This is a genomic window from Botrimarina colliarenosi, from assembly GCF_007859955.1.
Classification (GTDB): domain Bacteria; phylum Planctomycetota; class Planctomycetia; order Pirellulales; family Lacipirellulaceae; genus Botrimarina; species Botrimarina colliarenosi.
The window spans coordinates 57229-114899 of the sequence record NZ_SJPR01000006.1 but is presented as its reverse complement, the minus strand read 5'-3'; the positions used below and the strand labels follow the sequence as shown (position 1 = coordinate 114899).

The 57671-nt window shown below is 65.7% G+C and carries 37 protein-coding genes and 2 tRNA genes (2 of these 39 only partly in view); 27 read left to right on the top strand and 12 right to left on the bottom strand.

The genetic code is table 11. The features are described 5' to 3' along the window. Together Pla108_RS21680 and Pla108_RS18015 are read right to left on the bottom strand one after the other, a co-directional pair. Positions 1-99 carry the start of a class I SAM-dependent methyltransferase gene (locus tag Pla108_RS21680; protein WP_390616018.1) on the bottom strand. 375 nt of this gene lie to the left of the window's left edge, so the window shows 99 of its 474 coding nt (coding positions 1-99); the start codon lies at positions 97-99; the stop codon falls past the left edge of the window. Positions 100-283: 184 nt separating this feature from the next. Next, on the bottom strand, positions 284-1189 hold the full coding sequence (locus Pla108_RS18015; protein WP_146446370.1) for an ABC transporter ATP-binding protein: 906 nt from the start codon (positions 1187-1189) through the stop codon (positions 284-286). A 255-nt stretch (positions 1190-1444) separates the two neighbouring features. Between Pla108_RS18015 and Pla108_RS18010 the strand changes: the two genes are divergently transcribed. The 9 genes from Pla108_RS18010 to Pla108_RS17970 all read left to right on the top strand — a co-directional run bounded on the left by Pla108_RS18010 (position 1445) and on the right by Pla108_RS17970 (position 13663). Then, positions 1445-2548, top strand: coding sequence for an aromatic ring-hydroxylating oxygenase subunit alpha (locus Pla108_RS18010; RefSeq protein WP_146446369.1), 1104 nt, complete (start codon positions 1445-1447; stop codon positions 2546-2548). 295 nt (positions 2549-2843) lie between these two features. Then, on the top strand, positions 2844-4619 hold the full coding sequence (locus Pla108_RS18005; RefSeq protein WP_146446368.1) for an ATP-binding protein: 1776 nt from the start codon (positions 2844-2846) through the stop codon (positions 4617-4619). Between the two features lie 236 nt (positions 4620-4855). After that, the gene (locus Pla108_RS18000) at positions 4856-6715 is read left to right on the top strand and encodes a hypothetical protein (RefSeq protein WP_146446367.1); all 1860 of its coding nucleotides are present in this window, start codon (positions 4856-4858) and stop codon (positions 6713-6715) included. Positions 6716-6917: 202 nt separating this feature from the next. Beyond that, entirely contained in the window at positions 6918-7844 is a 927-nt protein-coding gene (locus tag Pla108_RS17995) for a vWA domain-containing protein (protein ID WP_146446366.1), read from the top strand. A 157-nt stretch (positions 7845-8001) separates the two neighbouring features. Continuing rightward, positions 8002-9516 (top strand): phosphate ABC transporter substrate-binding/OmpA family protein, encoded by a 1515-nt coding sequence (locus Pla108_RS17990; protein WP_146446365.1) that lies wholly within the window; start codon positions 8002-8004, stop codon positions 9514-9516. 307 nt (positions 9517-9823) lie between these two features. After that, positions 9824-10543, top strand: a complete 720-nt coding sequence (locus tag Pla108_RS17985) for a hypothetical protein (protein WP_146446364.1) — start codon at positions 9824-9826, stop codon at positions 10541-10543. A 155-nt stretch (positions 10544-10698) separates the two neighbouring features. After that, positions 10699-11508, top strand: a complete 810-nt coding sequence (locus Pla108_RS17980) for a hypothetical protein (protein WP_146446363.1) — start codon at positions 10699-10701, stop codon at positions 11506-11508. Between the two features lie 177 nt (positions 11509-11685). Further along, on the top strand, positions 11686-12762 hold the full coding sequence (locus tag Pla108_RS17975) for a hypothetical protein (RefSeq protein WP_146446362.1): 1077 nt from the start codon (positions 11686-11688) through the stop codon (positions 12760-12762). Between the two features lie 106 nt (positions 12763-12868). Next, on the top strand, positions 12869-13663 hold the full coding sequence (locus Pla108_RS17970; protein WP_146446361.1) for an ABC transporter permease: 795 nt from the start codon (positions 12869-12871) through the stop codon (positions 13661-13663). 106 nt (positions 13664-13769) lie between these two features. On the opposite strand, the gene Pla108_RS17965 is transcribed toward Pla108_RS17970, so the two are convergent. The 3 genes from Pla108_RS17965 to Pla108_RS17955 form a co-directional block, all read right to left on the bottom strand. Further along, complete coding sequence (locus tag Pla108_RS17965; protein WP_146446360.1) at positions 13770-14969, bottom strand: efflux RND transporter periplasmic adaptor subunit; 1200 nt, start codon at positions 14967-14969, stop codon at positions 13770-13772. Positions 14970-15053: 84 nt separating this feature from the next. Continuing rightward, on the bottom strand, positions 15054-17420 hold the full coding sequence (locus Pla108_RS17960) for an ABC transporter permease (RefSeq protein WP_146446359.1): 2367 nt from the start codon (positions 17418-17420) through the stop codon (positions 15054-15056). A 252-nt stretch (positions 17421-17672) separates the two neighbouring features. Beyond that, entirely contained in the window at positions 17673-18422 is a 750-nt protein-coding gene (locus Pla108_RS17955) for an ABC transporter ATP-binding protein (RefSeq protein ID WP_146446358.1), read from the bottom strand. Between the two features lie 181 nt (positions 18423-18603). Between Pla108_RS17955 and Pla108_RS17950 the strand changes: the two genes are divergently transcribed. The 5 genes from Pla108_RS17950 (at position 18604) to Pla108_RS17930 (ending at position 23704) form a co-directional block, all read left to right on the top strand. After that, on the top strand, positions 18604-18903 hold the full coding sequence (locus Pla108_RS17950) for a MazG nucleotide pyrophosphohydrolase domain-containing protein (protein WP_146446357.1): 300 nt from the start codon (positions 18604-18606) through the stop codon (positions 18901-18903). A gap of 115 nt (positions 18904-19018) precedes the next feature. Then, complete coding sequence (locus Pla108_RS17945) at positions 19019-21283, top strand: hypothetical protein (RefSeq protein WP_146446356.1); 2265 nt, start codon at positions 19019-19021, stop codon at positions 21281-21283. 97 nt (positions 21284-21380) lie between these two features. Then, positions 21381-22334 (top strand): ABC transporter ATP-binding protein, encoded by a 954-nt coding sequence (locus Pla108_RS17940; RefSeq protein WP_146446355.1) that lies wholly within the window; start codon positions 21381-21383, stop codon positions 22332-22334. 151 nt (positions 22335-22485) lie between these two features. Further along, positions 22486-22558: transfer RNA gene (locus Pla108_RS17935), tRNA-Glu, on the top strand. 243 nt (positions 22559-22801) lie between these two features. Continuing rightward, positions 22802-23704: a hypothetical protein gene (locus Pla108_RS17930; protein ID WP_146446354.1), complete on the top strand. Its 903-nt coding sequence runs from the start codon at positions 22802-22804 to the stop codon at positions 23702-23704. Between the two features lie 58 nt (positions 23705-23762). Here Pla108_RS17930 and Pla108_RS17925 read toward each other — a convergent pair whose 3' ends face one another. Beyond that, on the bottom strand, positions 23763-28046 hold the full coding sequence (locus Pla108_RS17925; RefSeq protein WP_197526676.1) for a tetratricopeptide repeat protein: 4284 nt from the start codon (positions 28044-28046) through the stop codon (positions 23763-23765). Between the two features lie 258 nt (positions 28047-28304). Here Pla108_RS17925 and Pla108_RS17920 point away from each other — a divergent pair, with 258 nt between their 5' ends. Then, a complete protein-coding gene (locus Pla108_RS17920) occupies positions 28305-29795 on the top strand; it encodes an SDR family oxidoreductase (protein ID WP_146446352.1) in 1491 nt (496 codons plus the stop codon). Positions 29796-29821: 26 nt separating this feature from the next. Here the strand turns inward: Pla108_RS17920 and uvrA are convergent, their stop codons facing one another. From uvrA to Pla108_RS17900, 4 genes are all read right to left on the bottom strand, one after another. After that, positions 29822-36838, bottom strand: a complete 7017-nt coding sequence (gene uvrA / locus Pla108_RS17915; protein ID WP_146446351.1) for an excinuclease ABC subunit UvrA — start codon at positions 36836-36838, stop codon at positions 29822-29824. Between the two features lie 142 nt (positions 36839-36980). Further along, positions 36981-37529 (bottom strand): DUF1572 family protein, encoded by a 549-nt coding sequence (locus Pla108_RS17910; protein ID WP_146446350.1) that lies wholly within the window; start codon positions 37527-37529, stop codon positions 36981-36983. Continuing rightward, positions 37526-38581 (bottom strand): serine/threonine-protein kinase, encoded by a 1056-nt coding sequence (locus Pla108_RS17905; RefSeq protein WP_146446349.1) that lies wholly within the window; start codon positions 38579-38581, stop codon positions 37526-37528. The genes Pla108_RS17910 and Pla108_RS17905 overlap by 4 nt, the downstream gene beginning before the upstream one ends. Before the next feature lie 216 nt (positions 38582-38797). Beyond that, positions 38798-40987, bottom strand: a complete 2190-nt coding sequence (locus Pla108_RS17900) for a glutamine synthetase III family protein (protein ID WP_146446348.1) — start codon at positions 40985-40987, stop codon at positions 38798-38800. A 610-nt stretch (positions 40988-41597) separates the two neighbouring features. Here Pla108_RS17900 and glnA point away from each other — a divergent pair. The 8 genes from glnA to Pla108_RS17860 all read left to right on the top strand — a co-directional run bounded on the left by glnA (position 41598) and on the right by Pla108_RS17860 (position 50170). Further along, positions 41598-43010 carry a type I glutamate--ammonia ligase gene (gene glnA / locus Pla108_RS17895; RefSeq protein WP_146446347.1) on the top strand — a complete coding sequence of 471 codons (1413 nt, stop codon included), beginning with the start codon at positions 41598-41600 and terminating at the stop codon, positions 43008-43010. A 301-nt stretch (positions 43011-43311) separates the two neighbouring features. After that, positions 43312-44436 carry a DUF1559 family PulG-like putative transporter gene (locus Pla108_RS17890; RefSeq protein WP_146446346.1) on the top strand — a complete coding sequence of 375 codons (1125 nt, stop codon included), beginning with the start codon at positions 43312-43314 and terminating at the stop codon, positions 44434-44436. Between the two features lie 65 nt (positions 44437-44501). Continuing rightward, positions 44502-45329: a hypothetical protein gene (locus tag Pla108_RS17885; RefSeq protein WP_146446345.1), complete on the top strand. Its 828-nt coding sequence runs from the start codon at positions 44502-44504 to the stop codon at positions 45327-45329. A gap of 147 nt (positions 45330-45476) precedes the next feature. Then, positions 45477-46265, top strand: coding sequence for a hypothetical protein (locus tag Pla108_RS17880; protein ID WP_146446344.1), 789 nt, complete (start codon positions 45477-45479; stop codon positions 46263-46265). Between the two features lie 153 nt (positions 46266-46418). After that, entirely contained in the window at positions 46419-46886 is a 468-nt protein-coding gene (locus Pla108_RS17875; RefSeq protein ID WP_146446343.1) for a YegJ family protein, read from the top strand. Positions 46887-47292: 406 nt separating this feature from the next. Continuing rightward, entirely contained in the window at positions 47293-48087 is a 795-nt protein-coding gene (locus Pla108_RS17870) for a hypothetical protein (protein ID WP_146446342.1), read from the top strand. Positions 48088-48228: 141 nt separating this feature from the next. Next, positions 48229-48459, top strand: coding sequence for a hypothetical protein (locus tag Pla108_RS17865; RefSeq protein WP_146446341.1), 231 nt, complete (start codon positions 48229-48231; stop codon positions 48457-48459). 103 nt (positions 48460-48562) lie between these two features. Then, positions 48563-50170, top strand: a complete 1608-nt coding sequence (locus tag Pla108_RS17860) for a Ppx/GppA phosphatase family protein (protein ID WP_146446340.1) — start codon at positions 48563-48565, stop codon at positions 50168-50170. An 834-nt stretch (positions 50171-51004) separates the two neighbouring features. Here the strand turns inward: Pla108_RS17860 and Pla108_RS21730 are convergent. Continuing rightward, on the bottom strand, positions 51005-51364 hold the full coding sequence (locus Pla108_RS21730; RefSeq protein WP_146446339.1) for a cold-shock protein: 360 nt from the start codon (positions 51362-51364) through the stop codon (positions 51005-51007). A 155-nt stretch (positions 51365-51519) separates the two neighbouring features. Between Pla108_RS21730 and Pla108_RS17850 the strand changes: the two genes are divergently transcribed. From Pla108_RS17850 to Pla108_RS17840, 3 genes are all read left to right on the top strand, one after another. Beyond that, positions 51520-52833 carry a DUF1570 domain-containing protein gene (locus Pla108_RS17850; protein WP_146446338.1) on the top strand — a complete coding sequence of 438 codons (1314 nt, stop codon included), beginning with the start codon at positions 51520-51522 and terminating at the stop codon, positions 52831-52833. Positions 52834-53175: 342 nt separating this feature from the next. Further along, positions 53176-53249 (top strand) — tRNA-His (locus Pla108_RS17845). 142 nt (positions 53250-53391) lie between these two features. Next, positions 53392-55281, top strand: coding sequence for an AAA domain-containing protein (locus Pla108_RS17840; protein WP_146446337.1), 1890 nt, complete (start codon positions 53392-53394; stop codon positions 55279-55281). A 79-nt stretch (positions 55282-55360) separates the two neighbouring features. Here Pla108_RS17840 and Pla108_RS17835 read toward each other — a convergent pair whose 3' ends face one another. After that, positions 55361-56512: a Fic family protein gene (locus Pla108_RS17835; RefSeq protein WP_146446336.1), complete on the bottom strand. Its 1152-nt coding sequence runs from the start codon at positions 56510-56512 to the stop codon at positions 55361-55363. Between the two features lie 107 nt (positions 56513-56619). Between Pla108_RS17835 and Pla108_RS17830 the strand changes: the two genes are divergently transcribed. Next, positions 56620-57671, top strand: partial view of an ATP-binding protein gene (locus Pla108_RS17830; protein WP_146446335.1) — the 5' portion only. Its footprint extends 910 nt past the window's final position; the window shows 1052 of its 1962 coding nt (coding positions 1-1052); the start codon lies at positions 56620-56622; the stop codon falls past the right edge of the window.

Here is a 57671-nt window from a genome sequence, read left to right as displayed (position 1 = left end):
TATCTGCTCGGCACTAACGTCGGTTGCTTCAATGCGACCGAAATACTCTGCTAATCCGACGGCAACCTGCCCGTTGCCACAAGCGCAGTCCCATGCCATGTCGCGATGCGGGGTAACCGCTGCGAGGTAGCCGTAGATGTCAGCCGGGTATTTCGGCCGAGCCCGCGCGTACAAATCGGACTTATCTGAGAACAACCGGTGAACATCCATGGAGTTCGGCAGGTCTAGCTGTGCCTAGTTTCTCTGACAGTTAGTGCGGCAAAGGCGTCTAGCGTAGCCTAGCCTACACCCCCGCCCCTTCCACCGCCGTCTTCTCGTGCTCGCTCCAGAAGGTCACGTACTTGCGGTGGTCCTTCAAATGGCGCTCGCTGAAGACCGCTTCGATGAGTTCTTCTTTCTGCTTCACGAACTTTGACAGATCCTTCGGCTCGTCGGGCTTGAAGATCGGCGCCGGGCGGTCGTAGACGATCGTCGCCCCGTTCGCGCCATCGGCGTGGTACTGCGAGAGGCCCACCACGCGGTCGGCGACGAAGAGCGCCTCGTTCAGCTCGTGGGTGACGATGATCACCGTGTACGGCGGCTCGCGGTGTTCGGCGCGGGCGCGGACGTTCTCTTCGTAAAGACGCAGCAGCATCAGTTGCAGCTCTTCGCGCGTCGCCTCGTCGAGGGCGCCGAACGGCTCGTCGAGCAGCAGCACGCGCGGCTGCATGATGAGGGCCTGGGCGATGGCGACGCGTTGGCGCATGCCGCCCGACATCTGGCTGGGGTACTGGTCGCGGGCCGCGTAGAGGCCGACCTTCTTGAGGAGGGCGTCGGCTTGCTCGAGGTGCTCGGCGCGCAGCTTCCGCCACGCCGGGTAGTTGAACAGCCGGAACGGCGTGCTCGTCTGGTCGAGCTTCAGCCCGAAGGCGACGTTTTGTCGGGCCGTCAGAAAGTCGAACAGGCTGTAGTGCTGGTAGACGATGCCGACGTCGCGCGACGGCCGCAGCATCGGCTTGCCGCCGACGCAGACCGAGCCGCTGGTCGGCGGGTGGGTGCCGAGGACCGCCCGCAGCAGGGTCGACTTGCCGCAGCCGCTGGGCCCGACCAAGGCGAGGACCTGCCCCGCTTCGACACGCAGATTGACGTCATTGAGCACCTTCTTGGGGCCGTAGGCGTGCGACAGGTGGTCGATTTCGAGATTCGCCATGGTTTAACCGCCAAGACGCCAAGAGCGCCAAGCAAGAAGGATGAGTTTTCAATTCTTGATTGTGGGAGGGGTCTCCCGACCCCGATTACGGCATCCAAACCATAGCGGTATGGTGCGCGTATTCGGGGTCGGGAGACCCCTCCCACAGTTTAACGGATGGTCGATGCGGTGCTTCGGAGCATAGGCGTTTCGCGGCGGCGATTCGAGTCTTGGCGTTCTTAGCATTTTTGGCTACTGGGCGGTTACAATCCCGGGATGGACCTCCAGTTCGACCCGTCGATCCCTGTCGAGGCGGCCGCGACGCCGCCCGCGCTGTGGTATGTCGACCCCCGGGTGCTGGAGCTCGAACGCCGGAATGTCTTTGAGAAGGCGTGGGTCGCGGTGGGCCGCGTCGATCAGGTCGCCGAGCCGGGCAGCTATTTCACCGGCGACGTGGTCGGCAACCCGTTTGTCGTGCTGCGCGACGAAGCGGGCCGGCTGCGGGCGTTCCACAACGTCTGCCGACACCACGCGGCGGTGGTCGCCCAGGAGTGCGGCAAGGCCCACGAGTTGGTCTGCCCCTACCACGGCTGGACGTACCGGCTCGACGGCTCGCTGCGCAGCGCGCCGCGGATGGGCCGCATGGAGGGGTTCGACCCCAAGCAATTTGGCCTGCCGCCGATCAGCGTCGAGACGTGGGGCCCGCTCGTGATGCTCGACCTCGACGGCGAGGAGGGGGGCGAGGGCAACCCACGCGACTTGGCGTCGGACGCCGCACCGCTGATGGCGCCGCTGAACGAGCTCGGCTTCGAGCGGATGCGGTGGGTTGAACGCCGCTCTTACCAGATGAAGTGCAACTGGAAGGTGTTCGTCGACAACTCACTCGACGGCGGCTACCACGTCGCCTACGCCCACGAAGGCCTCGCCGAGGGGCTCGCCTACGACGGCTACCGGACCGAGTTGTACGAGCGCTCGGCGATCCAGGTCTGCGACGCGAAGGGGACCGATGAACGGTTGGGCGAAAAGGTCGTCTATGCGTGGCTCTACCCCAACCTGTTCATCAACCGCTACGGCCGGATGATGGATACGAACGTGGTCTACCCGACGGGCGTTGATCGTTGCGAAGTGGTGTTCGACTTCTACGTCGACGCCGACGCCCCCGACGGCGACGACCTCGAGGAGTGGGCCGCGAAGCGCCGCCTCCGCAAGGCGATCGGCGCCAGCCATGTCATCCAGAACGAGGACATCGAGATCTGCGAGGCGACCCAGCGGGGTCTCGGTTCGATGTCGTTCAAGACGGGGCGTTACTCGTCGCAGCTCGAGCGCGCGGTGCACGCTTTCCACGGGATGCTCTATCGTGATCTGAGCACGAAGGAGTAGGAGATAGGGGGATGGGTTTGCGGCGCGGACACGTTGTACGAACTGCGGTCACCAGCGAACGGCATTGCTTCTCAGAGGAGATCGGGGGATGCCGCCTCTCTATAAACGACCGGGACGGTAATCATACCAATTCTCTGATAAAGATCGGCTCTGCAACTCGTAGCCGCGCAGCCCCACAAAGCCGCCATCCCTCGATCTCCATCGTGTCTACTTGAAGCAGAATCCGAGCGTCGCGGAATAGCAGCGTTGACTTCACCGATCATCCATCCCCCCAATCTCCTTTCCTAAACGCACTATGTCGGAAGCTCCCGACTTCTTCCCCCGGCTGGCGCGGTTGCTCAATTCGGGGCAGTCACGCAGCGTGCTGCTTTGTGGCGACATCCAGGACCTGTTCTGGGACGGCGAGCGGCACACGCCGCTGATCCCCTTCTTGCTGAAGAAGACGCAGACCGCCGGGCTGATCCAAATCGTCTACGAGCTGAACGGCCCGATCCGGATCGGCGACGCCGACCGCGACAAGCTCCGCGGCGCGTGGGTCGAATGGAAAGCCGGGGTCGATCCGGCAACGCTCGCCCTGGACGACCTCCGCAAGAAGGGCACACAGCTTGAGTTCTTCCAGCAAGAGTTCGACCGCCACCTCACCAGCGCCATCGGCTCGCCCACCACGGCGCTCGAGCTGTTACGGCAGCTGACGATCTGCTCGCGGGCCGCGTTGCGCGAGCACCTGCTGGTGATCGTTGAGGGCGCCGACATGCTGCTCCCCGAGAGCGGCGATCTGTCGAAGCTCAACGACGCCCAGATGCGGCGGATTAGCATCGTCCAGGACTGGTTCAGCGATCCCGAGTTCACCGCCGGCGGCGACTCGGTCTGCCTGCTGGCCGAGTCGCGGAGCCTGGTGCACAGCCGGGTGTCGCGGATGCCGCAGGTGCTGTCGGTCGATGTGTCGGCGCCGTCGCTCGACGAACGGGTCCGCTACATCAACGAGTTCCTGGCCGAGTCGCAACCGAAGCCGCAGCTGTGGTCGACGCCCGACGCCCTCGGCGAGTGCACCGCGGGCCTGTCGCTGCACGCCCTGCGGCAGATGCTGGCGGGCGCCGCGTACGCGGGCGAGAAGCTCACGCCCGACACGGTCTTCGACAAGGTCGAGGAGTACATCCAGACGCGGCTCGGTGACGACGTCGTCGAGTTCAAGAAGCCGTCGCACACGCTGAAGGACGTCATCGGCTTCACGCGGCTCAAGAAGTTCCTCGCCGACGAGCTGATCCCGCGGTTCAAAGCGACCGGCGACAAGGCGCTGCCCGGCGCCGCGGTCGCCGGCGCCATCGGCAGTGGCAAGACGTTTATCTTCGAGGCGGTCGCCGCCGAGCTCGACCTGCCGGTGCTGGTGCTCAAGAATATCCGCAGCCAGTGGTTCGGGCAGACCGACGTCGTCTTCGAGCGGCTGCGGTCGGTGCTCGAGGCGCTCGGCAAGGTCGTGATCTTCGTCGACGAGGCCGACACGCAGTTCGGACGTGTCGACGCGAACGCCCACGAGACCGAGCGTCGCCTCACCGGCAAGATCCAGCAGATGATGAGCGACCCCAAGCTCCGCGGCCAAGTGCTGTGGCTCTTGATGACCGCGCGGATCCACCTGTTGTCGCCCGACATCCGCCGCCCGGGCCGCGTTGGCGACTTGATCCTGCCGGTGCTCGACCCGACGGGCGACGACCGCGTCGATTTCATCAACTGGGTGCTCGACGCCGTCAAACTGGAAGCGACGGAGGGCCTGACGCGGCTCGACCTCGTGCAGCGCATGAACGACGAGCTGCTGCCGGCCGAGTACTCGGCCGCGGCGTTCGCGTCGCTCCGCTCGTACCTCAAGGCGATGCAGCCGAAGACGTGGCCCGAAGTCCTCGCCGCGGTGCACGACCAGATCCCGCCAGCGATCGGCCCGACGCGCGAGTACCAAACGCTGCAGGCGCTGGTGAACTGCACCCGCCGCTCGCTGCTGCCCGATCCTGAGATGGACCTCGAGGACCGCGCGAATTGGGAAAGCCGGCTTCTTGAGTTAGAGCTCGAAGGGATTCGTTGACGTACTTCGTCTCGAAAAAGAAATTTAGACGGGATGAACAGAATTTACAGGATCGGATGACAACCAACATCCTGTCGATCCTGTAAATCCTGTCCGAAAGTCCATGGCGGTCTTGGCGTCTTGGCGGTTCCCCCCCCCGAATTAGCGATCGGGGCCAAAGCGCGGTAGATTCTCGGCAAGAAGCGAACACCAGCTGCGAAGAAGCTTTCAACAACCCATCCCCCGGAGGCGTCACCATGCCGCGTTTGCCGCGACGTTTCGCCGTCGTTACTGCTTTTGCCGTTCTGCTGACCCTGCCTACCGGGGCTCTGCCCGCGGGGGCGCAGCAGCTGTTTTCCGGGCTGACCGGGCCGCTGAGCGTCCAGCCGGTGCAGAATCGTGGCGTCACGAACGTCCCGTTCATCACCTGGGGCGGCGACGCGGCGACCTTCTACGCCAACGGCGGCCTCGATACGACCGGCGACTCGATTTACGGCAAGGCGGGGCTCCGGCTCAAGCTCACGCCGGGCGACGACTTCGTCCAGCAGGTGAAGGACTACGTGGGGGGCAAGACGCCCTTCCTGCGTGGGACGTTCCGCATGCTCGGCCAGGCGAGCGAGGTCATCGGCAAGGACCCCCGCACCAAGCCGGTGGTGATCCTGCAGCTCTCGTGGAGCGGCGGCGATCATATCGTGGCCCGCGAAGGGCTGCGGACGCTCAACGACCTGAAGCGTCCCGGAAAGAAGGTGCGCATCGCGTGCCAACAAGGCGGCCCGCACGTCGGTCTTCTCTACGACGCCCTCGCCGCCGCGCAGTTCACCAACGACGACGTCGAGGTGGTCTTTGTCCCCGATCTTACCGGCCCGAAGGGCGCCGCCGAGAAGTTCCGCACGGACAACTCGATCGACGCCTGCTGCGTGATCACGCCCGACATGATTGGCCTGACTGGCGGCCTCGATTCGAAGGGGACCGGCGCCGAGGGGACCGTCAGCGGCGCCCACGTGCTGGTTTCGACGCAGAACATGTCGCGCTCAATCGCCGACGTCTACGCCGTGCGGAGTGACTGGTACAAAGCCAACCGCCCCGCCGTCGAGAAGTTTGTCGCCGGCTACCTGGCCGCCGAGGAGAAGGTGAAGGCCCTCCGCGACGGCTTCGAGCAGTCGCAGCGGATGTCGGCCGACTACCGCAAGCTGCTCACGATGTGCCAATCGATCTTCGGCGAAGAGGTGTTGCCGACGCTCGAGGTCGACGCCCACGGCCTGCTGCTCGACTGCCGGTTCGTGAACCTGCCGGGGCAGATCGCCTTCTTCGAGCAGTCGGGCAACCTGAGCGGATTCAACCCGAAGATGGCCGCCGCGCTCGACCTGGCGACCAAGTGGGGCTATGCCCGTGGCCGTTACGGCTTTGACCCGCCGGGGCTCGACTACCAGAAGCTTGCCGGCATGGCGGGGGTCGCCTTCGCGAAGCCCAAGACGGTCGTTGAAGGGGAAGGCGTCGGGGAGTTTCTCGGCGACGACCTCGACGACGACACCATCGTCAGCTTCACGATCGAATTCGAGCCGAACCAGACCGACTTCTCGGTCGACCGCTACGGCGCCGAGTTCGACCGGGCCCTCAAGTCGGCGAGCACGTTCGGCGGCGCCGCCGTCGTGATCCGCGGCCACAGCGACCCGACCAAGACGCTCGTGCAACTCGTCAAGGCGGGACTCTCCAAGGGGATCCTCCGCCGGACCGGCGCCAGCGGCGACTACCGCTACTTCCTCAACGCGGGGGGCAATTCGCGCGAGCTCGACCTGTCACAGATGAACGAGATGGTCCGCCTCATCGAGACGGGCGCCTTCGAGGGCGCCGCCGACAGCCCGCAGCAGACGATGCAGGCGGCGCTGAACCTGTCGCTCGCCCGTGCCGAGGCGGTCCGCCAGGCGATCGCCGACTACGCCCGCAGCCGCGACATCAACGTGAACCTCTCGCAGCTGCAGCCCGTGGGCGCCGGAATCTCGGACCCGGTGATCGCCAAGCCGACGAACATGGCGGAGGCGAAGCAGAATATGCGGGTCGAGTTCCGCATCGTGAAGGTCAATCCCGAGGCGCTGAAGGATTCGGACTTCGACTTCTGAGAGACTCACACAAGTGGCGGCGACGCAGTAGCCGCGCTCATCCCCCTCCTCCGCTTAAGGGGGAGGGGCTAGGGGAGGGGGCGAGGTAGGTACCCACCTCCCACCCTCCCCTAACCCCTCCCTCTGAAGAAGGAGGGGGATACGAGGGCGACTTCGTCGCTTAAGAAGTAACTCCCAAACCCATCTCAACCCCGACAATCCCATGTGCCGAAGGTTGGCGGCCAGCCTCCTCACGATAGCGACGCTCGCAAGCTGCGCTTCGGCGGGCCCCGGGCTCTACGTCGTGGTGATCCTCGACAACTCCGGCTCGATGGCGGAGCGGATGCCCGGCGGCGGCACGCGGATGGAGGCGGCAAAGCGTTCGCTGCAGACGGTGCTCGACCGCACGCCCGACGACGCCCAGGTCGGCGTGCTGTTGCTCAACCCGCCGCGGATCGGCGATGACTGGCTCTTCGAACTCGGCCCCGTCGATCAGCAGGCGACTCGTCAGGCAATCGGTCAGATCAACGCCGGCGGCCCGACGCCCCTTGGCGGCGCCATGATTACGGCGTCCGACGCCCTGCTCGCGGCCCGTGAGAAGAACCGGTACGGCGTCTACAAACTGCTGGTGGTCTCCGACGGCGAAGCGACCGACGGCAATCTGGTCGATCGCTATCTGCCCGAGGTCCAGGCCCGCGGACTGCTGGTCGATGTGATCGGCGTCGCGATGGCGCAGCAGCACAGCCTCGCCACCCGCGCCAGCACTTACCGCAACGCCAACGACCCGGCGTCGCTCGAGCAGGCCATTTCGGCCGTCGTGCTGGGCGAGAGCACCACCGACCAGAACGACGCCGGCGACGAGTCGGACTTCGACATCCTCGAGGCGATCCCGAGCGAAGTCGCGGCGGCGTCGCTGACCGCCTTGGTGTCGCAGCCCAACACGCCGCTCGCCGGCACTGGCGTCCGCGCCCCGGCCGGCGTCCCGCAGTCTCCCCGCGCCGCGCCGCCGGTCCCCTTCCCCGGCGGCCAAGCGAACCAGCCCCAACCCGAGGAAGAGGGGGGCGGCTTCTCCGGCGTCTTTATTTTCCTCGTGATCGCGTTCTTCATCATCACCCGGCTGATGTCCTCCGCCGGCAAACGCCGTCAATAAAGTTCACCGCCAAGACGCCGCGGCTCCCGTCAACACCAACATTTTTCTGTAGGAGGCGTCTCCTGACGCCGATTACGCGCACCACGCCATTTCGGTAGGGAGACCGTAATCGGCGTCTGGAGACGCCTCCCACCGAATCAACTCTCTCCCAAATAAATTGTCCAAAGGAAAACTCCTCGCCGTCGCGATCGTCTGGCTCGTCATCCTTGGGATGGGCGCGGGGGTCTGGCGGTTTGTCTTCGCGCCGGTGGTCGAGAAGACGCAGGCCGAGCGCGAGGCGCAGGAACGCCAGCGGGGCGGCTCGGAGAGCCTCTACCGCACGCAGGTGAAGCTCGCCCTCGACGGGTTCAGCGGCTACGCGGTGCTCCGCTCGCCGGAGTTCGCCGAGGGGATGCGGAAGGCGGGCGTCCGGCTCACCATCACCGACGACGGCGCCGACTACCCGGCACGGCTCGCGGCCCTGCGTCGCGGCGACGCCGACATGGCGGTCTTCACGATCGACGCGCTGGTGAAGGCGTGCGCCGAGGCGGGCGCGCTGCCGGCGACGATCGTCGCGATGATCGACGAGACGGTCGGCGCCGACGCTATCGTCGCTAACCGCGAGACGTTCCCCAACATCGACGCGCTCAACCACCCCGACACGCGGTTCGTGCTGACGCCCGACTCGCCGAGCGAGACGCTCTCCCGGGTGGTGATGTCACGGTTTCAGCTCGACCAGCTCCCCGAGAACCCGTTCGTGCCGGTGAAGGACGCTGCCGCCGTGGTGGCGCGCTACAAGGCGTCGCGACCGGTCGATCGGCTCGCCTACGTGCTGTGGGAGCCGCTCGTCACCCAGGTGCTGAAGAACGAGAAGATGCATGTGGTGGTGGACAGCTCGCGGTTTCCCTCGGCGATCGCCGACGTCCTGGTGGCGAGCGACGACTTTGTCGCCAAGAACCGCGGGGCGGTGGTCGATGTCGTGAAGGCTTACTTCCAAGCGAACTACGCCTACCGCGACGAGGCGGCCCGCGTCGCGTTGGTGCAGAAGGACGCCGCCAAGGGGGGCGCCCGCCTCACCGACGAGGAAGCCGAGCGGCTGGTGAACGGGGTCTGGTGGAAGAACACCCGGGAGAATCTCGCCCACATGGGGAAGGCGCCCGGCTCCCAGCTGCCGCTGCTGGAAGACATGATCGCCTCGATCACGGCGGTGTTGATCGAGACCGGCGCCATCGAGTCCGACCCCACGGATGGCAACCCTAACTATCTCTACCTGGCCTCGGTGTGGAACGACCTGGCGGACTTCCAGCCAGGCGCCACCGACGAGCAGGTCCGCGGCGTCCAGCTGCCGGCCCTCTCCGACGAGCAATGGAACTCGCTGGTTGCCGCCGGCACGGCCCGGGCGCCGACGCTTGTTTTCGCCCGCGGCACTGACCGATTGACCGGGCGGAGCCAGTCGCTGCTCGACGAACTGGCTGGCGTGCTCGGCTCCACGCGTTACTATGTCACGGTCCGCGGGAACGCCTCGCGGCGGGGCGACCTGGAGGCAAACAAGCGGCTCGCTGCCCAGCGGGCCAAGGCGGTCGAGGGCTACCTCGTCGGGCGTGGCGTCGACAAAGATCGCATCCGCGCCATCGGCGTCGAGCCCAGCGGCGAGACCTCCGTGACGTTCGTGCTGGGCGAGCCTTCTTATTGATCGTGACGTGAGGAAGGGGGATGTGGGGACGAACGGCGATAGGGGGGATGGTCTTATAGAATGGACTCGCCATCGGAATTGTAGGAGGCGTCTCCGACGCCGATTACAGCTTCTTGGCTGAAATGAAATGGATCGCGTAATCGGCGTCGGAGACGCCTCCTACACGCAGTGAATTCTTGACACACGACGAGCTCTCCAGCAATTAACGCCTTCGCCCTGCAACGACCAACTCACTTATTCCCCGTCATCCCCCTCTCTCCCTTCCTAACGCCACCACGAAGTGAAGAGTTGAGTAGCACATCGCCCGATGGACGAAGTCAAGAAGAAGGTGCTGCTCGACCTGTTCGTCTCGCCCTGGACGTTGCTACCGACGGTCACCGGCCTCAGCGCCTGGATGCTCTCGTGGGCCGCCGGGGGCAACATGACGCTCAACCTGATCGGCCTGGCGGGCGTGGTGATCGGCGCGGGGATCCAGGCCACGCGACTGATCTTCGGCGTCGAAGAGTTGACCGAGCAGGCCTACGGCTATCAGGAAGAGAAGAAGCGGGCCGACCGCAACTCCCACCTCGACCAACTGGCCGAGCGGCTGGCGCGCGACGACGACAACCGCACCGAAGAATGCCTCCGCCGGCTGCGGGCGCTGCACGGGCTCTTCGAGCAGGACCCGCCGAAGGGCGCCGCGGCGATCGCGATCCGCGACAACGTCCAGCGGCTGTTCGAGGCCTCCGTCCGGCACCTAGAGCACTCGTACGATCTGTGGGAGAAAGCACGCCGGCTGCCCGTCGGCACGGGCGGCCCACTGCTCGAGCAACGCCGCGCGGCGATCGACGAGGTGGTGCTCACCGTCAACCACCTAACCCGCACGGTCGAACGCTACAACGCCCTCCAAGCGGACGACGGCGGCGACCACGAGCTCTCGCAGCTCCGCAAGGAGCTCGACGCAACGATCGAGGTCGCCCGCCGCGCCGACGAACAGATGGACAGCCTGGGCAAGTCGCCCGCTTACGATGAGAAAGAGTTTGAGTAGCGAACCAACCAGGTAGGGAACGCCCTCCGTGGCGTTCCGTGTGGTGGGATAGAGATCGGTTACCCGCCGCACAGAACGCCACCGAGGGCGTTCCCTACCTGTCAGCTGTACGACCCCCGTCAACGAATCACATTTCCTCACCGAGGGCCCCCTCCATGTTCCGCGCCATCGGCAAGTACACCCGTGCGGTCTGGTACCTGCTCACCTTCCGCATCGACAAGGCGAGCGAGACGCTCCGCATGAACCCAGGCGTCGTCTCCGCCAACTACGACCGGATCATCCAAGAGAAACGCGCCCGTATCAATCAGTACAAGGACGCCATCGGGGCGATGGTCGCCCAGGAAGAGACCAAGAAGCAAAAGCTCAAGGCGATCACCGAAGACATCCAGCGGCTTGAAAAGCTCAGGCAGGGCGCCGCGGCGAAAGCCCAGCAAGTGGCCGCCAAGCACAACGGCGACCCCGAGGCGACCCGCAACGACCCGGAGTACGTCAAGTGTCAGGCCGCCTTCAAGGACTTCACCAGCACGCTGGCCGAGAAGCAGTCGCGCGTCGTTGAGCTCGAGGCCGACCTCGAACAACTGATGGCGAACGTCAACCGCCACAAGACACAGATCCAGTCGCAGATGCGCGACCTGGAGAAGCTCGGCGAAGAGAAGCACGACGCCGTCGCGACGATCCTCTCCGCCAAGGAAGAGCAAGAGATCGCCGACATCATGTCGGGCGTCTCCGAGGACCGCACCGGCGAAGAACTACGCGAGCTCCGCGAACTGCGGCAGAAGGCGTCGGCCAAGGCCCGCGTCAGCCGCGAGCTGGCGGGACTCGACACCAAGCAGGCCGAGAATGACTTCTTGGAGTACGCCAAAGAGTCGGCAGCGAACGACGAGTTCGACGCCCTTATCGGCCTCACCACCAAGCCGGAAGCCGATTCTCCGTCCGCCGAGCAGACAAGAATCCCCGAGGGCTGACGAACCGTTTCTAGTCCTCCCCTGTGGGAGGCGTCTCCAGACGCCGATAACGGCGCCACGCCTTTTTTGGCACGGACACCGAAATCGGGGTCTGGAGACCCCTCCCACAACAGCAGCGTCCTCCATCATCGCATTCGACTTTCCGCTTTCCCCATTAGCGCCACGCTAGGAGAAGCCATGAAACACCTGCTCACGCTTACGCTTGCCGTCGCTGTCGCCGGCTGTTCGCAGAAGGCCGCCCCCAAGGGCGACGGCGCCGACGCCACGCCCGCCAAGGACCTGCCGTCTTTCACCCTCGCCTGGAGCGAGTACCCCAGCTGGAGCGTCTTCGGCGTCGCCCACGAAGAGGGGCTCCTCAACAAGGCGAAGGGCGAGCTCGGGTCGATCGAGAAAGAACTCGGCGTCGATGTCGTGCTGGTGCAAGCCGACTACGAGGCGTGTCTCGGCCAGTACGCCAACAGCACGATCGATGCGGTCTGCATGACCAACATGGACGCTCTGGCCCCCGCCACGGGCCGCGACTCGGTGGCCGTGCTGCCGACCTCGACGAGCGCCGGCGCCGACGCCTGTATCGCTGTCGGAATCGACTCACTCGAGGACCTCAAGGGGACCGCGACGTTCGGCCTGGAGAAGTCGGTCTCGCAGTACGCCTTCGAGCGAGGCCTCGAAGCCGAGGGGCAGAACCCGGCCGACTTCCCGTTCCGCAACATGGACCCGGCCAACGCCGCGCTCGCCATGCAGACGGGCGACGCCGAGGTGAAGTCGATCATGGTTTGGAACCCGTTCGTGTTGCAGACGCTCCGCGACCGCGACGGCTCGAAGCGGATGTTCGACTCCAAGGCGATCCCCGAGGAGATCATCGACATGGTCATCGTCGGCAAGGACACGCTCGCGAAGCCGGGCGCCGACAAGTTCGTCAAAGCGGTGCTGATGGCCTTCTACCAGGTGAACGAGCGGCTCGCCGCCGACGACACCCGCGACGCCACGCTCACGGCGCTCGGCGAGAAGTTCAGCAGCCTCGGCGTCGAGGACATGGCGATCGTCTGTGAAGAGACCAAGATGTACGCGACCCCCGCCGACGGCGCGGCCCTCTTCGAGAAAGAATCGTTCCAGAAGACGACGATGCCCGAAGTGGTCGCCTTCTGTGTCTCGCACGACATCGTGGCCGAGGAGCCAACCGTCGGGTTCGGCGACGCCGCGTCGCAGCTGAACTTCGACGCCTCGTTTATGAAAGCGATGAGCGAAACGAAGTAGTGCTTCTCGAATTGAACCACGAAGGGCGCGAAGAGCACGGAGGGGTGTCCACAACGGGCCTCCCGCTTGCTTCCTTCGTGCCCTTCGTTTCTTTGTGGTCCTCATCATGATCCGCCAACCGATCAGCGACACCAGCCGCTTCGCCCTCTTCGCCCTGAGCGTGGTGGTGATCGTTGCTGGCTACGCCTGGATGTCGCACCGCGCGCACGTCCAGAACCCGAAGAACAAGACGCTGCCGAACCTGTCGCAGTTCGTCGAAGGGTGGCAGCGGATGGCGACCGGCAAGGGCGGGATCGACTTTGTCGGCGACGTCCGGGCGTCGGCGTCGCGGCTCGCGTTGGGCGTCGGCTCCGGCGTGCTGCTCGCCTTCGTCGTCGGCCTCGCGATGGGGTGCTTCCCCGCGGTCGAGGCGCTGCTGCTGCCGCCGATTTCGTTCTTCGCCAAGATCCCCCCCACGGCGATGCTGGCGGTCTACTTCGTCTTTTTCGGCGTGACGAGCATCCAGATCTTCGTGGCGCTCATCGGCTTCGGCATCTTCCCGACGCTCGCCCAAGCGATCGCCCAGGCCGCGCAGAAGGACGTCGACAGCCACACCGTCAGCAAGTCGTACACGCTCGGGGCGTCGAGCTTCGAGGTCGTCTGGGAGGTGGTGCTCCGCCAGATCTTGCCGCGGATCATCGAGAACGCCCGGCTGCAGATCGGCCCGGCGATGGTCTTCTTGATCGCCGCCGAGTTCGCCCTGGCGGACGTCGGCTTTGGCTACACGCTGCGGATGCAGTCGCGGCTGCAGAACATGAACCTCGTCTACACCTACCTGGCGATCCTGGCGGTCGCGGGGCTGGCGATCGACTGGGTGCTGATCCTGCTGCGGCGTTGGCTCTGCCCGTGGTTTGGGGATTGATAGGGACCATCTGTGGGAGGGGTCTCCGACCCCGATAACGCGCTCCGTGCTCTTTGCGGCTTCGGCGCCGTTATCGGGGTCGGAGACCCCTCCCACAGAAATTGACTTACTGCTCCCGCACGCGGACGCCGTCCGCGACGCGGTCGCTGGGGTGGATGATCACCGTGTCCCCCTCGGCGATCCCCTCGGTGATCTCGCAGAGCGTGTCGTTGCGACGGCCGACCTTCACGGGGGTGAGATGGGCCGTCTCTTCCGCCACCTTGAACGCGAACCAGCCGTCGCCCTGCCGGAACAGCGCGCTGGCGGGGACGCAGACCACGTCCGGCGCTTCGTCGACGACGATCCGGGCCTCGACCCGGAAACCGTCGCCGAGCTCGCGCCGCTCGTCGGGCGCCTCGACCAAGTCGACGATCACGTTGACGCGTTGCTCCTCGACGCCGAGCGACGAGATCTTCGTGAACCCGGCCGGCTCGACCAGGCGGACCCGGCCGTCGAGCGGCTTGTCGCCCCCCCAACGCTCGAGCAGGACGCGGTCGCCCGCCTCGATCAAAACGGCGTCGCTCGAGAGCACGTCGATCTCGATCTCCAGATCGGACGGCGCCCCTAGTTCCAGCAGCGGCGTGCCGGCGGAGACGACCGCGGCGCTCTCTTGAAACACCCGCAGCACGCGGCCGTCGATCGGCGAGCGAATCGGGAAGGTCCACTCATCGGGCTGCTCGGCGCCCGCCCCCGACCGCAAGAGAGCGGACTTGGCTTGCTCGAGCTCGAACTCGGCGATCTCACGGGCGTAGTAGGCGGAACGGATCCCCTCCGTGGTGAAGTGGTGTCGCAACCGGGCCGCGTCGAGTTCGCTCTCGGTTGCCGCGCCCCCTTCGGCGGCGGCCTGGACCCGCACGAGCTCTTTCTCTGCGTTGTCCGCCTCGAGCCGCGCCTGCTCGATCTCGGGCTCGGTACGCGCCAAGCCAGACTCGGCCGCGTCGACTCGCGCCTTGGCCTGGGCCAGCGCGCGGGCGTCCAAGAGCTCGGGGTCGCGCGGTTCGATCACCGACAGAACCGTCTTGTCACGTTCGACGGTGTCGCCCGGGTCGAGGTCGACCCGCAACAGCCGTCCCGAGAGCGGGGCCGAGACGACGTACTTCTCACGGATGCGGGTCTTGCCGTCCTCATCGACCGTCACGAGCACGGTCTGCCGATCGGCCCGCGCCATCTCGACCGGCACGGGGTCGGGCCAGAACGCCAGCACGAGCCCCGCGACAACAAGCGCCGCGATGACGAGGAAGAACGCTCTGCCGAGCCAGTTGTGCATGTTCTCTTCAGATTGAACCGCGGAGTTCGCGGAGGACGCGGAGGACGTCGTGACGATCTCCGCGTCCTCCGTGGCGATAGTTTCTTAGTCCCGAGATTTGAGCACCGCGATCAGGTCGAGGTGGTCGAGGCTGCGTCGCACCAACAGGCCCGACGCCGCCGAGGCGGCGAGGACGACCGAAGTCGCGATGCCGTAGGTCGAGCGTTCCACCACGAGCGGGAACCGGAACACCTCTTGGTCGACCATCGCTGTCAGCCCCCAGGCAAACCCGTAACCCATCACCCAGCCGAACGGCAACGCCACCAGCGTGAGCAGGCCGAGCTCGCCCAGCAAGATTGTCGATATCTCGCCACGGGTGAAGCCCACCACGCGGAGCGTCGCCAACTCGCGAGACCGCTCGCTCAGCGCGATCCGGGCGCTGTTGTAGACCACGCCGACAGCGATGATGCAGGCGAAGAAGAGGTTGATCTTCTTCATCGTGCCGAGGTTCTTGGCGACCGTGTCGTGAAAACTCTCAAGGGCGTTCCGTTTGACGGTCACGCTCGCGACCTTGGGCGTGTCCTTGAGGTCGCGGAAGGTCTGTAGTTTGAGCTCCGAGTCGGTCTGCAAGTAGGCCGCGTTGATGCGGGGCCCTTCGCCCATGAAGCGGTTGAGACCGTCGAGCGTCGTGTAGGCGTTGAGCCCCTGCAGGTCGTCGATCAACGAGATGACCGGCACGTCCTCGTCGGGGCGTTGCCCCTCGAGTGTCTCGACGCGGACGACGCCGCCCGCCTCGACGTGGAGCAGCCGGGCGAGCTTCGCCGACAGCATGAGGCCACCTGTCGGTGGCGGGTAGACGGCGCCGCTGCTATCGACCAAGCGGAAGAGCTGGCCCCCCTCGGGCAGTCCAACTAGCGAGACCCGGCGCTCGTGCTGCCCGTTGTGCAGCCGCGCGCTGACGGTCCGCAGGGGCTCGGCCCGCAGCACGCCGGGCGCGTGCTGCAACTCGTAGAGGATGTCGGGCGTGTCGGGCTCGATCGTGGCCACCATCATGTCGAAGCGCTGCACGCGGAAGAACTGCTGCTCCATCGTGAAGTCGACCGCGTCCTGAAGGAACTGCCCAACGATGATGATCGCCACGCTCAGCGCGATCGCGAAGACCGAGATCACGCTCCGCGCCGGGCGGCGTTCGAGTTGGCGGATGATCATGCGGGCCACGTTGGGGACCCACGCCCCCATGCCGATCCGTTCGAAGAAGCTCGGTTTGAACGAGGCGGGGGGCTCGGGCCGCATCGCCTCGGCGGGCGCGACGCGGACCGCCTGCCAGATCGAGCCGATCGCGCCGAGCGTCGCCGCCCCGCCGGCGGCCGCGACGCCTGTGGCGACTACGGAGGGCTTGAGCACGATGATCAGGTCGGGGTACTGGTACACCAGCGCAATCATCTGCGTGAAGACGCGGGCCAGGAACGCCCCGCCCGGGATGCCGATCGCCGAGCCGAGCAGGATGATCAGCAGCACTAGTTTGAGGTAGTGCCAGCCGATCTGAACGTTCGAGTAGCCGAACGCCTTGAGGGCGGCGATCTGCTCCCGCTGCAGCGCCAGGACCCGGCTCAGGACGACGTTCAACAGAAAGGCCGCGACCGAAAGAAAGATCGTCGGCGCAACCGTGCCGTGCACCTTCAGGCCGTCGATATCATTCGTGAGCAGCAGGTGTGAGAGCTGGTCCTTCCGGCCGTAGGCCCCGATGCCGCCGTAAGGCTCAAGCAATTGGTCGATGCGGAAGAGGGTCTCTTCGAGGTCGGCCTCACGCGCCAACCCGACCGCCAGGTCGTTGAACGCGCCGTCCATGTCGAACGCCATCTCGAGCGCTTCCTCCTGCATCCAGAAGACGCCGAACCGCTTCGGGTCGGGCACCAAGTCGCCCGGCTTGACCATGAAGACGTACTCGGGCGACAGCACCACGCCGACAATGCGGAGCGTCTTCTTGCGGCCGTTGAGGATCGCCGTCACCGAGTCGCCGACCCGCAAGTGATTGGCGTCGACGAACTTCTCGCTGGCGAGAACCTCGTCGTCGCGGCCCGGGGCAAGCCGCCGGCCGCGGCGCAGGTAGACGCGGTTGAGCACCGGCTCGCGGTTCTCTGGGAGCGAGATCAGCGTGCCGACCGCGGGCTCATCGAGCCCCGGAACATCGAGGTTCACCCCCTCGACGATCCGTGTCTCGACCCGAGCGACCCCCGGCAGCTCGGCGACACGCTCGCTTAAGGCGTTCGGCGCCCGCTTCGCCTTGGCGAAGACGTCGGCAAAGTTGTTCCGCTCGTAGAACTGATCGCGTGTCGTCTCGAGTGACGCCAACAGCGTGCGCGACTCGATCCAGGTGGCGACCCCCGCCGAGACCACCAGCGCAATCATCACCGCCTGACCGAGCATCCCCCGCAGGTCACGCAGCAGCTTGCGATCAAGAGCGGAAAGCATGGGGCTGGTTTTGAACCACGAAGGCACGAAGGACACAAAGTAAAGAGAACAGGAAGACGGAGCCCGCGAATGACGCGAATCGTCGCGAATGAGTTGAGGGTGGGTTTGTTCGGTAAGATTCTTACTGCCTCGTCTTCAGATTTAGATAGAGGCCATTTTAAGCCCTTGATTCATCCGCGCTTATTCGCGGGTAACCATCCACCTTTTGTGTCCTTCGTGCCTTCGTGCCTTCGTGGATCGCTATTCTTTGTTTCACCATTCGAGTTCGCTGGCAGCGACTTTCTTCGTATTCCGTTCTTCCCCCGCGATGCGGCCGTCGCTGATGTGGATCACCCGGTCGGCCATCTTGGCGATCACCGCGTTGTGGGTGATGACGGCCGTCGTCGCGCCGAGCTCGGCGTTGACGCGCTGGATCGCGTCGAGCACGAGGACGCCGGTGTGGACGTCGAGCGCGCCGGTCGGCTCGTCGCAGAGGAGAACGTCGGGGCGTTTCGCCACGGCGCGGGCGATCGCGACTCGCTGTTGCTCGCCGCCGGACATCTGCGACGGGAAGTGGTTCTTACGCTTATCGAGGTCCACGAGGGCGAGCGCCTCGACCGGGTCGAGCGGATTGGGGGCGATCTCGGTGATCAGCGCAACGTTCTCCCGCGCTGTGAGGCTCGGGATCAGGTTGTAGAACTGGAAGACGAAGCCGACATGGTCGCGGCGATAGCGGGTCAGCGCGCTGTCATTGAACGCGGTAAGCTTCTCGCCCCGGTAGAACACGTCGCCCGAGGTCGGCGCGTCGAGTCCGCCGAGGATGTTCAGCAGCGTGCTCTTGCCGCTCCCCGAGGGGCCGAGCAGCACGACGAACTCGCCGGGCCAGAGGTCGAGGTCGACGCCGTTGAGGGCGTGCACCGCGACCTCGCCCATCTGGTACGTCTTCACGACCGAGCGGGCGGCGAACACCGCGTCCTTCACGCCCTCGGCGCCGGTTGTTGCGGCGGTCGTGGGGGAGGGCATGCGATCTGGTCGGAGGCGTTGAGGCAAGGAGGTGACTTCCAGAGTATAACGGGCGGCGTCGCCGAGTCGGAACGTCGCGGCGCGTTGCCTTCGGCCGTCGGTCGGGGACGACGCGGCTCTCCCTCTACCCCCGTCCCCCGTCCCCCGTCCCCCATCACTAGCCCCTCGCCCCTCCAACCCCATGCAACTCGGCGACTTCCAGCAGCTCATCCGCGGCATGTACCACGAGAAGGACGTCGCCCGCGGGATCGACGGCACCTTCATGTGGCTGATGGAGGAGGTGGGCGAACTGGCGGCCGCCCTCCGCGAAGGGACCCTCGAAGAGCAGCGGGGCGAGTTTGCCGACGTCCTGGCGTGGCTCACGACGATCGCCAACGTCGCCGGCGTCGACCTCACCGAGGCGATCCAGGAGAAGTACGGCAGCGGGTGCCCCGGCTGCGGCCGGATGGCGTGCGACTGCGACGACGCCGAGAAGCCGTAATCCAAGCGCGTATAACCGAAGGGGGAAGGCGGAGCCGCCAACAGCAGTTAAGATAAACCGGCTTCTTATCCCCGCTTCCGCCACCCCGCTGTCCCCCCTCGCAACGTCCGCTGGTATGACGCGACTCGCCCGCCGCGCCGTGACCGTTGCGGCCCTGCTTGCTGTGGCTCTGCATGCGATGGGCGCCGCTGCGCTGGCGGCCGAGAAGCCAAAGATTGTCGGCGCCCACCTCGGGCTAGGCGACGGCTACAAGCTCGGTTGCTGGGCGCCGCTACGGGTTGAGGTCGAAGGGGGCGACACGCCGCTCGCCGTCACGGTGCTCGCCATCACGCCCGATAACGACGGCGTCGGCGTCGCCACGTCGGCGCCGGGCGGCCGCCCGCTGTCGACCGAGCCGGGCCGCGTCAGCGAGGAACGCCTGTACGTCCGCATCGGCCAGCAGAACGCGCCGGTCGAGGTCCGTATCTACGCCGACGGGCGCGAGGTCGACCGCCACCTCTTCCCCGTCAACGGTGGCGACCCGGCCAAGCTCGCCAGCGGCGAGGAACTGCCGCTCCCCCAGGCGGCCACCGACCGGCTGATCGTCCAGGCGGGCGCCGACGTTGGTGTGACGCCGCCCGAGTACGAGCTCCAGGCCAGCCAAACCACCACCGCCGTCACGTTGATCGACGACGCCGCCGACCTGCCGCGCGACGCCATCGGCTACGACGGCGTCAACCAGTTGGTCCTCGTCGCGGGCTCTCGGGCGGGCGGCGCTCAAGGGAGCTGGCTCGGCGCCCTCACGCCCAGCGACGACCGCGTCCGCGCGCTGGTTGAGTGGGTTAAGAGCGGCGGTCGGATCGTCGTGTCGTGCGGCGCCGGCGCGCCGGCGCTGCTCGCCCCGGGCGGGCCGCTCGCTGAATTCTCACCGGGAGACTTCGTCGGCCCCAGTTCGATCGCGGTCGCCACGGCCATCGAACGCTTCACCGACGCGCCCGACGCCGAGTCGATCGACCTCCGCGGCGGCGCGCTCAACGTCGCCTCGTTCGAAAACGCCCGCGGCCAGGTTCTCGCCTTCGCCGGCCGATCGGTCGACGAGACGCCGCTGATCTTCCGCACGCCGCTCGGGTTCGGCGAAGTGACCTTTGTCGCGTTCGACCTCGACGCCCCGCTGATCGTCGGCTGGAAGGGGCGGCCCCCGCTGCTCCGCCGGTTGTTGGGCATTGCGGGCGACGCCGCCTCGACCCAGCCGACCTACAACCAGGGCTGGTACAACGGCCAGGACTTGGTCAACGTGCTGCTCGCCCGGCTCGACAACCTGTTCACCGGCGTCCGCACCGCCCCCTTCCTAGCGATCGTGGGGCTGGTCGCACTTTACTTGCTGTTGATCGGCCCGGGCGACTACTTCTTCGTCAAGAAAGTGCTCGGCCGCGTCGAAGCGACTTGGGTCACGTTCCCGCTGCTGGTCGCCCTCACCAGCGCCGCCGCTTACTACGGCGCGTACTGGCTCAAGGGAGACCGCCTGCGGGTCAACTATCTTGAAATCATCGACGTCGATACGACGAGCGGCCAGTCGCGCGGCCTGCTTGTGACGCACCTCTTTAGCCCCCGTGCCGAGCGGTACGACTTGTCGCTAGCGCCCAAAACGCTTGCGGGCGAGCCGCTGACGCCGACTTCGCTCGCGACCGCGTGGCTTGGCAAGCCGGGCCACGGCCTCGGCGGGATGCAGACCTACCGCGGCAACGACCAAACGGGCGTGCGCCCCAACTACCAGATCGACGCCACGCCGCTGGTCACGGGCGTGGAACGCCACGCGAACCTTGTCGGCCTCCCGGTGCAGGTCTGGAGCACCAAGTCGTTGGTCGCCAGCTACGGCGGGCCGATCGACCGAGCCGTCGATTCGCGACTCGCGCCCAACCGCGACGGGCTGATTGAGGGGAACCTCACGAACGACACCGGCGTCGAGCTCTCCAATTGCCGGCTGCTGTACGGCTCGTGGGCTTGGAAACTCGGCGAGCTGGTCGATGGCGAGACCGTGACGGTCGACCCCAGCATTTCGCCACTGAAAATCACGACGCTGCTCGGCAAGGTTGAGAGCCTGTCCAACCCCTACGCCAACCAAAACCGGTGGAAGACGATCCCGGCGATCGGCGACGCGTTGTCGGCCGGCGCGATGGTCACCGCCAACGGCGAGCCGGCCAGCCGCTATCTCACCGACCGGGACCTCACCCACCACCTGGCCGCGGGCCGCGCGCTGCTGCTGGCGACGCTCGACGACGGGCCCCGTAGCGAGCTCGTTCGACCCGACTGCCCCCTGGTGAGTGACGAAGAAAACGCCAAGGAACCGAGCCGCCGGAGCTGGGTGTTTGCCCGGTTTATCTTGCCGGTCAGCGACGAATAGTGGCGACCCCCTCCCACGACCTACGTCACGGGCTCGCCGTCAACCGACTGAACTTCCCTAATTCTCGCGCCGAGCGTCTTTCAACCAGCGCCGTCCCATGATCGAGATCAAAGGCCTCACCAAGAAGTACGGCGAGCTGTTCGCTATCCGGGAGATCAATCTCTCGCTGGCGGCCGGCGACGTCTTTGGCTTCATCGGCCCCAACGGCGCCGGCAAGACGACCACGATGCGCATCCTCGCGACGCTGCTGCAGCCCACCTGGGGCGAGGCCTACGTCGCGGGCCACTCGATCTACACCGCCCCGAAAGAGATCCGCCGCGCGATCGGCTACATGCCCGACTTCTTCGGCGTGTACGACGACATGAAGGTGATCGAGTACCTCGAGTTCTTCGCCGCCGCCTACCGCATCCGCGGCGAGAAACGGCGCCAGGTATGCGACGACGTTCTGGAACTGGTCGACCTCGGCTACAAGCGCGACGCCTTGGTGACGAGCCTCAGCCGCGGCATGACGCAGCGTCTTGGCCTCGCTCGGGTCTTGCTGCACGACCCGCAGGTGCTGCTGCTCGACGAGCCGGCGTCGGGCCTCGATCCGCGGGCGCGGATCGAGATCCGTGCGCTGCTCAAAGAGCTCCGCAACATGGGCAAGACGATCATGGTCAGCAGCCACATCCTGCCCGAATTGGCGGACGTCTGTAACAAGATCGGCATCATCGAGCGCGGCGAGCTGATCGTGAACGCCGACGTGGCCGACGTGATGAAGCAAGTCCGCCAACAAATGGTCCTCAAGGTCGGCGTGGCCGATCGCGACGGCAAGACGCAAGAGGACGCCGCCAAGCTGCTCTCCAACCACCCGCAGGTGGAGAGCGTCGAGCCCCCCCCGGCCGGCCCCGCGACGGGTCCGCTGACGGTCACCCTCAAGGCCGACGCCCTCGACGCCAGCGAGGTCGGCCGGGCCCTCTTCGAGGCGGGCTACGCGGTCACGCTCCTGAAAGAAGACGAAATCAACCTCGAAACCGCCTTTATGACGCTGACCCAGGGGATCACGAGCTGACGCCGAGGGGGGCGAACCCGCCGCGTAAGTCCGCCAAGGCGTTATTCCCCCTCTCACTCCCCGATCCCGCATTTAGGCTAGGGGTCCTTGTCGGCGGGGCTTCGGGGGCCGATACTATGTGGCCCGGCGGCTGACGCGGCCGGGCTGTCCTGCCCCCATCGTCTAGTGGCCCAGGACACCGCCCTCTCACGGCGGAGACAGGGGTTCGACTCCCCTTGGGGGTACTTTTCTGGTTGGCCTCCCGCTCGCGGAGCGCCTTGCCGGGGCGCCTCTTTCCTCGGGGCCTCCGTTGTCTACAGTTGGTCTGCCTGACCCTAGGGCGGCTCGGCAGCGTGGCGCCCGTTCGGTGACCGGTTGGTGACCACCTTGTCCTCCCCCGGCGAGTCATGGCCTCCGCTTCCTCAAAAAAGCGGCGTCGACACCCAGCGGCTTGGCTCTCGACTATTACCTCAGCTACCTCCGCTCGTATGAATCGATGGATCCAGGTCGTCGCCCTCGCGCTCGCCGTTTGCTTCGCGGGGCGGACGGACGCGTTTGAGTTCTTCGAGGCCCTGACCGACGAGGCGGCGGGCGGGGATCCGACACGGTATGGACTCGCGCACCTCGCGGTGGTCTACGAGCATGAGATCTGGCCCGGCGAGTCGAAGTGGGGGTTCGGCGACCTCAACAAGCAGCGGGACACTTTTAGCGAGGGACACGTCCGCGCCTATATCCGCGACCGCTGGCCCGACGGGGGGCCCGAGCTATTGTGTCTCGACGTTGAGCAGTGGCCCCTCTACTGGACCCCTGACACAGCCGATCGCCGTGTGCCGCACGCGTTGCAACAAGAACGCATCGACCGTTTGCTCGCGCTGCTCGCGGTCTTCAAGGAAGAGCTTCCGACCACCCGCATCGGCTACTACTCGCTCGTTCCGTACGAGGCTTGGGCTTGGCGCCCTTCGGGGACGCCCTACAACGATTGGAGCTGGGAGCGGGTGAAATCGGCGTTGCGACTCATCAAGGCAGTCGATGTCTTCTTCCCCGAGCTCTATCCGCGGACCCGAACGGCCGCCGGCTTCCGTCGGTTCGCCCACTTCAACCTCGACGTGGCGGCGCGCGTCGCCGGCAGCCGCCCCATTCTCCCTTTTCTCAAACCCTTTGAAACCGCCGACGGGAAGACCGTCCCGCTCCCCGACGACGAATGGGCTTGGCAGATCGACGCCATCCGTAGCCACCGCGACGCCGACGGCCTGGTGATCTGGGGATCGCACCGTCTAGAGGGCTTCTCCGAGCCGCTCGGCGAGGCGTGGCTGCAGAGGATGGGCGCCGCCGCCCAAGCCGCTCGAGGGAATCGCCAATCGGAAATCGCGCCTCAGCGACCCCAACAGTGAGATCGCGGGGTCGTGACGCCGGAGGCGCCCCTTCCCTGGTCAGTACCCAGCTCCCCGGTCAGTACCTGGCCGGAGCCGTGTCTCCTTCGAGGGTGACGACCTTGCTCGAGAGGCGCAAGGCCCGGTCGGCAGACGCTTCGTAGGCGGGGTAGTCCTCCGCGGGATGCACGCCCACCGGCCGGCGAATCACCATCGTGATGTCGACCCCCCGTGTTTCAAAAGGCTCGGCGTCCGTCTGCCAATCGAAGGCCGGGTGCGACTCGCTCATCGTCCGACCCTTCGTCGAGGCGACCCGATAGCTCCCCGTCGGCAACAGGCGCGTCGCGGACCGGAAGGTCACCGGAGTGGTGAACTCGAACGGCGTCTTCCGCTCGTCGATCGAATCGGGGGTGCAGAAGAAAGTCGCCCAATGGTTGGGGATCGCGCCAACCAGCAGTGGCTTCTCCGCGACAACCTCCTGAAACGCGTCGGCGACCTCGTACTGGCACTGGATCACCAGCGGCTCATCAAGATCGGTCAAACCATTCAATTGGACTTCCCTGACCTTTACCGACCGTTTGTTGCCGATGATCTGCCGGAGCGTCTCACGCTGTTGCTCTTGATCCAAGTCCCGCATCGCCGACCGGAGCGTCGCTGAGAGTTGGGGGCCGAGCGTGACGACTTCGGTGACTTTCATGTTCGCCGCGCCGAGGTCGCTACGTCCCTCAACCGTCGCCGTCCGCTGACAATCGATCCAACCGTGGGACGCGTCCAAGCGGGGGGTCTCGATCAACCTTGGCTGTTCCGGATCGAGAACCAGCACGTGCTTCTGCGACAACCCCATCGGGATGCCGAGCATCGGGTCGATCGTCTTCTGGGTGAGGTCAATGACCCCCATCGGCGCGACGTCGCCGTTTCGTAACGGCATCTCGGGGACGCACACCACCATGTGGTCGAACTGATCGAGCGACGGGAGCCCCGGTTCCACGGAGCCCGAGGCGTTGACCAAAGCGAGGTGCGACCGGACGCCCGCTTCGCGCAGGAGATGATGGAGCAAGAGCGAGTGGTCTTTGCAGTCGCCGGTCCCGGCGCGACAGATCCTGCCGACGGGGTGCGGGATCACGCCGCGCATCCCGAACTCGAGGGCTTGGTAGGTGATCTTGTCCTGGACATGCCGCGAGACGGCCTCGATGCGTTCGGCAACGGTGCGGCAATCGCGGGTGACGTCCCGGGCGAGTTGCTGCGTGGTGTCATGGGGCTCGAGCGTCGCCGCGATCTCGCTGAGATGTTCGTGAGCCAAGTCGGCCCAGTCACGGGGCGCGTCGTTGAGCCGGACCATCGGCAGGTAGCTTTCGGGATCGCACTGGTGGCTCTCGGAAATCGCCTGCGGCGGGTCGCTCGCGATCCATGCGAGGGTCGAGGCGTCCGGTCGCTGGGTCTCGACGCCCGACGCCCGATAATCAACGGCGTCGGTGTCTCCGACCAGGAAGACCGCCGAGGTCACGGTCGGAGCCGCGGCGCAGAGGAAATCGGTCTCGAATCCAAACCCCCTCGATCGGCTGAGCGATTCGTGAGTTACCGTCAGGTCGATCGTGCAGCCGACCTGGACGCTCGGCACCGGGATCTTCACCACTTGATCGTACGTGTCCATGCCCGACGCGCCGTCGTCCATCACGTAGTAGTCGTCGATGGTTCCCCGCGCTAGTTCCTGACCATCGGCGGAGCGGACCACCAACTCGTTGACATAGAGCCGCTCACCGAGCGGGTTGAAGGACGTGGTCAACAACGTCATCTGCTCGACTCCCTGGCGGTTGAGCACCAAGACGCGTCGATGGACGGTGTAGCGACGTCGTTGACCGACCCGGTAGTCGTAGCCGACCGTTTGGCAAAGGTTGACGAACCCCTCCGAGTCGCCCCACTGCCGGTCGACAACGTCGGCTGCTTCCGGCAACGCAGCCGCGACGATCGCCGGTAACTCAACCGGTTCAATCGCTTCGCGGATCCGACGGTTGTCGCCTCGGCCGAGCAGAGCGTTCACTTGGGTCAGTAGCTCGGTCGCATCGCTGTTGCCGGGGCTGATCCGGAGGGCCTCCTGCAGCGCCTCGCGAGACGTCTCGTACTCACCCGACTGGATACGGAACCTGCCGAGCAGGGACCAGAAGACCGCCGCATCGGGCTGTTTTTTCAAGAACGCCTCACAAAGACGCTGGGCCTCCTGAAAACGGCCGGCCTCTTCGTACGCTTCCGCCAGGCCGAACGTCAATTCGACATCGCCGGGCGATCGGTTGAGAAGCTCGCAGAGCTGTTGGATCGCCTCCTCGTGACGGCCCGCCCGGCCGAGGAGGATCGCCCTGAGCTGACGTAACTGCGGCCCGCCGCGTTTGCTGATCGCCTCGTCGAAAGCGCTGATCGCTTCGTCAAACCGCTTGGCAGACACCGCCGCGTTGCCCATCGCCTGCAGCGACTCGTCGTCCAAAGGACCTGCACTGGCGAGCGCCGCAAAGGCGTCGATCGTCTCGTTGTAGCGATCGGTGAGTGAGAGGAGCTCGGCGTGAATCGACGCCAGCGGCGCCGCTCCGATTGGCCCTGCCGCGATCTCGTCGAGACGCTCAAGCGCAGCCGGGGCGCCCTCGGTCCTAAACAAGGCGTGAAGCAGGTTCACGGCGATCGCCTGATCGCCCGGATCGAAACGGACCGCGATATTAAAATGGGCGGCCGCGGCCGGATACTCCTCGCGTTCGTACTCGGTGATCGCTACCTCATTAATCAGCCTCGACAACGCCCGACGCAAACCGGGGTCGTCTGGCGGGTCCGCCGCGGTCAGAGCACCGCTGAGGGCGAATTGGTCAATCACCGCGGTTAAGTCGTTATCGAGCCCGGGCCGCGCGTTGTCCGTAAACGCGACAACTAGGTGAGCCGAACTTGGCGTGCGGATAACCCTCAGCCGGTAATGAAACTGCCTGCCCTCCACGACGCGGGTCGCCCGATAGTCACGGACGCCATCCGCGTGGGGCGGGAGGGCGCCCGACCGGCTCAACTCGGTGACCTCCTTGCCGTCGAATGCGAAATCGAGCGCCGCTAGGAGCGTCCGGGCCAGAACATCGAGGTCGGCCGACGCTTCCCCAAGCGGCATCGAGACAACGAGCGTTCGATCGGATGTCGCCCCGTGAACCGCCGCGAAGTTAGCGACTGGGAAGTCCAAACTCCCGGGGTTGACCTTGATCCAACCAGCTCCCGGCGGCTCGTAATGGTAGCCCAGATCGTCGCCCGGGCGCTGCGGCGTGGTGGCGACCAACGGCTCGCTCACGCCCCGATGCGGGTCGATCAGCCGGAACCCTCTCGTGAGCGCGAGAAACTCGGCCGAAAGCCTTTGTGTTTCTGCCGCCGGCGCCTCGGCGGTTAGCTGGTAAATGAATCCCGCCTTGACGCCATACCAAACCCGGATCGACCGATCGCCGTGGGGCGACGGATTGATCGCCTCGAAAGTGAAGCCGTTGATCCCCGCGACGTTCTGCGAACGCGTGGAGCCAACCGTCGCTGCGGGCGCCCTCCCCTTGAAGCCGGCGATCACCACCGCCTCAATCGCCTGGTCTCCCATCGCGATCGGCATGGGCCCCGCCGACACCGCGAATGTCATGGAGGCGTCGACCCAGCTGAACTGGACGGTGTGGAAGGAGGCCTCCTCGGTCGCCGCGTCTTCTATCCACTTCTCGTTTGGCAGGGTGAGCGTGTAATTGAACTCCTTGCTCGTGTGGTCGGGCGTCTCGGCAGGCGCCTCGTAAGAGACGGTCTTTTCGTAAGTCGCCCGACTCCGCTGAGGCTGCCGGGCGTGTGCCGGAGCGGCGTCGACGGTCCGCCGATCGCTGCTGCCGGGCGTTGTCGGCGGGCCGTCTCGATCTGCCCGACCGTCGGGGGCGACCTCCACGGCGAGAGCCGTTGGCGACGAGTCTCGCTCCGCGGGCGGGCGTGGCGTCTGTGAAATAATCGCGAAGCAACCGGCGCCGAGCAGAAGGCTGCACCACGCTATGGTCGAACCGCTTTCCGAAGCGGCCTTCCGGACGCGGAGGAGTCCGATCGCCGCCAGGAAGACACCGACCACCATGCCCAAGCACGCCGCGAGGCTCAGTAGCCCGACGACACTACGCGGCGCCAAGTCGTACCGTGCGAAAACAACCGCTGCGATCATTAGTAAGATCGACGCTAGCAGCCAGATCATCGACCTCGCACATCGCTTGTTGATCGTGGGCTGCCCGGCGGCCGAAAGCGCCTTGAGCAGTCCGATCGCGACGATTGCCGTTACAAACCCCGCATTTAGCAAGAAACTGCCAACACCGAGGCTGGCGGCGGCGAGCGGCGCTGTCATACCGAGCATCCTGTTCCTAGGCTCCGTTAAGCGTTCTGCTGGCAGTCGCGCGGCGGCAAGGTATCGGCGCCTGCGGATTCACGCAAGAACAGTGTCGACCCCCTCAACCTTGACGCAACGGGGTGATTATTCACATCGACACAGCGTGCCGATTCGAAGGAGGTTCGGAGGGGTGTGGTCGCCGTCGGGGTGTTTAGGCCTATAGTGCAAACCACCCGGCCCCGATCGTGCCCCGACCTCGACTCCCACTGGCGCCCGTTGACTGGTTCTAGCAATCGCGTTCTGCCCACCATCGCTGTCACCGGCGCCACGGGCTACGTCGGGGGACGCCTCGCGCCAATGCTCGTTGAGCAGGGCTACCCGATCCGATGCCTGGCGCGCGAGCCTCGCAAACTCAACGATCGCGATTGGAGAGCACTGCCGGGCGTTGAGGTTGTGCGTAGCGATCTCTCCGATCCGTCGGAGTTGGCGGCCCAGCTCGAGGGTTGCGACGCCGCCTACTACCTCGTTCATTCGATGGAGGCGGCGGGCGAGGCGTACGCGAATCGCGACCTTAAGCTTGCCGCTAATCTCGCGGAAGCAGCCGCCCGCGCCGGCGTGAAGCGGATCATCTATCTGGGAGGCCTCGGCGAGACCCAAGAGGACCTCAGCGAGCACCTCCGCTCACGGCGCGAAGTCGAGCAGGCGCTCGCCTCGACGGGCGTGCCGGTGACCGTCTTGCGAGCGGCGATCATCATCGGGTCGGGGTCGGCTTCGTTCGAGATCCTCCGCTACCTCGTCAACCGCCTACCGGTGATGATCACGCCGCGGTGGGTCCAGACGGAGTGCCAGCCGATCGCCATCGCCGACGTGCTGCATTGGCTCGTCGCCTGTCTTGCGACGCCCGAGACAACCGGCCGAGTGCTCGAGATCGGCGGTCCCGACGTGGTCACCTACCGTGAGCTCATGCAGATCACGGCCGGGGTGCTTGGGCTTCGGCGGCGATGGATCGTCCCCGTGCCAGTGTTGACGCCCCGACTCAGTTCGGCCTGGATCAGTCTCGTGACGCCGGTCACGTTCCGCATTGCACGCCCGCTGGCCGACGGGTTGCGGAATCGCGTCGTGGTCACCAACGACGACACGCAACGGCTGATGCCACACGACGCCTTGGGGGTTCGCGAGGCGATCACCCGGGCGTTGTCGCGACTGAAGGCCGACGAAGTGCCGACCCACTGGGCCGTCGCCGGGCCGATGCCGGGCGACCCCGACTGGGCCGGTGGCAAAGAGTTCCGCGACGAGCGCCAGATCGACATCCACGCCGACGCCGAAGCGGTCTTCCGGGCGGTCTGCCGCATTGGCGGGGGGCATGGCTGGTACTGGGGCGACCTGCTCTGGCGCCTGCGCGGCTTGATGGACCAGTTGGTGGGCGGTCCGGGGCTGCGCCGGGGCCGGCGCCACACCGAAGACATCGGCTACGGCGAGGCCCTCGACTTCTGGCGGGTCGTCGGCGTCGAACGACCCCGCTCGCTCGACCTCTACGCCGAGATGAAACTGCCGGGCGAGGCGCGCCTCGAGTTCGCGATCGACCCGACCGATGAACCGACGCGGTCGCGGCTCCGGATGACGGCGCGGTTCCGCCCGCGCGGCCTGCTCGGGCTCGCGTACTGGTACACCGTCCTGCCGCTGCATCACTTCGTGTTCGGCGGCATGCTGCGGGGCATCCAGCGCGCGGCGGAAGCGACCGATTCGCAACCGGCGAACGCCACGTAAGTTGATCTCTCTCGCCTAGCGAAAGGCTACGCCCCCGCGCCGCTGCCGTTCGCCTCGAGGTGCCGGCGGACAAAATCGGGCAAGTCGTCGCTGGTGAGCGCCTCTTGCGAGCCGAACCGGAGACGCACCGTGTCGCGGTCTTCGCGCCGCGTGTCGAGCTCCGCGTCGTCGGCGAGGCCCGCGAACTGGCCGAGTTGGACCGCTCCCTTGGGGCCGTTGAGGGCGAGCTCGACGTTCTCCGCCCGCTTTGTGACGATCGTCGCCCAGGGGTCGCTCTGGCCCGGCACCATGCGGTGCACCAGCACCTTGTTGTTCCACAGGTACTCGCCGTCGGGAGTCGCCTCGGCGACCATCTCGAGCAGTTCCTCGAGCAACTCGGGCTCCCACTTCACCTTCTTGCCGGGCGTAAAACCCTTACGAGCCAGGTGCCACTTCTGGCCGAGCACCTTCCAGGGCATCAAGTCCTCGGGCTTCTTCTCTTCGCGGCCTACGAATTTTTCGAAGCCGGCGACCGCTTGCTCGACCATCTTCCAGAAGGCGGGCGTGTCGATCTCCTTGAGCGCATGGGCGGCGACTTGCACCTCTTGCCACGGCCCGCGGAGGTTCTTGCACTGCACACGCGACGTCGAGCCGTAGGCCTCGATGTCATCGACGTCGTTCAGCGGCGGGAGGTCGAGTTCGGTCGACAGGGTGTCGCGGTTGAAGGTCCGCTTAGCGGTGCGGAACTTGAGCTTCACCAGCCAGCGCTCGCCGGTGAGGGCGTGGAAGAACCAGCCGTCCGACTTTTTCTGACCGGTGATCTCGACGACCGAGCGGTGGTTCCAGTTGGTGGGGGCGAAGTCGCCCTGGTCCTGGATGCGTCGTTCAACCATATCGAGCACTTTGCCGTCCCAACGACAGGGCGAGCCGTCGCGGCCGATGCGCTCCTTGGTGTGCCAGCGGCGGCCGTCCGCCTCCCACGGCATGGCGACCCCTTCGCCGACGTCGTCGAGGTCGAGGTCGCCTTCCTGCGTGTCGTCCTGGAGCTTGTAGAGCTTGCGTTTCTTGGCGGGTCCCTCGGCAAGCACGGCGGACAACGCGATCGCCGTATGGGAAAGGCCTTCTCCCTGCAAGTAGGACGCGGGGTCGCAAACGTGCTCCGGCGTCCCGCACGCTACGACCATGCCGCCCCCCTTGCCCGCCTCGGGGCCGATGTCGATCACCCAGTCGCACTGCTTGATGACATCGAGGTTGTGCTCGATGACGACGACCGTATTGCCAAGGTCGACAAGGCGATGGAGCACCTCGAGCAGCTTCGCAAGGTCGTCGAAGTGCAGGCCGGTGGTCGGCTCGTCGAGTAGGTAGAGCGTCTGACCGGTGTCGGGACGCGACAGCTCGGCGGCGAGCTTGACGCGTTGCGCCTCGCCGCCCGACAGCGTCGGCGCGGGCTGTCCAAGGTTCACATAGTCCAGTCCCACGTCGCAGAGCGTCTGCAGCACGCGACGGACCTTGGGGATATTGCTAAACAGCTCGAGCGCCTCGGCGCAGCTCATGGCGAGTACGTCGGCGATCGATTTTTCGCGGTAGCGGACGGCGAGGGTCTCCGGGTTGTAGCGCTGGCCGTGGCAGGTCTCGCACTCGACCCACACGTCGGGGAGGAAGTGCATCTCGATGCAACGCTGGCCGGCCCCCTCACACTCGTCGCAGCGACCGCCGGCGACGTTGAAGCTGAACCGCCGCGCCTGGTAGCCGCGGAGCTTCGCCTCGGGGAGTTGGGCGTAGAGCTGGCGGATCAGGTCGAAGACGCCGGTGTAGGTCGCCGGGTTCGACATGGGCGAATTGCCCAAAGCCGACTGATCGACGCGGATCACCTTGTTGATGTGCTGCACGCCGTCGATACGGTCGTGCGCGCCGGCGGTTGTCCCCGCGCGGTGCAGCGTCCGGGCCAGCTGGTTGTAGAGGATCTCGTTCACCAGCGACGACTTGCCCGAACCCGAGACGCCGGTAACGGCCGTCAGCGTCCCCAGTGGGAAGTCGACCGTGACGTTCTTGAGGTTGTTGTGCCGGGCGCCGATGACGCGGAGCCTCGACAAGCTGGGACTGAGGCGCCGGATCGCCGGGTTGGCGTCGCTGTCGGTCTCTTCGCTTCGGAGGTCCGTCTCTTGGATGCGTCGGTTCGACGGCACCGGGATCGCCTTCTTGCCAGACAGGTAAGGCCCCGTCACGCTGCCCCGTTTCTTCGACACGGCTGCCGGCGTCCCCTCGGCGACGACCTGCCCGCCGCCCCGCCCTGCGGCGGGGCCGAAGTCCATGAGTTTGTCGGCCGAGGCGACCACTTCCTTGTCGTGCTCCACGACCAGCAGCGTATTGCCGAGGTCGCGGAGCTTGTGCAGCGCCTTGATCAAGCGGGTGTTGTCGCGCGGATGGAGGCCGATCGTCGGCTCGTCAAGCACATAAAGCACGCCCACCAAGCCGCTGCCAACCTGGCTCGCCAGACGGATCCGCTGCGACTCGCCGCCAGAGAGGCTTGGCGCTTGACGGCCGATCGTCAGGTACTCGAGGCCGACGTCGACCAGGAAGGTTAGACGGTTCTGAATCTCGCGGACGATCTCGCCGGCGATTTTCCGCTCGCGGTTATCGAGTTCCCACTCGCCGATCGTCTCGAGGAGTTCGCCGAGCGGCGTGCGGACGATCTGTTCGATTGTTAACTGACGGAACTGCACCGCCGAGGCGTCGTCGCGTAGTCGGCTGCCGCCACACTCGCTGCATTCGATTTCGTCGACGAGGTGCTCAAGGGTCGTCCGCAGATGGGGCGACATCTTCGAGGCTTCTTCGAGCGCCGGGTAGAGCCCCTTGAATTGGAACTGGAGCCCGCCGGCGTCGATCCATTCGTCCTTCGTGCCGTAGAGCAGCGAGCGTCGCTGGCGCGCTGTGAGCTTGCGGTACGGGGTGTCGAGCGGGATGTCGGCGTGCTTCGCTAACGCCTCGAGGAGCTCTCTGGCCAGCTCGTTCGTCAACGAGGGCCACAGCAACAGAGCGCCCTGCGCGAGCGTCAGCTCCTCGTCACGGAGCAGCGCCGCCGGGTTGGCGCCGGTCTGGGTGCCGAGCCCTTCACAAGCGCCGCACCAGCCGAGCGAGCTGTTGAATGAGAAGTTGTGTGGTGTCAGCGTCTCGAAACTCCGGCCACACGACTCGCAGGTGAGGTGCTGGCTGTGGACCTTCACCGGCCACTTGCTCTCCGGCTTGTCGGGGTCGGGGTAGACGACGAGCATCACGCCGCGTCCCAGCCCGAGCGCCGATTCCACCGCCTCGGCGATCCGGCGGCGTCCCTGAGGTTGCACCGTCACGCGGTCGGCGACGACCGCCACGTCGTGACGACGCCGGCGGTCGATCTTCGGGGCGTCTTCCAACTCATAGGTCTGGCCGTCGACCCAGACGCGGCGGTAGCCGGTTTTCAACAGATCGGCGAACAAGTCGGCGTACGAGTCGGTCGCCCCGAGTTCGATCGGCGCCATCAGCTGAAGCTTCGTCCCCTCGGGCTCGGTCATAACCTTGTCGGTCACGTCGTCGGCAGTCTGCGTGCCGATGGGCGTTTCGCAGTCGGGACAGTGCGGCGTGCCGAGCCGCGCCATGAGGACGCGGAAGTAGTCGTAGATCTCGGTCACGGTGCCGACCGTCGAACGCGGCGTGTGGCCAACGGTCCGCTGCTCGATCGCAATGGCGGGCGACAAGCCTTCGATGTGCTCGACGGCGGGCTTTTGAAGCTGGCCGACGAACTGCCGGGCGTAGCTGCCAAGCGATTCGACGTAGCGCCGCTGCCCCTCGGCGTAGATGGTGTCCATCGCCAGGGACGACTTGCCGGAACCACTCGGCCCGCAGAAGACGGTCATCTGATCGCGGGGGATCGTTGCGTCGACCGAGCGCAGGTTGTGCTGCGAGGCGCCGCGGACCTCGATCGCCTTGATCTCTTTGGCGGGCTTCTTCTTCGCCTTGGCGGCCGGCTTAATCGCTTTGCCGCCGAGCAACGGCGCCAACGCCTCGGCGGTGTGGGAACGCAGAGACGGTGAGCCGGAGACGATTTGCTCCGGCGTGCCACAGCCGACGACCTGACCGCCGCCGGCGCCCCCTTCGGGGCCGATGTCGATGATCCAGTCGGCGGTCTTCACCACGTCGAGGTTGTGCTCGACGACGAGCACGGTGTTCCCCTGGTCGACGAAACCATGGAGCACCTTGAGCAGCATGTCGATATCGGCGAAGTGCAGACCGGTCGTCGGCTCGTCGAGCACATAAAGCGTCTTGCCGGTCGACTTCTTCACCAGTTCCTTGGCGAGCTTGATCCGCTGCGCTTCGCCTCCGGAGAGCGTCGGCGAGGGCTGGCCGAGCTTTAGGTAGTCGAGGCCCACGTCGTGGAGCGTCGACAGCTTGTGGTGGATCTGCGGGATCGACTCGAAGTGCTGCATCGCCTGGACGATGTCCATCTCGAGCGCGTCGGCGATCGAGGCGCCCTTGAACTCGACCTGCAGCGTCTCGCGATTGAAACGCTTGCCGGCACAGACTTGGCACGTGACCCAGACGTCCGCCAGGAAGTCCATCTCGAGCTTGTTGGCGCCGTTGCCGTCGCACGCCTCGCAGCGCCCGCCGGCGACGTTGAAGCTGAACCGCCCTGGCTTGTAGCCCCGCCGTTTCGACTCGGGCAGCTGCGAGTAGAGATTGCGGATGTCGTCGAACACCTTGATGTAGGTGCCGGGATTCGAGCGTGGCGTGCGGCCGATCGCCGACTGGTCGATTGCGATCACCTTGTCGAGGTGCTCGACGCCTTCGATGGCGTCGTGCTCGCCCGGCTCGCCCTTGCCCTTCATTAAGTCGCGGCGGAGCGACTCCATGAGGATGTCGTTGACGATCGACGACTTACCCGACCCCGAAACGCCCGTGAAGCAGACGAACGCGCCGAGCGGGATCTCGACCGTGACGTTCTTGAGGTTGTTGTGGCGGGCGCCGACGACGCGGAGGCATGGGAATTCGGATTGCGGATTTCGGATTTCGGATTGGTTCTCTTCGAGGCCCTCCTCCGAAGAATCCGCCTTCCGCGATCCAAATTCTGTAATCCGCCGCGTCTTGGGCACCGGGATCTCACGCCGGCCGCTGAGAAAGGCGCCGGTCTGGCTCCGCTCTTCTTTGGCGATCTCGGCGGCCGTCCCGACCGCGACCACCTCGCCCCCCTTCACGCCGGGCCCGGGACCGAAGTCGATCAGCAGGTCCGCCGCGCGCATCGTGTCCTCGTCGTGCTCGACGACGACGACGGTGTTGCCCAGGTCGCGGAGCCGTTCGAGTGTGCCGATCAGCCGGACGTTGTCGCGCGGGTGCAGACCGATCGAGGGCTCATCGAGCACGTAGGTAACGCCCACCAAGCCGCAGCCGACCTGCCCCGCGAGGCGGATCCGCTGCGTCTCGCCGCCCGACAGGGTCGGCGCGGTGCGGTCGAGCGACAGATAGCCGAGGCCGACGTCGGTCAAGAAGCCGAGGCGACCGCGGATCTCCTTGATCGCTTCGGAGGCGATCATCTGCTGCGATTTGCCCAACTCGAGCCCGCCGAAGAACGCGGCCGCGTCGTCGATCGACAGCCCGCACACGTCCGGGAGCGTCTTGGTAGCGGCGGCCTTGTCGAAAGCCGCGTCGGTGGTCGTCAGCCGGACGTTCGAAGCCTGCGGGTTGAGCCGGCGGCCGTCGCAGTCGGGGCAGTGCATGATCCGCATGTACTTCTCGAGCTGCCGGATCTGCATCTGGCTCTGCGAGGTGCGGTACTTCTCGAGCAGCTCGGGGATGATCCCCTCGAACTGTCCGCCATACTTCTGGGTCGCCCGGCCGGTCTTCCAGGTGTAGGTGATGTGGGCGTCGCCCGTCCCCCACAACCAGAGGAAGCGGTGCTCTTCGGGCATCTCGCTCCACACCGTCTCGAGGAGGGTCCCCTCCTCCAGGTCGAGCTTCCGCTCCATCGAGTCGGCGACGCCTTGGTAGAGGTGCCGCTTCCAGCGCCCCAGGTCGCGCCACCGGCCAACGAACGCCAACGCTCCGCCGGCGAACGACTTCGACGCGTCCTCCACGAGCGCCGTGGGGTCGAACGTGTACATCTCCCCCAGCCCGTCGCAGGTCAGGCACATCCCCTGGGGGCTGTTGAAGCTGAACAGCTGCGGAGTCGGCGCGACGAACGACAGCCCGCACTTCACGCAGGCGAAGTCGGCCGACAGGACGATGTCGCCCTCTTGGACGCCAACCTGCTTGCGTTTGGTCTTACCGCGACTGGTTTCGGGGACGTCTCCCCCTTCGGGCGTCTTCGACTTTTCGTCTTTCTCGACGGCTACGATCAGCGTGCCGCCGCTGATGCGGAGCGCTGTCTCGACCGCTTCGCTCAGCCGTCCACGGATCGTCGGGCTCGCCACGAGGCGATCGACCACCACCTCGATGTCGTGGCGGCGCTGACGGTCGAGCTGTGGCGCCGCGCTCAAGTCATAGACGTCGCCATCGACGCGGACCCGGACGAAGCCCTTCTTCAGTAGGTCCTCAAAGAGGTCGCGGTGCTCCCCCTTCTGCTGCATCACCACCGGGGCGAGCACCATGTAGCGGGTCTTCGGCGCCAGCGTGAGGATGCGGCCGAGGATCTGTTCACGGCTCTGCGCCGCGATCGGGTCGCCGCAACTCGGGCAATGCCCCTGACCGACGCGGGCGAAAAGCACCCGCAGGAAATCGTAGATCTCGGTGATCGTGCCGACCGTCGACCGCGGGTTGTTGCCCGATTGCTTCTGGGCGATCGAAATCGACGGGCTGAGGCCCGAGATGTGATCGACGTCGGGCTTGGGCATCTGCCCCAGGAACTGCCGCGCGAACGTCGAAAGACTCTCCACGTAGCGCCGCTGGCCCTCGGCGAACAGCGTATCGAAGGCCAGCGAGCTCTTGCCGCTCCCCGAGACGCCGGTGAGGCAAATGAGCTGGTTTCGGGGGAGCGTCACGTCGACGCCACGCAAGTTATGTTCGCGGGCGCCGCGGATAACGATATCAGAGGCGGGCATAGGGCGGGGCGGCTCCAAGCCGCGACGCGGCGGGGTTGCTGGGAGGGGGACCCGGCATTTTAGAACGGTTGTACAGATCGGAGAAGCGACCGATCCGTGAGAACCGCGATTCGGCCGAAGTAATCGCGGCGCTAGAGGCGACTCAGCCCCGACCCCACCGCTCTTGATTGAACGATTCCGACTCACCGCGGGGGATCGTCAGGGTGACCCAGTCGTCGCCGGCGACGACGCGGGCGGTCTGGACAATTTGCCCAATATGATACGAGCAGTGGGAAATCGACCGGAGGATCGCCTCCGGTACGCTGAGTTGGCAGCCGCGGATCTCGACCGTTCGCAGCGTGCTTGCGGGCGTCAGAGAGCCCAACTCCTCGAACAACACCCGCCAGCCGTCTTCCCAGTCGGCGAGCATCGCGTCGCGGCTGGGGTAGTCGTCGACAAACTCGCGGTCACGGCCGCGGTCGGGCTTTTCGCCGTCGGTGGTCAGAAAGCCGCTCCACCGCGACCGGAGGTTACCGGCCACGTGCTTCATCACGACCGCGACAGAATTGACCTCGGGGGCGAGGGTCTGGCGGAGCTGGGCTTCGGAGAGCTGCGTGATCGCCGCGTCGGCGTGCTCCTTATTGCGTCGCCAGACGCGAGTGACTTCATCGAGCCAAAGTAGGCCGAGCTTCTCGTTCGTCGGGTCGTTCACGGCTTGGCCGATTGCTCCTGTGGGGGAGTTTCGATTGGCGAGTCGGACGAGCCCCCCGCCGCGGCATAGGCCAGCCCCACGACGAGCGCTGCTAGCACGACCCAGATCACCCACGTACGCTGTTTCTCGTCGCCGCCTCTCGGCAGGGCGTGCGGCCCGTCGAGGCGGGTCAGCTTTTTGGCCTCCTCTTCGCCAAACTCGTCGAGCAGGTGCTGCAGCAAGACGCCCTCGACGGCACGGGCGTTGAACGGCCGCTCGTACGCTTTTTTCGATAGCAGCTTGCGGATCAACTCGTCGAGCCACTCGGGACACGTGACCGGCACACCCGCCTCGGTCTGGGCGGCCCGGACACTCGCCGGCGGCGCGTGCAGGTGCTGGTCCCACACCTGGGCGAACGACGCCCCTTGATACGGGGTCTTGGCCGTGAGCATCTCGAACAGCACGCACCCCAGCGAGTAGAGGTCCGCCTTGCCGTCGATCCGGGCGTCGGCCGTGATCTGCTCGGGCGACATGTAGCTGAACGTGCCGACCGTCATCCCGTGCTGCGTGATGTCGGCCTGGGCCGTGAGGTCCCGCGCAATGCCGAAGTCGCCCAGCACGAGGTTCCCGTCGCGGTCGTAAAAGAGGTTGCTCGGCTTGAGGTCGCGATGGACGATCCCGTGGTTGTGGGCGTGCTGCAGAGCGGACGCGATCTGCACGCCGTAGGCCGCCACTTGGGGCCACGGCAGCGGCCCGCGTCGGAGGCGGTCCTTCAGCGAGCCGCAATCGAGCAGCTGCATCGCGTAGAAGAGCTGGCCATCGATCCGTCCGCCGCCGTAGTTGCGGACGATGTGCGGGTGATTGAGCCGCTCCATGACGACGATCTCGCGCTCGAAGCGCTCGACGATCGCCGCGTCGCCCGACACGTTGGGGCTGAGCAACTTGACGGCGACGGGCTCCGGCAGGTCGGGGCTGGTCGCCCGATAAACAACGCCGACGGTGCCCGAGCCGATCTGGTCACCCAGCTCGAAGGTCGCCTTGGTCGGCAAGAATCCCTGCTTTCGCTCGCTCATCCGGGCGGACCGGGGGACTAGGGGTCGTAATCACCAACCAGCAGTGTGACGCCCGTCGCCTCACGGGGCAACTTGGGTCGGGCAGACCGCGGCAGCGTCCCCACGCATTCGAGCAAAAGACCCAAAAAAGAAACCGCGGCGGCCCCCGAGAAGGCCGCCGCGGCTCTCAAATAGGTTGTGAGGGGCCACGGCCCCGTCACACGCTCAAGAACGGCGTCACTTGATGAACAGCATTTCTTGATACGTCGGCAGCGGCCAGATGTCGTCGGCGACGATCGCCTCGAGCTTGTCGGCGTACTCCCGGACCTTGAGCATCGCCGGCAGCACGTCGTTGACGCACTCGGTCATGTCCTCGCAGTCGTGCTCCGAGGCCTTGGCGAGCACGTCGATCGCGTCCTGCAGGTTCTTGACCAGACCCGTCACCTTGTCGAGCGTGACCGTGTCGAAGTCGTAGCCGACCGCCTTCAGGTTGGCGCACGTGGTCGCCAGCTCCCTCTGGTAACGGATGGCCGCCGGGAAGATCATCGTCCGGGCGATCTTCTTGGTGAGGTTCGCCTCGACGCGGACCGTCATGCAGTACTGCTCGACGTACGTCTCGTAGCGGCTCTCCAGCTCACGCTCGCTGAGGACGCCATACTTGGAGAACATCTCCTTGACGGCCGGCTCGAGCAGCTGCGGCAGCGCGTCGGGGGTCGACTTGAGGTTCAACAAGCCGCGCTTCTCGGCTTCGACGTGCCAATCTTCCGAGTAGCCGTCGCCGTTGAAGATGATCGCGCCACAATCGTTCATAATCTCCGTTAGGAGCGACTGAACGGCGCCGTGCAGCTTCGACTGGTCATCGCCTACCGCCTCTTCGAGCTTCGTCGCGCAGTAATCGAGCGCCTCGGCGACGATCGTGTTCATCGCCACCAGCGGGCCGGCGATCGAGAAGTTCGACCCGACGGCCCGGAACTCGAACCGGTTGCCCGTAAACGCGAACGGGCTGGTGCGGTTGCGGTCGCCGGCGTCCTTGTCGAGCGGCGGCAGTGTGTCGACGCCCACCTCGAGCTTCCCCTTGGGGATCGACGACTTGGCGCCGCCGATCTTGATCTGCTCGAAGACGTCGGCCAGCTGGCTGCCGAGGAAGATCGAGATGATCGCCGGGGGAGCCTCGTTGGCGCCGAGTCGGTGGTCGTTGCCGGCCGACGCGACGACCGCCCGCAACAAGCCCTGGTGCTTGTAGACGGCCTTGATGACCGCGGCGCAGAACACCAAGAACTGGGCGTTCTCGTGCGGCGTGTCGCCCGGGTCGAGCAGGTTGCCGTGCTCGCTGGAGCCGAGCGACCAGTTGACGTGCTTGCCCGATCCGTTGAGGCCGGCGAACGGCTTCTCGTGGGTCAGGCACTCGAGGCCGTACTTCTTAGCGACCTTCTTCAGCACCATCATGATGAGCTGCTGATGGTCGGTGGCGACGTTCGCCGTCTCGAACATCGGGGCGAGCTCGAACTGACCCGGAGCCACCTCGTTGTGCCGCGTCTTGATCGGCACGCCGAGGCGGAACAGCTCGCGCTCGGAGTCCATCATGAACGACAGCACGCGGTCGGGGATCGCCCCGAAGTAGTGGTCGTCGAACTCCTGGCCCTTCGGCGCCGCGGCGCCGAACAGCGTGCGGCCCGACGTCAGCAGGTCGGGGCGGCCGTAGAAGAAGCTCTTGTCGATCAGGAAGTACTCCTGCTCGGGACCGGCGGTCGAGGCGACGAACGCCTTGGCGTCGTGGCCGAACAGCTTCGTGATCCGGTGCGCCTGCTCGTCGAGGGCCCGCATGCTCCGCAGCACGGGGGTCTTCTTATCGAGCGCTTCGCCGGTCCACGAGACGAACGCCGTGGGGATGCAGAGCGTCGTCCCGTTGGGGTTCTCGAGGATGTAGGCCGGGCTGGTGACGTCCCAGATCGTGTAGCCACGGGCCTCGTGCGTCTGGCGGATGCCGCCGGTCGGGAAGCTCGAGCCGTCGGGCTCGCCCTGGCAAAGCTCCTTGCCGCTGAACGCGGCGATGGTGCCGCCTTCGCCGTTCGGCGCCATGAAGCTGTCGTGCTTCTCGGCGGTGCCGCCCGTCAGCGGGTAGAAAACGTGCGTGTAGTGCGTGGCGCCCTTCTCAACCGCCCAGTCCTTCATCGCCGAGGCGACGTTGTCGGCGACCGTCGAATCGAGCTTCTCGCCCGCGTCGATGGTCTGCATCAGGGACTTGTAGATCGGCTTGGGGAGCCGCTTCTTCATCACCGACTTGCTGAAGACGTTCTCGCCGAAGACGCTCTCGGGCGTCTTCTCGATGAACTCCAGCGCGCCGGGAGATTGATAGCGGAGGGCGCTCGCGATAGCCGCCTGGCGGATCGAAGACGAACCGTTGTTGCTCGAGGTTTCTGTGCTCACGTAGCTTCAAGGCCTTGTACGAGGGGTCTGGCGCCCGATTTGGCGACCTACGGTCTCCCCAGCAGCGAGGAGGGTTCGAGACGGCTGGCTCAGCGCTAGACCGGCAGAAGGGAGGGACGATGAGGCGACGCAATCCAATCCCCAGAAGGACGGGCCGGCGCCACCGCGTGGCGTCGCCCGAGGACCAAACCAACGGGCCTCACACACTAGGCTCGCGCAGAATAGCAAATTCGATACCGTCAGTGCAGGCGCCCTTTTATCCTGGCGTTCGGCGGCCTTGAGAACCGTCCCGCTGCCTAGTCAGCGCGCTCGGCAAGCGCAGAATGACGGCATCGCCGCTGGAGCGACCGGGCGGGACGAACGGTGGGGGAATCGGCGGCGGGTGGGGAATCGGCGGCCGCGACTCTTCCCTGCCGATCGCCTGACGGGGTATCGTCTGAGCAGCGATTGCTGGTTTGGCCCCGAATCAATGCCGGGCAGCCTCTCGCCGCATCGCGTCTTGTCGGTCGCTCCCGTTGGGACGTTGCGGCTCCGCACGAAGCCGTCGCCCCGACGGAAGCAAATTGCATTCCCACCGCGTCTCTCCCCCCGTCCCTAGGGCTGTGTGTCGATGACTCCTCAAGAAGTGCTGGCGATGATCCGTGAGAAGGACATCAAGGCCGTCGATCTTCGCTTCATGGACTTCCCCGGGGTCTGGCAGCATTTCACCATCCCGGCCGGCAAGCTCGACGAGGCGACTTTCGAGGACGGCCTCGGGTTCGACGGGTCCAGCATCCGCGGCTGGCAGACCATCAACGAGAGCGACATGCTCCTGATGCCGGTCCCCGACACGACCTTTGTCGATCCATTCACCAAGCTCCCGACGATCTGCCTGATCTGCAACATCCAGGACCCGATCACCCGTGAGGACTACACCCGCGACCCGCGGAATGTCGCCCGCAAGACCGTCAACTACCTGAAGTCGACCGGCATCGCGGACACGGTCTACATCGGCCCCGAGGCGGAGTTTTTCGTCTTTGACGACGTGCGGTTCGATCAGACGCCGTCGCAAGGCTTCTACTCGATCGACAGCTCCGAAGCGGAGTGGAACCGCGGCGCCGACGAACGGCCCAACCTGGGCCACAAGCTGCGGCACAAGGAGGGCTACTTCCCCTGCCCGCCGGCGGACCAGTTGATGGACCTCCGCAACGAGATGATGCAGCTGATGATCGACAGCGGCATCGATATCGAGGCGCAGCACCACGAGGTCGCCACCGCCGGCCAGTGCGAGATCGATATGAAATTCGACGAGCTGGTGCGGATGGGCGACAACGTCTGCCTCTACAAGTACATCATCAAGAACGTCGCCTTCCAACACGGCAAGACCGCCACGTTCATGCCCAAGCCGCTCTTCGGCGACAACGGCTCGGGGATGCACACGCACATCTCCTTCTGGAAAGGGGACCAGCCCCTCTTCGCCGGCAGCGGCTACGCGGGCCTATCGGACGAGGCGATCTTCGCTATCGGCGGCATCCTCAAGCACGCCCCCGCGATCCTCGCCTTCAGCAACCCGACGACTAACAGCTACAAGCGTCTGGTCCCCGGCTACGAGGCGCCCGTCAACCTCGCCTACAGCCAGCGCAACCGCTCGGCCGCGTGCCGCATCCCGATGTACAGCCCGAGCCCCAAGGCGAAGCGGATCGAGTTCCGCTGCCCCGACCCTAGCTCGAACCCCTACCTGACGTTCGCCGCGATCACGATGGCCGCCATCGATGGCATCCAGAACAAGATCCACCCGGGCGAACCGCTCGACAAGAACATCTACGACCTTGAGCCCGAGGAGCTGGCCGTCGTGCCGAAGGCGCCCGGCTCGCTCGCCGAGGCGCTCGACGCCCTGGAGAAGGACAACGAGTTCCTCCTCCGCGGCGACGTCTTCACCGAAGACGTGATCAGCACCTGGATCAACTACAAGCGCAAGAACGAGGTGGAGGCGATCAACCTCCGGCCCCACCCGTACGAGTTCTGCTTGTACTACGACATCTAGGACGCGATCGGCTGCGACCCCTGAGCGGCACGGCGCTAGCCGCCGGTAAGGTGAGGGGTATGTCACCCGAGGGTTCACCGGTGGCTAGCGCCATGCCGCTCACAAGCATTCGAGACGCCTTCACCACCCGCGAGCGGCTTCGCGACACGATTGATCGTGCGCTGAAGCAAGCTCTGCCTGGGAAGGCGCTGACGTTGGAACTTATTTAGACAATTGCCGGCACGCGCGGTATCAAGTGCGAGGAGACCTGCTCTGCTGCAAGCGTCTCTGATTTCAAACCGTCACCTGCCGAGGTGCGTCGATGACGTTAGCTGGCAAGTCTTCCGGGGGCTGTCACCGACATTCGTGGCGATGGGCTTCGACACATCGCACGCGCGGATTCACGCTTGTCGAACTGCTGGTGGTCATTGGCATCATCGGTGTGCTAGTTCAATTGCTGCTGCCCGCCGTGCAATCGGCTCGCGAGGCGGCGCGGCGTACGACGTGTAAGAATCAGTTGCGACAGTTCGGCCTCGCTGCGCAGATGCACCTCGACACGCACGGGTACTTCCCCTCGGGCGGTTGGTCGGGCGACTTCGTCGCCGACGCCGACCGTGGCTATGGCGCCGAGCAACCGGGCGGATGGCCGTTCAGTCTGCTGGAGTACCTCGAGCTGGGGGCGCTCCGCGACGCGGCCGCCGGCGAGGACGTGACGGCCGAGCCGCTCGAGCCCGGCTATCTGACGCTGCTGCAATCGTCCCCCGAAGTCTTCTACTGCCCGAGCCGCCGGCCGGCGGCGGTCTATCCTTTCAAGACGTCGGGCAACGGCCCGTGGACACCGACAACCGGTCGCGGCGTCGTGCCCTACAAGCGTCTAACAAAGGTCGACTACGCCGCCAACAGCGGCGACGCGCTCTACAGCGCGGCCGAGCACTTCATCGGCGAACCGAACATGTGGGTCCCGTCGAGCTACGAAGCGCTCGAGACCGAAACGCCGCGTTGGACCCCGACCAATGATCCCGACTCGGTCTACTACCAGACCGGCGTCAGCTACTACCGCAGCGAGGTCCGCCCCGCCCAGATCACCGATGGGCTGAGTAAGACCTATCTCATCGGCGAAAAGTTCTTGTCGCCGGGCCTCTATGAGGATGTCAACGTCACCAACGGGCCGTCAATGATGGGTGACAACCAGACCGCATGGGCCGGCTACGAGTGGGACAACCACCGCGTGGCGTGGAACCCCGCCGCCTCATTCTCGCAAGGCGAGTACCAGCCGCAGGCTGATACCGACGAGGCTTTCGCGGCTAACATCTTCGCCTTCGGCAGCGCGCACCCGGCGGCGCTGCAAATGGCGATGTGCGACGGCTCGGTCACCGAGGTGGCGTACGACATCACGCCCGAAACGCACCGCGCCCGGGCCCACCGCATGGACGGCGGCGCGTTCTAAACCGGGTCCCCCGCCCCGCTCGCTCTCTAAGAACGCCCGATCGATTTCAAAGAACCCGAGTCGTTATGAACCGCAGGCAAGCGATCGGATTCGCGCTGGTGGCGCTGGTGGTCGTGGCGAACGTCGCCCTCTGGTACGCGCGGCAGGAACCGGTTCGGCGCCCCCCCAACGCCCGGGCGACGATCCATAAGCAGCTCACGTCCCATTGGAGGGACTTGCCCGCCAGGCCGATCGGCGAGGCGAAGGCCGCGATTGGCGAGGCGTTGGACTTTGCCGCCGGCTCGGGACCCGGCCGCGATGCTGCCGAGGTCCGACGGGTCACCTCGTTCCAGTCGCTTCCGGACGACTCCCGCGCCGACCTGCTCGACGCCCTCACCGGCGCCGTCGCCGCGATCGCCGCGGGCCAACCCGAGGCGCTGCGTTCGTACATGCAAGCCCGCGGCATGGCGGTCGACGCGAAAGCGGTCGGATCGGCGGGGGGCGCCGGCCGCGAGGGGTTCGCTTCGCTCTTCGCCGCCGAACAGGTCGACCCGCATTGGGCCGCCGTCGTTCCCGAGGCGACGTCGGTCCGGGTTTGGCAGCCGCGGTCGCTCCGGAACGTCTCGATGGTCCAGCTCGGCGAGAACGAGTCGTGGGTCTGGGACAACGAGACGGTCATACGATCGCCGTTCGTGTCGCGGCCGACGTTCGTCGAAGTGAGCCGTCGCGACCCGGCGATGCTGGCCGACGCGCGGGTGCTGATCGAGCACGACGACGCCCTCAAGAACGAACGCAGCCCGTACTTCTTCCGGTTCTGGCGCTGCGAGACGCCGCCGCAGTGGCGGCCGCTGGCGTTGAAGCTGGTGCGGACCACCGGCGAGAAATCGGAGGCGGCGCCGGTGATCCTCTTCTAACGCTCCCTCGGTGTGTGTCAGTTGATGACACCCCCGATCCGCCGTCGGTTTGAGTCACGCCCTCCGACCGATTACTCTGCGACACGCCAGCCGGCAGTGGGTCGCCAGCGCGCTAGGAATAGCTCTCCCCAACCCGGGTGTATCCCAATGCGACATCCATCACTTGCCCTTCTCTGTGTCTCGGCGCTGAACGCTACGCTTGCTGCGGAACCAATCACTTTCTCTTACACCGCCGTGAGGATTGGCTCGGGGGGATCGATCCCTGGAGAAGCTGTCTACCACGGCGAATACACGTTCGAGTCGATCGCACTCGAAGCGCCCGGGACCCTTCGCGGCCTTTACAATGGAGCGGTCACCGACTGGACCCTCCGCGACGAGTTCGGCGCCTTGATCGCCCGCACGGCGGACGCCGACATCCGCGTCGGCGATAACGTGAACCCCCAGGGGTCGGACATCTACAACGTCTCAAGCTTCGGTTCAACGCACGACCCGGCCTTGGTCTATCACGCCCTTGGTAAAGACTGGTCGCTGTTCCGCATGGATATTCGGCTGGAAGACGCCACCGGGACGGCCTTTGACAGCTTCGATCTGCCGCTGCTGGCGCCGAGCCTCGGAGTCTTCACTCAACGCGCCATCCTCAACCTCGGATTCTCCCGCCCCGTCGATGGGGGAACTTTCGTGACCTTCGCCCTGACGTCGCTGGTGCGGGTGACTCCGGTCCCCGAGCCGTCGACCACGACGACTTTCTTAGCTCTGGCGGCCATCTCCTCGACGGGCTATCGCCGGAAACGCCTCTCGGGTTCTTATTCCGGGAGTCGGCCGCAGCCAGGTAGACCAGCACCCCTTGGTAGATATGGCGGCGCGTCCCGACTCGCCATGAGTTGGGAAGCGACTCCGCTGCCGGTGGGTCTCGACGCACCCTCGTTGGTTCGATGACGGCGGGTGGCCGTGGCTGTCGCTTCACCGCTATGGGCGGTTGGAGAATACCGCCCCGGCTGGGGATCAGCAGCCGAAGTCATGGCGACGAGTTCGACCGTTACGAGTAACGTCTGGCTGTTCGACTGGAATCCCTCTACCCGACGTACTTGAATGAAACCAACTGCTTTGCTTTCGTGCCTCGCCATTGCATTTTCAGTCACTGGCTGCAAGTCAAACCCGGAGACTCTCGTCGTAGGCGGGTACGACGAGGCCGAAATGGCCTCCGCGACGGACCGAGCTATCTCAGAGGTTGATGCGTTCATCTCCGACCTCATATCTGAGCGGTCTGAGCATTACGCCGTCAAAGCTCCGATCGAGGACGGTGGTGTAACCGAACACTTTTGGCTCACCGGAGTCAGTTTTTCCAATAACAGATTTACCGGAACCATTGATAACGAACCCGGTATCGTTTCCAACGTGACGATGGGCCAACAATACTCGCTCGGCAAGACCGAAATATCGGACTGGATGTTTATACGCGACGGAAAAATGCATGGAAATTATACGATGCGACCACTACTTGCGACCATGCCGGAAGCTGAAGCCAACATGTACCGGCAAATGTTTGCGACTCCATGACGACGGATACCCCGCCCGCACCGGAGTTACTAGACGGTAGGTGGGATGGGTACTCACACCCATCTACGGGGTTACGATCGCTCGCGATGAGTAACCATCGTCACAATCCCGTCCCTGGCGGGACGTGATTCTTGTCGCTGGACGCCTGGCTCCCGCACCAGCAAGCGGCGTGCGACCCACCAAGCATTCTCCATCGGACCATCGTCCAGGATGGCGCCCGGCACGAGCGATCCTGGGGGCTCTGCGCAGGCTGGGGTGCCGCGGTGGCCGCCGTCGAGAGGCCGCACTGATTTTTTGAATCATTTTCTTGTCACACCGTGCGCGCCGTTGACGCTTGTCGTTGTAGAGGGAGAGGACGTCGCATCGGCGGCGCCGCTCCGTCAGCCGCCCTTCGGAGGAATCCACCATGCGCGCCTTGCTCGCCGTCGTCGCCGCTTTCGTGGTCGGCTCACTCGTCGCCCTCGCGGCCAAGCCCGCTAACGCCCAGGGTTCGACCTGGTCGATGAGCTCCGAGAAGTACTCGGCCGTGACCCCGTCCGCGCCCTACCAGCCCCCCGCTTACTCGCCGACGCCGCACAGCGCCATCGAGCACCACGCCTCGACCGCCGCCGAGGGCTGGGCCCGCGGCAAGGCGGCGATCATGAAGGCGTACGCCGACGGGACCCTGACGCTCGCCCAGGCCCGCATCCTGCAGGCCGAGGCGCATGCCCGTGAGATGCAGAACGAAGTCATCAAGACCGAGACTTTCCTGGCCCGCCGGAACGCCCTCAAGGAAGACTTCCGTCAGCGGACCGCACGGGACTGGGAGTGGCGTGAGCAAGCCGCCGAGCGCCGCACCGAGCGGGAGCAGAGCGTGCTGCTGCAGACCTACCACGTCCCCAGCACGCAGCTCAACCGCCTGACCGGCGAGATCCGTTGGCCGCTGGCCCTGCAGGCGCCCTGCCTCGGTCCGCAGCGGGGCGACGTTCAAACGACGATGACGCGGCTCGCCTCGCACGGTTCGGCCTACTCGGCGATGCACGGCGACTCGGTCGCGCACGCCGTCGAAGAGTTACGCGATGCGTTTCGTAGCCAATGGCAGACGCTCGGCGTCTCGCCGTCCGAGTACTTCGAGACCCAGAGCTTCCTGGTCGGTCTCAAGCTCCACGCGCAGCACTGGGACAACGAGGCCGGCGACTTGGCGATGGTTGCCAGCCGGTGAAACGCACCTGGTGACAAGCACCACGCAGCGGTCGGCAGCCCGTCGAGGGACGCCGGCCGCTGTTTGCTTTTTTCTAGCGAACCGCAGCGCTACGTCGGCGGTCCGGTCAGGCGTCCCCTCGCCTCACCGGAGACCCACGCCATGGATGTCCATCACTGGCGAGCCAACTTACCGCGGCCTCCTGAGGGCGACTCGTCGTACGCCGTCAACCACTGGGCCCGGATCGAGTCGCACAGCCCCACGGCCGAAGCCGACCTGCGCCGCTCCGCGACGCCAGCGAGTCGCGACGCGCCCAAGCGTCGTCTACTGTCGGCGACGATCGGCTTGACGCGCGCCGCTGTCTGGTGCCGCTATCTCTGGATGGACAACTGATCGGGGAGAGGTCGCTGGCGCGTGGCCGCGGCTTTACTTCCACTCGTCGGCAATCGATGATCGGTGAAACGCAACCGTTCAATCGAACTAGGCGAGCGACCAAGTGAGCCAGCCCGAGACGCCGCCCGCAGCGAGCGACACGCCGACCAACTCCGTCGGAGCGCCCGTCAGCAACGACCGTCTCGCCGCGGTCGATATCGGTTCCAACAGCGTTCGGATCGTCGTCGCCCGCGCGGTCGACACCGGTTATCAGGTGCTCGACGAAGAGCGCGAGAACACCCGCCTCGCCGCTTCGTTGGCGACGACCGGCGAGCTCTGCCCCGACACGATGGCCGCCACGATCGCGGCGCTCCGCAACTTTGTGACGATGGCGCAAGGCTACGGCGTCGCGTCGATCCGCGCGATCGCCACGAGCGCTGTCCGCGACGCCACCAACGGCCGGGCTTTCTGCGACCGCATCCAGCAAGAGGTTGGCCTCAAGGTCGAAGTGATCTCGCCCCGTGAAGAAGGACGGCTGTCGTTCTTGAGTGTCGCTCGGGCGTTCGACGTTTCGGATAAGCCGGTCGCCGTCGCCGACATCGGCGGCGGGAGCACCGAGATCGTCCTCGCCGCGGCGGGCGTCGTCGAGGAGGTCTACGCGACCCGGCTCGGCGCCGTCCGGGTCGCCGAGGCGTGTGGGATCACCGGCGTCTGCTCCGGTGATCTGCTCAACCGGGCGAAGCGGCACATCGACGAGGTGCTCCGCCGACACGCCCGCAAGCCGCCCCTCACGCCCGCCATGCTGTACGGCGCCGGCGGCACGTTCACCGCGCTCGCCTGGATGATGCTGGCGCGCGAAGGCGTGACCGAGGACGCCACCGCCCGCGGCTACCGCGTCAACCGCGCGGACCTCAACCACTTGGTGGCCGACCTGGCCCGGATGACGCTTGAAGAACGGTCGAAGGTGTCGGGACTCAACCCTCGGCGGGCCGACATCATCATGGCGGGGCTGCTCGTCATCGACCGCATCCTCAAGCACTTCCGCATCAACGAGGTGCAGGTCCACACCGGCGGCGTTCGAGACGGCCTCTTGCTGACCATGGTCGAAGAGTCGCTCGTCGGCACGCACCCGCTCACCGCCACCGAGCGGCGCGACGCGGTCGAACGGTTCGCCGAGCGCTGCGGCGCCGACCTGCCCCACGCCCGCCACGTGGCACGGCTTTCGAGCCGATTGCTTGAAGAACTGTCCGAGCACCTGGAGCCGTCGCTCAGCCTCCGCCCTTCCGACAAGACGCTCGTCGAAACGGCCGCCCTGCTGGCGAACGTTGGGTACCTGGTCAATTTCGACGGGCACCACAAGCACAGTTACCACCTCATCATCAACAGCGACCTGCCGGGCTTCGAGCGGGACGACCTCCGCGTTGTTGCGAATGTCGCCCGTTACCACCGCGGCGCGCGGCCGAAGCAGAAGCACAAGCCATTCGCCGCGCTCGGCGTCGAGGACCAGGACCGCGTCGCGAAGATGGCGGCCATCCTCCGGGTCGCGTTGGCGCTGGACCGCACGCACCAACAGCAGGTGAGCGACCTGTCGGTCGAAGTGACGAAGTCAACGGTCCAGATCGCGGTAAGCTCGACCGGCGACGCCGAGGTCGACCTCTGGGCGGCGCGTCGCAAGGTGGACCTCTTCGAGCGGGTCTTTGGACGCCAAGTCGAGTTCACCGTAGCGACCTAAGCAGACTCGCGCAGAGACGCAGAGAGTTTGTGGGCGAGCCGGCGACGTCAGTCGTCGGAGGACTCACGTAAAGGTGCAAAGGTTCTACTGCTCGACTCGGACGATTGGCGCCGCTTCTCGTGACGTGACCGCTCGAAAGCAGAGAAAACGACCCTTTAAGACCGAGGGCGCTTTAATCGGCGACGACCCGATCTGGTCCTCGGGCGTTTGGCGATGGATGCCCGCCCAGACGTAGAGCATTTTGTCGTTCAGCTCGTACGGGCGTGACTGCGATCGCGGGCCTGCATAGCGATCGACGGTTAAAGCGACATCGTCGGCGCCGGCTAAGGCCGAAAGTGATTTGACGTCTTTCGTGAACGCTGGCCGGACTCTCGATTGGTGCTTTAACTCGATAACGGCGACGATTCGTCGTGAGTTGCCAATCACCAGGTCGGGGTAAAGACGCGTCCTCCCGCCGTCAGGCGAAAGCTTTGGCTCTACGAAGAGGCAATATTTTTTGGGCTGAGGGCTTCGTTCAGCTTGGCCCAGTACGCGGCTTGAAGACTCCGCTCGGAGTTCACCCGCCGTTGGGTGTAATCGTTTTCGACGAGGTCTTGCCAACACGCGATCAAGACTTTTCGCAATCGTGGTCGCACCAATTCAATGCCTTTGCGCCGTGTTGTGCCTGCGCGTTAGTCCTCCGACGACTGACGTCGCCGGCTCGCCGCAAATCCCTCTGCGTCTCCGCGTCTCTGCGCGAATCCTTGGAACTTGGAAGCGGCTAAAGAAACGCCCGACGCCGCTTGGGAGCGACGCCGGGCGGCGTTATTCAGATTGCTTCAACAACTCAGGCGATCAACCGACCGGCTTGACGTTCTCTGCCCGCAGGCCCTTCGGGCCTTGGCCCTCGGTGTACTCGACCTCTTGGCCTTCACGCAGGTTGTCGTAGCCGTTGTCGACGACGGACGAGCAGTGAAAGAAGATGTCTCCCCCCTGCCCCTCGATGAATCCAAAACCTTTTTCTGTCAGCTTCTTTACCGTACCAGTCAACGCTTCATCTCTCAGAGCACGCAAAAAACAGTCGCTTGCGGCGGCCGCACCGTGCTGCTTGCGGCGGCCCAACTCAGTAAAACCTCGTCGTCTCTCGGGGAGTTCCCTGGCCGATAGAATCAGGGCTTCCTGGCGGGCGACGACGAAGCGAAACACGGTTTTCATACCCGCCCACCTGGGGTGACGGGATGGTTGCAATTTACGGAAGCGCGCCCCCCTGGTCAAACTTTCTCGGCCATTTCTTGCGGCAATCCCAGGGGGGGTCGTTTTGCCTAATTTCCCGCGACGGCCGCCGGAACCCCCTGAGCTAGACTGGAGGCATGCGACGCTCCCCCCTGACGATGACCCTCTGCCTGCTGGTGGGCCCCGGCCTGCTGGCGGGTGTCGCTGGCCCAGCGTGCGCCGAGCCGTGGTTGGGCCAGACCGTCTGGGTCGCTCCGGACATCTACACCGGCGCCACGACGGCGGCCGGAGAGACCGACCAGGCCGAAGCCCTCTTCGCGGCGGCCCGGCAAGCCGCCGCCGAGGGCCGGCTCTCCGCGGCGTTTGAGCTGGCGTCCAAGACCCTCCACGCCAACCCCCAACACGAATCGGCCCGCACGGTGCTCGGCTACGAGCTCGTCGATGGCGAATGGGTCACCCCCTACCAGGCACGCCAGCAACGCCGCGGCTTCCGCTGGAGCCCCCGCTTCGGCTGGCTCGCGCCGGATGAGGCGCCCCGCTACGAAGCGGGCGAGCGCCGCCTCGGTCGTCGCTGGATGGGCGTGGACGAAGACGCCGCCGCCCACGCCGCAATCGACGACGGCTGGGTCGTCCGCACCGATCACTTCGCGGTGACGACCAACGACTCGCTCGAAACGGGCGCCCGCCTCGCCGCGGAACTCGAAGGACTCTTCCAGGTCTGGCGGCAGTGGTTCGCCGGCTATTGGCTCGAAGAGCGGGAAGTCCGGGCCCTCTTCGCCGGCGACCGCTCCGCCCGCCGACGGGCGCGGCCGATGCAGGTCTTTTATCACCGCGATAAGGCGGGTTACGTCGATCACCTGCGTCGCCGCCAGCCGCGGATCGGCGAGACCCTGGGCATCTACTTCGACGACGCCCGTGAAGCGCACTTCTTCGCCCCGCCCGCTGGCGCTTCGGCCGAAGTGACCGAGCTGGCGCAGGCGACGCTCAACCACGAAGCGGCCCATCAGCTGTTCGCCGAGAATGGGGGCGCCCGCCGTGGCGCCGGTCGCGACGCCAACTTTTGGCTCGTCGAAGGGGTCGCTTGTTACTTCGAGATGCTCGCCCGCGCCGAATCGCCGGCTCAGTACACGCTCGGCCACCCCGCCCAGGGACGGCTGCCTTCGGCGGTCGCCCGGGGGCCCGTGCTGCCGCTGGTTGAGTTGGCGGCGATGGGCCAATCCGACCTGCAGCGCCGCGACGACCTGGCCGCCCTCTACGCCGAGTCGGCCGGCTTGGTCGCCATGCTCCGGCACGGGAAGCACGCCAACGACGACCGCGAAGCCTTGGTCCGGACGCTGCGGGCCGTCTACGGGGGCCGCCCCGACGGCGGCGAGCTGGAGCGGCAGACGGGCCGGTCCGCCGACGAGCTCGACCGCCAGTACCGGCGGTTCCTGGCGAACTTGTCGCGGTGAGGCCGGGTCATTAACCTGTGACGCTCACCCGCTATCGCCCCCCGCACCGGAAGACGACAAAATGGCCCTGTTGGCTCACCTCACCTCGCTGGATGTCCCCTCCCTGGCCTTGGCGTTCGGCGCCGGCGTCGCTGTTGGCGTCGCGGTCGCCTTGACCGTGGTGCGTCGGCTCAGTCGCTAAGGCCCCCCAGTCGCTAAGGCCCTTCCGTCGCTGAGGCCCTTCCGTCGCTGAGGCCCTCCGGCGGTCTCGGCCCTGCCCGTTGACCCTACCGGTCCGGGGCCGATACCATCACATGGCTACGAACGGCGTCGCCCCACGGGTCCGCGTCGCTAGCGAAAATGGTGGCTGTAGCTCAGTTGGTTAGAGCGCCGGATTGTGATTCCGGAGGTCGGGGGTTCAAGACCCCTCAGCCACCCTCAGCGGTTTTCTGACGCCCTTTTCTTGGCGTAGCCAAGGGGGGGGGTAGCGACGCGGTCGGCCGTCTCCGCGCGTCCCTGGTTGGACGCCCCGGTCGTCACGCCTCTCCTTTGTAACGCCGCGACGCCCCGCCACCATTCATGAACTGGGCGACGCCTGAAAGCTACTTCGAGCAGCTCGAGCGGTGGCTCGCGATGGAAGGCGAGGCCGAACGCGAGCGGATGGCGCAGCGGCGTCGCGAGTCGCGCAGCGGCGACCCCGAGCGATCGGGCGAGACCATCATCAATCTGCGTCGGGTCGACAGCCGCACCGGGCTGGCCGGCCGCGATCTGATCGACTTTGCGAAGCCGGCCGGCGAGCCCCTGCCGATGAGCCGGCTGAAGGTCGGGTCGCCCGTCGTCGTCAGCGACGAGGACCGCCCCGACGAAGCGGGCCAGTCGGGCGTCGTCAGCCGACGCTCTTCCACCGCGATCGAGGTCGCCCTCGACGATTGGCCGCAGGGCAAGCGCTTCCGCATCGACTTGGCGCCCGACGAATCGACCCGCCTGAGGCAACTCGGGGGCATGGCGCGCGCCCGGATGGCGAACGGCGCGGTGAGGCGGCTCCGCGACGTCCTCATCGGCCTCGAGGAACCGCGGTTCGACCCGCCGAAGAGTTACGACTTTGCGACGCGGCTCAACGCCCCCCAGCAAGAGGCGGTTCGGTTCGCCCTGTCGGCGCGCGACATCGCGGTGTTGCACGGCCCCCCCGGCACGGGCAAGACGACGACCCTGGCCGAGCTAATCGCCCAGGCGGTCCGCGCCGGGCAGCGCGTCCTCGCCTGCGCGCCGAGCAACACGGGCGTTGACAATCTGCTCGAGAAGATCGTGCCGCTCGTCCCGTCGGTCGTGCGGGTCGGTCACCCGGCGCGGGTCTTCGAGGCGCTGCGGGGTCACACGCTCGACGAGCTCGTTGATTCCGACGAGTCGTCCGCCATCGTCCGCGACATGTACCGCGAGGCGGAATCGCTGATGCGGTCCGCGTCGAAACCGTCGCGGGCGCGGAACTCGTACCAACGCAAGAACGACCTCTACCAAGAGGCGAAGGAGCTCCGCCGCCACGCCCGGCAGCTGGAGCGGCACATCGTTCAACAAGTGCTCAGCGGCGCCGACGTGGTCTGCACGACCCTCACGATCGACGAGGACCTGCTCGGCGAACGGCGGTTCGACCTGGTGGTGATTGACGAGGCGTGCCAGTCGGCCGAGCCGGCTATTTGGCAGGCGGCGTTGCGGGCCGAGCGGATCATCCTCGCCGGCGACCACTGCCAACTGCCGCCAACCGTCGTCTCGGCCGAGGCGGCGCGCGAGGGGCTAGCCGTCAGCCCCATGGAGCGGCTCATCGCCCAGCGCGGCGACGACGTGTTCCGCCGCCTCATCGTGCAGTACCGCATGCACGAGGCGATCATGCAGTTCTCCAACGAGCGGTTCTACGACGGCGACCTCGTCGCCGACGAAACCGTCCGGACCCACCGGCTGGAGGACTTGCCCGACATCTCGCCAGTCGACGATCCGCACCCGGTGATCGAGTTCTGGGACACCGCCGGCGCCGGCTGGGAAGAAGAGCTCGAGCCAGACGGCCTCAGCAAACGGAACCCGCGTGAGGCGCGCTGGATTGTCGAACAGACGCAAGCCTTCCTCGCCGCCGGCGTCGAACCGTCGCAGATCGCGGTGATCGCCCCCTACGCGGCCCAGGTCCGGCTGCTGCGGAATCGCCTGCAGGTCAGCGGCCTCGAGGTCGACACGGTCGACGGCTTCCAGGGACGCGAGAAAGAGGTCGTCATCATCACCTTCGTCCGCAGCAACGCGATCGGCGAGATCGGCTTCCTCGCCGACACCCGCCGCACGAACGTGGCGATGACTCGGGCCCGGCGCGTGCTGCGGATGATCGGCGACAGCGCCACGCTCGGCGGCGACCCGTTCTACGCGGCGCTGGTGGAACACTTCCAGCAGGCCGGCGCGTACCGCAGCGTGTGGGAGTTGGGCGACGCGTAGGGTCCGCTGTGCGGACCGTGATTGGCGGTTGGACGCCTCGCCCGCCGCAATGTCCAACGCACGGTCCGCACAGCGGACCCTACTCAAGTCCCTCGTAGGCGATCGCGAAGATCTCGGGGGCGTAGTAGGTCTTGGGATGATGATCTGGGAACTCCGCCAGCACGCCCGCCTTGACCAGCTTTGCGACATCTGACTTCGCCGTCGGATAGGTAACGCCGATCGCTTCGGGCAAGTCAGCAATCGCCACCATTGGCGCTTTGAAGAGTCCGTCGATGATTTGCTTCAACCGCAAACTCGCCGACTTTCCGGTAAGTCGGTCGTAGTATTCGTCGCGCAGAGTTCTCAAACGATCGCATCGCTCAATCGTCTTCGTAGCTTGTTGCGCGACGCCCTTCAGGCAGTAGCCGATCCAGTCCGACCAGGCGCCTTCGGTGCTTACTCGGTACATGCGGTCGCAGTACTGCTGATGATCCGCCTCGTAGTACTCGCTCATGTGGAGCCAGGGCTGCGTCATCCCGCAGCATCGTTGGATCATGAGGGTGAGCAACAGCCGACCAATACGCCCATTGCCATCGGAGAAGGGATGGATCGCTTCGAGCTGGTAGTGCGTTACGAAGCAATCAACTAACGGGTCGTATCGCTTACGCTCAAGGTGCAGGTAAGCGTCGAAAGGGTCCAAGAAATCTTGTAAGCGTCCGGGAGCGGGCGGAACGTATCGGGCCGGCGCGCCGATCGCTACCTGCTGACGGCGGAACTGTCCGGGATCGCGATTTTTGCCTCGGACGCCATCCATCAGAATTGCATGCAGCTGACGAATGAGCGTCAAGCCCGTCGGCAGAGGCGACGTGAGCGCGTAGTCGAGAGCCCGTGCGTAGTTGGCGACTTCTCGATGCATGTTTCGCGGGTCCTCTTCCGAAGCCGCTTCCCGGGGATCGAGCTCGTAAAGCAGGAGCTGGCGAGGCGTCGCCATCGTGCCCTCCATTCGGGATGACAAAATGGCTTCGCGATCGCGTAGCGGTCGGAGCAAAATCGCTGGGTTGGGCAGCGACCGCCCAATACCCTCTAGCAGCATCAGCTGCTTGTTGGCTTCGTTGAGAACCGGCCAAAGGTCGGCAGGAAACTCCCAAGTGGGGGGGAGTGGATCGGGATCGAAACAGTATGCCCCCCCCCAGAATGGCGCAATTTCCGACAAGTGGCCGGAAGCTCCTGGACCGAAGTCGCTATGCTGCATGGACTTGCGACCGATTTTAAAGCCGTTGAGTCATCTTAAAATTTAAGGCCGTCTATTTTAAGATAGCATGCCCGCGTAGAAAAATCCTTTACTCCGACGCGCCTCCCATGCCAGAAATCGACAGCCGCAACCACTTCTATCTCGGTCGGGCGCACGACTTGGCCAGCGGTGAGGACTCGGGCGAGCCGCTGCTCTACAAATCGAGCCAGCTGACCACCCATGCGGTCTGCGTCGGCATGACCGGCAGCGGCAAGACGGGGCTCTGCCTGTCGCTGCTGGAGGAGGCGGCCCTAGACGGCGTGCCCGCCATCTGCATCGACCCCAAGGGGGACCTGGGCAATCTGATGCTCGGCTTCCCCAACCTCGAGGCGGGCGACTTCGAGCCGTGGGTCGATGAGTCGATCGCCCAGCGGAAGGGGATCAGTAAGGAGGAGCTCGCACAGCAGACCGCTGACATGTGGAGGAAGGGCCTCGCCGGCTGGGACGAGGAGCCGGAGCGGATCCAGAAGTACAACGACTCGGTCGAGCGGCTGATCTTTACGCCCGGCGCTTCGCACGGGCTGCCGATCACGGTGCTCAAGAGTTTTGACGCGCCGCCGAAGGCGTTGTTAGACGACGCCGACGCCTTCCGCAGCCGGGTGCAGTCGGCCGTGTCGGGGCTATTGGCGCTGCTCGGGATCGACGCCGACCCGGTGCAGAGTCGCGAGCATATCTTCCTGTCGACGGTGCTCACCAAGGCGTGGAACCGAGGGAGGAATCTCTCGATCGCCCAAATGATCCGCGAGATCCAAGAGCCGGATTTCGAGGAAGTCGGGGTGATGAAAATCGAAGATTTCTACCCGAAGAAGGAACGCACCAAGCTGGCGATGGACCTCAACAACCTGCTGGCGAGCCCCTCGTTCGCCGGTTGGATGACGGGCCAACCGCTCGACGTGCAGCAGCTGCTCTACTCGCCGGACGGAAAGCCGCGGCATTCGATCCTGTCGATCAGCCACCTCGACGACGCGCAGCGGATGTTCTTCGTGACGATCCTGCTGAACGAGGTGCTGGCCTGGATGCGGACGCAGCCCGGCACGGGGTCGCTGCGGGCGCTGCTGTATATGGATGAGGTGTTCGGCTACTTCCCCCCGTCGAAAAAGCCCCCCAGCAAGGAGCCGAT

Bases quoted from the DNA above. Each gene is read 5' to 3' on its own strand.
- Pla108_RS17930 (WP_146446354.1), top strand. From the start codon at position 22,802: ATGAATCGATGGATCCAGGTCGTCGCCCTCGCGCTCGCCGTTTGCTTC.
- Pla108_RS17835 (WP_146446336.1), bottom strand. From the start codon at position 56,512: ATGCAGCATAGCGACTTCGGTCCAGGAGCTTCCGGCCACTTGTCGGAA.
- Pla108_RS17965 (WP_146446360.1), bottom strand. From the start codon at position 14,969: ATGCACAACTGGCTCGGCAGAGCGTTCTTCCTCGTCATCGCGGCGCTT.
- Pla108_RS17950 (WP_146446357.1), top strand. From the start codon at position 18,604: ATGCAACTCGGCGACTTCCAGCAGCTCATCCGCGGCATGTACCACGAG.
- Pla108_RS18015 (WP_146446370.1), bottom strand. From the start codon at position 1,189: ATGGCGAATCTCGAAATCGACCACCTGTCGCACGCCTACGGCCCCAAG.
- glnA (WP_146446347.1), top strand. From the start codon at position 41,598: ATGACTCCTCAAGAAGTGCTGGCGATGATCCGTGAGAAGGACATCAAG.
- Pla108_RS17960 (WP_146446359.1), bottom strand. From the start codon at position 17,420: ATGCTTTCCGCTCTTGATCGCAAGCTGCTGCGTGACCTGCGGGGGATG.
- Pla108_RS17840 (WP_146446337.1), top strand. From the start codon at position 53,392: ATGAACTGGGCGACGCCTGAAAGCTACTTCGAGCAGCTCGAGCGGTGG.
- Pla108_RS17880 (WP_146446344.1), top strand. From the start codon at position 45,477: ATGCGACATCCATCACTTGCCCTTCTCTGTGTCTCGGCGCTGAACGCT.
- Pla108_RS17875 (WP_146446343.1), top strand. From the start codon at position 46,419: ATGAAACCAACTGCTTTGCTTTCGTGCCTCGCCATTGCATTTTCAGTC.
- Pla108_RS17865 (WP_146446341.1), top strand. From the start codon at position 48,229: ATGGATGTCCATCACTGGCGAGCCAACTTACCGCGGCCTCCTGAGGGC.
- Pla108_RS17980 (WP_146446363.1), top strand. From the start codon at position 10,699: ATGTTCCGCGCCATCGGCAAGTACACCCGTGCGGTCTGGTACCTGCTC.
- Pla108_RS18000 (WP_146446367.1), top strand. From the start codon at position 4,856: ATGCCGCGTTTGCCGCGACGTTTCGCCGTCGTTACTGCTTTTGCCGTT.
- Pla108_RS17870 (WP_146446342.1), top strand. From the start codon at position 47,293: ATGCGCGCCTTGCTCGCCGTCGTCGCCGCTTTCGTGGTCGGCTCACTC.
- Pla108_RS17890 (WP_146446346.1), top strand. From the start codon at position 43,312: ATGACGTTAGCTGGCAAGTCTTCCGGGGGCTGTCACCGACATTCGTGG.
- Pla108_RS21730 (WP_146446339.1), bottom strand. From the start codon at position 51,364: ATGAAAACCGTGTTTCGCTTCGTCGTCGCCCGCCAGGAAGCCCTGATT.
- Pla108_RS17905 (WP_146446349.1), bottom strand. From the start codon at position 38,581: ATGAGCGAGCGAAAGCAGGGATTCTTGCCGACCAAGGCGACCTTCGAG.
- Pla108_RS17850 (WP_146446338.1), top strand. From the start codon at position 51,520: ATGCGACGCTCCCCCCTGACGATGACCCTCTGCCTGCTGGTGGGCCCC.
- Pla108_RS17955 (WP_146446358.1), bottom strand. From the start codon at position 18,422: ATGCCCTCCCCCACGACCGCCGCAACAACCGGCGCCGAGGGCGTGAAG.
- Pla108_RS17945 (WP_146446356.1), top strand. From the start codon at position 19,019: ATGACGCGACTCGCCCGCCGCGCCGTGACCGTTGCGGCCCTGCTTGCT.
- Pla108_RS17970 (WP_146446361.1), top strand. From the start codon at position 12,869: ATGATCCGCCAACCGATCAGCGACACCAGCCGCTTCGCCCTCTTCGCC.
- Pla108_RS18010 (WP_146446369.1), top strand. From the start codon at position 1,445: ATGGACCTCCAGTTCGACCCGTCGATCCCTGTCGAGGCGGCCGCGACG.
- Pla108_RS17995 (WP_146446366.1), top strand. From the start codon at position 6,918: ATGTGCCGAAGGTTGGCGGCCAGCCTCCTCACGATAGCGACGCTCGCA.
- Pla108_RS17985 (WP_146446364.1), top strand. From the start codon at position 9,824: ATGGACGAAGTCAAGAAGAAGGTGCTGCTCGACCTGTTCGTCTCGCCC.
- uvrA (WP_146446351.1), bottom strand. From the start codon at position 36,838: ATGCCCGCCTCTGATATCGTTATCCGCGGCGCCCGCGAACATAACTTG.
- Pla108_RS17885 (WP_146446345.1), top strand. From the start codon at position 44,502: ATGAACCGCAGGCAAGCGATCGGATTCGCGCTGGTGGCGCTGGTGGTC.
- Pla108_RS18005 (WP_146446368.1), top strand. From the start codon at position 2,844: ATGTCGGAAGCTCCCGACTTCTTCCCCCGGCTGGCGCGGTTGCTCAAT.
- Pla108_RS17925 (WP_197526676.1), bottom strand. From the start codon at position 28,046: ATGACAGCGCCGCTCGCCGCCGCCAGCCTCGGTGTTGGCAGTTTCTTG.
- Pla108_RS17975 (WP_146446362.1), top strand. From the start codon at position 11,686: ATGAAACACCTGCTCACGCTTACGCTTGCCGTCGCTGTCGCCGGCTGT.
- Pla108_RS17940 (WP_146446355.1), top strand. From the start codon at position 21,381: ATGATCGAGATCAAAGGCCTCACCAAGAAGTACGGCGAGCTGTTCGCT.